Source organism: Intrasporangium calvum (genome assembly GCF_028446585.1).
In the GTDB taxonomy this organism is placed as follows: domain Bacteria; phylum Actinomycetota; class Actinomycetes; order Actinomycetales; family Dermatophilaceae; genus Intrasporangium; species Intrasporangium calvum_A.
Genome location: NZ_JAPFQL010000021.1, coordinates 1 through 57,671, shown reverse-complemented (window position 1 = coordinate 57,671; position 57,671 = coordinate 1). Strand labels below are relative to the sequence as shown.

The 57,671-nt window shown below is 71.8% G+C and carries 45 protein-coding genes (1 of these 45 running past the window's edge); 18 read left to right on the top strand and 27 right to left on the bottom strand.

Features of this window, described 5'->3' with window-relative positions; translation table 11 throughout:
• Positions 1-510, bottom strand: partial view of a ribokinase gene (locus tag OO014_RS06745; protein WP_272461524.1) — the 5' portion only. It extends 315 nt beyond the left edge of the window; only the first 510 of its 825 coding nucleotides appear in the window; the start codon lies at positions 508-510; its stop codon lies off the left edge, out of view.
• The gene (locus tag OO014_RS06740) at positions 510-1,499 is read right to left on the bottom strand and encodes a nucleoside hydrolase (protein ID WP_272461523.1); all 990 of its coding nucleotides are present in this window, start codon (positions 1,497-1,499) and stop codon (positions 510-512) included. Before OO014_RS06740 ends, OO014_RS06745 begins: the two co-directional genes overlap by 1 nt.
• 96 nt (positions 1,500-1,595) lie before the next feature.
• Between OO014_RS06740 and OO014_RS06735 the strand changes: the two genes are divergently transcribed.
• Positions 1,596-2,897: a glycoside hydrolase family 3 N-terminal domain-containing protein gene (locus OO014_RS06735; RefSeq protein ID WP_272461522.1), complete on the top strand. Its 1,302-nt coding sequence runs from the start codon at positions 1,596-1,598 to the stop codon at positions 2,895-2,897.
• 78 nt (positions 2,898-2,975) lie between these two features.
• Here the strand turns inward: OO014_RS06735 and tsaD are convergent, their stop codons facing one another.
• The 10 genes from tsaD to glmS all read right to left on the bottom strand — a co-directional run bounded on the left by tsaD (position 2,976) and on the right by glmS (position 12,563).
• The gene (tsaD, locus tag OO014_RS06730) at positions 2,976-4,022 is read right to left on the bottom strand and encodes a tRNA (adenosine(37)-N6)-threonylcarbamoyltransferase complex transferase subunit TsaD (protein ID WP_272461521.1); all 1,047 of its coding nucleotides are present in this window, start codon (positions 4,020-4,022) and stop codon (positions 2,976-2,978) included.
• A complete protein-coding gene (gene rimI, locus OO014_RS06725; protein ID WP_272461520.1) occupies positions 4,015-4,479 on the bottom strand; it encodes a ribosomal protein S18-alanine N-acetyltransferase in 465 nt (154 codons plus the stop codon). The genes tsaD and rimI overlap by 8 nt, the downstream gene beginning before the upstream one ends.
• Positions 4,476-5,186, bottom strand: coding sequence for a tRNA (adenosine(37)-N6)-threonylcarbamoyltransferase complex dimerization subunit type 1 TsaB (gene tsaB, locus OO014_RS06720; RefSeq protein WP_272461519.1), 711 nt, complete (start codon positions 5,184-5,186; stop codon positions 4,476-4,478). Before tsaB ends, rimI begins: the two co-directional genes overlap by 4 nt.
• A gap of 5 nt (positions 5,187-5,191) precedes the next feature.
• Positions 5,192-5,788 (bottom strand): hypothetical protein, encoded by a 597-nt coding sequence (locus OO014_RS06715; protein ID WP_272461518.1) that lies wholly within the window; start codon positions 5,786-5,788, stop codon positions 5,192-5,194.
• An 86-nt stretch (positions 5,789-5,874) separates the two neighbouring features.
• Positions 5,875-6,339 (bottom strand): tRNA (adenosine(37)-N6)-threonylcarbamoyltransferase complex ATPase subunit type 1 TsaE, encoded by a 465-nt coding sequence (gene tsaE / locus OO014_RS06710; protein ID WP_272461517.1) that lies wholly within the window; start codon positions 6,337-6,339, stop codon positions 5,875-5,877.
• A complete protein-coding gene (locus OO014_RS06705; protein ID WP_272461516.1) occupies positions 6,329-7,627 on the bottom strand; it encodes an alpha/beta fold hydrolase in 1,299 nt (432 codons plus the stop codon). Before OO014_RS06705 ends, tsaE begins: the two co-directional genes overlap by 11 nt.
• Complete coding sequence (alr, locus tag OO014_RS06700; protein WP_272461515.1) at positions 7,624-8,787, bottom strand: alanine racemase; 1,164 nt, start codon at positions 8,785-8,787, stop codon at positions 7,624-7,626. Before alr ends, OO014_RS06705 begins: the two co-directional genes overlap by 4 nt.
• 56 nt (positions 8,788-8,843) lie before the next feature.
• A complete protein-coding gene (locus OO014_RS06695) occupies positions 8,844-10,328 on the bottom strand; it encodes a bifunctional ADP-dependent NAD(P)H-hydrate dehydratase/NAD(P)H-hydrate epimerase (protein ID WP_272461514.1) in 1,485 nt (494 codons plus the stop codon).
• Positions 10,328-10,678: a holo-ACP synthase gene (locus OO014_RS06690; protein ID WP_272461513.1), complete on the bottom strand. Its 351-nt coding sequence runs from the start codon at positions 10,676-10,678 to the stop codon at positions 10,328-10,330. Before OO014_RS06690 ends, OO014_RS06695 begins: the two co-directional genes overlap by 1 nt.
• A 25-nt stretch (positions 10,679-10,703) precedes the next feature.
• Positions 10,704-12,563, bottom strand: a complete 1,860-nt coding sequence (gene glmS / locus OO014_RS06685; protein ID WP_272461512.1) for a glutamine--fructose-6-phosphate transaminase (isomerizing) — start codon at positions 12,561-12,563, stop codon at positions 10,704-10,706.
• Positions 12,564-12,679: 116 nt separating this feature from the next.
• On the opposite strand from glmS, the gene coaA reads away from it, so the two are divergent.
• Positions 12,680-13,651, top strand: a complete 972-nt coding sequence (gene coaA, locus OO014_RS06680) for a type I pantothenate kinase (RefSeq protein WP_272461560.1) — start codon at positions 12,680-12,682, stop codon at positions 13,649-13,651.
• Positions 13,652-13,742: 91 nt separating this feature from the next.
• Here the strand turns inward: coaA and OO014_RS06675 are convergent, their stop codons facing one another.
• The 3 genes from OO014_RS06675 to OO014_RS06665 form a co-directional block, all read right to left on the bottom strand.
• Positions 13,743-14,546: a lytic transglycosylase domain-containing protein gene (locus OO014_RS06675; protein ID WP_272461511.1), complete on the bottom strand. Its 804-nt coding sequence runs from the start codon at positions 14,544-14,546 to the stop codon at positions 13,743-13,745.
• Positions 14,547-15,014: 468 nt separating this feature from the next.
• The gene (locus OO014_RS06670; protein WP_420485483.1) at positions 15,015-16,403 is read right to left on the bottom strand and encodes a PhoH family protein; all 1,389 of its coding nucleotides are present in this window, start codon (positions 16,401-16,403) and stop codon (positions 15,015-15,017) included.
• A gap of 269 nt (positions 16,404-16,672) precedes the next feature.
• A complete protein-coding gene (locus tag OO014_RS06665; protein ID WP_272461510.1) occupies positions 16,673-17,434 on the bottom strand; it encodes an isoprenyl transferase in 762 nt (253 codons plus the stop codon).
• 148 nt (positions 17,435-17,582) lie between these two features.
• Here OO014_RS06665 and trhA point away from each other — a divergent pair, with 148 nt between their 5' ends.
• Positions 17,583-18,278 carry a PAQR family membrane homeostasis protein TrhA gene (trhA, locus tag OO014_RS06660; RefSeq protein WP_272461509.1) on the top strand — a complete coding sequence of 232 codons (696 nt, stop codon included), beginning with the start codon at positions 17,583-17,585 and terminating at the stop codon, positions 18,276-18,278.
• 160 nt (positions 18,279-18,438) lie between these two features.
• On the opposite strand, the gene OO014_RS06655 is transcribed toward trhA, so the two are convergent.
• Together OO014_RS06655 and mca are read right to left on the bottom strand one after the other, a co-directional pair.
• A complete protein-coding gene (locus tag OO014_RS06655; protein WP_272461508.1) occupies positions 18,439-18,654 on the bottom strand; it encodes a hypothetical protein in 216 nt (71 codons plus the stop codon).
• Entirely contained in the window at positions 18,654-19,658 is a 1,005-nt protein-coding gene (gene mca / locus OO014_RS06650) for a mycothiol conjugate amidase Mca (RefSeq protein ID WP_420485484.1), read from the bottom strand. Before mca ends, OO014_RS06655 begins: the two co-directional genes overlap by 1 nt.
• A gap of 98 nt (positions 19,659-19,756) precedes the next feature.
• Here mca and OO014_RS06645 point away from each other — a divergent pair, with 98 nt between their 5' ends.
• Both OO014_RS06645 and greA read left to right on the top strand, forming a co-directional pair.
• Positions 19,757-20,125, top strand: coding sequence for a DUF4307 domain-containing protein (locus tag OO014_RS06645; protein WP_272461506.1), 369 nt, complete (start codon positions 19,757-19,759; stop codon positions 20,123-20,125).
• A gap of 187 nt (positions 20,126-20,312) precedes the next feature.
• Entirely contained in the window at positions 20,313-20,795 is a 483-nt protein-coding gene (gene greA, locus OO014_RS06640) for a transcription elongation factor GreA (protein WP_272461505.1), read from the top strand.
• A 243-nt stretch (positions 20,796-21,038) separates the two neighbouring features.
• Here the strand turns inward: greA and OO014_RS06635 are convergent, their stop codons facing one another.
• Together OO014_RS06635 and OO014_RS06630 are read right to left on the bottom strand one after the other, a co-directional pair.
• Complete coding sequence (locus OO014_RS06635) at positions 21,039-22,391, bottom strand: glutamate mutase L (protein WP_272461504.1); 1,353 nt, start codon at positions 22,389-22,391, stop codon at positions 21,039-21,041.
• A gap of 31 nt (positions 22,392-22,422) precedes the next feature.
• Entirely contained in the window at positions 22,423-23,601 is a 1,179-nt protein-coding gene (locus OO014_RS06630; protein ID WP_272461503.1) for a cystathionine gamma-synthase, read from the bottom strand.
• Positions 23,602-23,864: 263 nt separating this feature from the next.
• Between OO014_RS06630 and OO014_RS06625 the strand changes: the two genes are divergently transcribed.
• On the top strand, positions 23,865-25,055 hold the full coding sequence (locus OO014_RS06625) for a 6-phosphofructokinase (RefSeq protein ID WP_272461502.1): 1,191 nt from the start codon (positions 23,865-23,867) through the stop codon (positions 25,053-25,055).
• Between the two features lie 101 nt (positions 25,056-25,156).
• Positions 25,157-25,861: a peptide-methionine (S)-S-oxide reductase MsrA gene (msrA, locus tag OO014_RS06620; protein ID WP_272461501.1), complete on the top strand. Its 705-nt coding sequence runs from the start codon at positions 25,157-25,159 to the stop codon at positions 25,859-25,861.
• A gap of 39 nt (positions 25,862-25,900) precedes the next feature.
• Here the strand turns inward: msrA and OO014_RS06615 are convergent, their stop codons facing one another.
• Positions 25,901-26,176 (bottom strand): hypothetical protein, encoded by a 276-nt coding sequence (locus OO014_RS06615; protein ID WP_272461500.1) that lies wholly within the window; start codon positions 26,174-26,176, stop codon positions 25,901-25,903.
• A gap of 82 nt (positions 26,177-26,258) precedes the next feature.
• Here OO014_RS06615 and OO014_RS06610 point away from each other — a divergent pair, with 82 nt between their 5' ends.
• On the top strand, positions 26,259-27,143 hold the full coding sequence (locus tag OO014_RS06610; protein WP_272461499.1) for a LysR family transcriptional regulator: 885 nt from the start codon (positions 26,259-26,261) through the stop codon (positions 27,141-27,143).
• Between the two features lie 136 nt (positions 27,144-27,279).
• Here the strand turns inward: OO014_RS06610 and OO014_RS06605 are convergent, their stop codons facing one another.
• Both OO014_RS06605 and OO014_RS06600 read right to left on the bottom strand, forming a co-directional pair.
• Positions 27,280-28,158: a diacylglycerol/lipid kinase family protein gene (locus OO014_RS06605; protein WP_272461498.1), complete on the bottom strand. Its 879-nt coding sequence runs from the start codon at positions 28,156-28,158 to the stop codon at positions 27,280-27,282.
• A complete protein-coding gene (locus OO014_RS06600) occupies positions 28,155-29,921 on the bottom strand; it encodes an FAD-binding oxidoreductase (protein ID WP_272461497.1) in 1,767 nt (588 codons plus the stop codon). Before OO014_RS06600 ends, OO014_RS06605 begins: the two co-directional genes overlap by 4 nt.
• 45 nt (positions 29,922-29,966) lie before the next feature.
• On the opposite strand from OO014_RS06600, the gene OO014_RS06595 reads away from it, so the two are divergent.
• The 3 genes from OO014_RS06595 (at position 29,967) to OO014_RS06585 (ending at position 33,457) form a co-directional block, all read left to right on the top strand.
• Positions 29,967-30,578 (top strand): TetR/AcrR family transcriptional regulator, encoded by a 612-nt coding sequence (locus OO014_RS06595; RefSeq protein WP_272461496.1) that lies wholly within the window; start codon positions 29,967-29,969, stop codon positions 30,576-30,578.
• Positions 30,575-32,116 carry a glycerol-3-phosphate dehydrogenase/oxidase gene (locus OO014_RS06590; RefSeq protein WP_272461495.1) on the top strand — a complete coding sequence of 514 codons (1,542 nt, stop codon included), beginning with the start codon at positions 30,575-30,577 and terminating at the stop codon, positions 32,114-32,116. The genes OO014_RS06595 and OO014_RS06590 overlap by 4 nt, the downstream gene beginning before the upstream one ends.
• A gap of 102 nt (positions 32,117-32,218) precedes the next feature.
• Positions 32,219-33,457: a CynX/NimT family MFS transporter gene (locus OO014_RS06585; RefSeq protein ID WP_272461494.1), complete on the top strand. Its 1,239-nt coding sequence runs from the start codon at positions 32,219-32,221 to the stop codon at positions 33,455-33,457.
• A gap of 61 nt (positions 33,458-33,518) precedes the next feature.
• Here the strand turns inward: OO014_RS06585 and OO014_RS06580 are convergent, their stop codons facing one another.
• Positions 33,519-44,045 carry a calcium-binding protein gene (locus tag OO014_RS06580; protein ID WP_272461493.1) on the bottom strand — a complete coding sequence of 3,509 codons (10,527 nt, stop codon included), beginning with the start codon at positions 44,043-44,045 and terminating at the stop codon, positions 33,519-33,521.
• Between the two features lie 297 nt (positions 44,046-44,342).
• On the opposite strand from OO014_RS06580, the gene OO014_RS06575 reads away from it, so the two are divergent.
• Both OO014_RS06575 and OO014_RS06570 read left to right on the top strand, forming a co-directional pair.
• Positions 44,343-44,804, top strand: coding sequence for an SRPBCC family protein (locus tag OO014_RS06575; protein ID WP_272461492.1), 462 nt, complete (start codon positions 44,343-44,345; stop codon positions 44,802-44,804).
• Positions 44,801-45,262 carry a GNAT family N-acetyltransferase gene (locus OO014_RS06570; RefSeq protein WP_272461491.1) on the top strand — a complete coding sequence of 154 codons (462 nt, stop codon included), beginning with the start codon at positions 44,801-44,803 and terminating at the stop codon, positions 45,260-45,262. Before OO014_RS06575 ends, OO014_RS06570 begins: the two co-directional genes overlap by 4 nt.
• Positions 45,263-45,292: 30 nt before the next feature.
• Here OO014_RS06570 and OO014_RS06565 read toward each other — a convergent pair whose 3' ends face one another.
• The 3 genes from OO014_RS06565 to OO014_RS06555 all read right to left on the bottom strand — a co-directional run bounded on the left by OO014_RS06565 (position 45,293) and on the right by OO014_RS06555 (position 49,161).
• Positions 45,293-47,257 (bottom strand): M13 family metallopeptidase, encoded by a 1,965-nt coding sequence (locus tag OO014_RS06565; RefSeq protein WP_272461490.1) that lies wholly within the window; start codon positions 47,255-47,257, stop codon positions 45,293-45,295.
• Positions 47,258-47,374: 117 nt separating this feature from the next.
• Positions 47,375-47,857: a hypothetical protein gene (locus OO014_RS06560; protein WP_272461489.1), complete on the bottom strand. Its 483-nt coding sequence runs from the start codon at positions 47,855-47,857 to the stop codon at positions 47,375-47,377.
• On the bottom strand, positions 47,854-49,161 hold the full coding sequence (locus OO014_RS06555; RefSeq protein WP_272461488.1) for a PspC domain-containing protein: 1,308 nt from the start codon (positions 49,159-49,161) through the stop codon (positions 47,854-47,856). The genes OO014_RS06560 and OO014_RS06555 overlap by 4 nt, the downstream gene beginning before the upstream one ends.
• A gap of 125 nt (positions 49,162-49,286) precedes the next feature.
• Here OO014_RS06555 and OO014_RS06550 point away from each other — a divergent pair, with 125 nt between their 5' ends.
• Together OO014_RS06550 and OO014_RS06545 are read left to right on the top strand one after the other, a co-directional pair.
• On the top strand, positions 49,287-50,678 hold the full coding sequence (locus tag OO014_RS06550) for an ATP-binding protein (protein ID WP_272461487.1): 1,392 nt from the start codon (positions 49,287-49,289) through the stop codon (positions 50,676-50,678).
• Positions 50,675-51,370 carry a LuxR C-terminal-related transcriptional regulator gene (locus OO014_RS06545; RefSeq protein ID WP_272461486.1) on the top strand — a complete coding sequence of 232 codons (696 nt, stop codon included), beginning with the start codon at positions 50,675-50,677 and terminating at the stop codon, positions 51,368-51,370. The genes OO014_RS06550 and OO014_RS06545 overlap by 4 nt, the downstream gene beginning before the upstream one ends.
• 11 nt (positions 51,371-51,381) lie before the next feature.
• Here the strand turns inward: OO014_RS06545 and OO014_RS06540 are convergent, their stop codons facing one another.
• Positions 51,382-52,191 carry an alpha/beta fold hydrolase gene (locus OO014_RS06540; protein WP_272461485.1) on the bottom strand — a complete coding sequence of 270 codons (810 nt, stop codon included), beginning with the start codon at positions 52,189-52,191 and terminating at the stop codon, positions 51,382-51,384.
• Positions 52,192-52,396: 205 nt separating this feature from the next.
• Here OO014_RS06540 and OO014_RS06535 point away from each other — a divergent pair, with 205 nt between their 5' ends.
• The 3 genes from OO014_RS06535 to OO014_RS06525 all read left to right on the top strand — a co-directional run bounded on the left by OO014_RS06535 (position 52,397) and on the right by OO014_RS06525 (position 57,650).
• Complete coding sequence (locus OO014_RS06535; RefSeq protein ID WP_272461484.1) at positions 52,397-53,830, top strand: MFS transporter; 1,434 nt, start codon at positions 52,397-52,399, stop codon at positions 53,828-53,830.
• A 170-nt stretch (positions 53,831-54,000) separates the two neighbouring features.
• The gene (locus OO014_RS06530) at positions 54,001-56,100 is read left to right on the top strand and encodes a molybdopterin oxidoreductase family protein (RefSeq protein WP_334685034.1); all 2,100 of its coding nucleotides are present in this window, start codon (positions 54,001-54,003) and stop codon (positions 56,098-56,100) included.
• Complete coding sequence (locus OO014_RS06525; protein WP_272461482.1) at positions 56,097-57,650, top strand: FAD-dependent oxidoreductase; 1,554 nt, start codon at positions 56,097-56,099, stop codon at positions 57,648-57,650. The genes OO014_RS06530 and OO014_RS06525 overlap by 4 nt, the downstream gene beginning before the upstream one ends.
• The last annotated feature ends 21 nt before the right edge of the window (positions 57,651-57,671 follow it).

Here is a 57,671-nt window from a genome sequence, read left to right as displayed (position 1 = left end):
ATGGTGCGGCAGCCGCCCGTAGGGGGCGAGGTTGATGACGACCCGGGCACCGGCACGGTTGGCGGCCGAGGCGGCTCGGGCGACGGTCTGGGGCGGCACCTCGAGCGAGCAGAGCAGGACGTCTCCGGCGCCGAGTCCGGCGGCCGTGACCGAGGCGTCCTCCACCATCTCGTTCGCGCCCGGGACGACGATGATGGAGTTCTCGCCCTCGCCGTCCACGGTGATGTAGGCCGTCCCCGTCGGCGCGTCCTGGCAGGCCGGGACCTCGGCGCGAATCCCGTGCCGGCGCAGCCGCTCGACGTAGGCGGCACCCGCGTCGTCGGCACCGACCCGGCCGATCATGACGACCTCGGCGCCGGCGCGGCGGGCGGCCATGGCCTGGTTGCCGCCCTTGCCCCCGGCGAAGCGGCCCGCTGACTCACCGAGGACCGTCTCGCCGGGTCGCGGGAGCCGGGTGACGCGCGTGACGATGTCGACGTTGAGGGAGCCGAGGACGGCGACGCGGCCCATCAGCGCGCGCCCGCCCGCGCCCGGATGGTCTCGAGCCAGAGCGCTGAGTAGCGCTCGTGGTCGACGCCGAGCGCGACCCGGACGCGCACCGACGACTCGCCGTGCGGGTCGTGCGAGAGGTCGCCGCTCCAGTCGCGACGGTCGACGATGGTCCGGCCCCGGGACCAGTGGCCCGCGAGCTCGACCCGGATCGGCAGCACCTGCGTCGTCAGCGCCTCGGGCTCGATGACGGCACAGACCGCGCCCGCGTCGCCGATCGTCGCGGCGTCCCGCCCGAACCGGTGACACTGGAAGTCGATCAGACGCCCAGCGAGCTCTGCGCCCGTCCGGCCACCCACCGCCACGAGCTCGGCGGCCTGCTCCCGGCTCACCACCGGGTCGTAGAAGACGTCGAGGCCATACATCGTGACGGGGATCGACAGGTCGGCTGCGGCGTCGAGGGCGATCGCTGCTGCCTCGGGGTCGTGGAAGACGTTGAACTCCGCAGAGGCCGTGGCGTTGCCGACATGGGCGGCGCCGCCCATGAAGATGATCTGCGCGATGCCGGCGGCCACGTCGGGGTAGGTCCGCAGCAACAACGCGATGTTGGTCATCGGGGCGGTCGGGACGATGGTGATCCGCTCGCCGGCCGCCGCTGCGGCCAGGCAGACGTCCCGGAGCAGCTCGACCGCGTGACGCTCGTCCGGCCGGAGGGTCGGCGCCGGCCAGCCGAGGTCACCCATCCCGTCGTTGCCATGGACGTGGCGGGCATCCCGCGGGTGCTCGAGCAGGGGTCGATTGGCTCCGCGGGCCACCGGCACGTCCGAGCGCCCGACCGCGTCGAGCACGGTCAGCGTGTTGCGGACGACGTCATCAACCGGCGCGTTGCCACCGACGCAGGTCACCGCCCGGAGGTCGAGCGCGGGGTGCGTGGCGGCCAGCAGGAGGGCGCAGGCGTCGTCGACCCCAGTGTCGACGTCGAGGACGATGGGCGTGGGCTCACGGGTCACACCGTGCAACGTATCGCCCGGGCCGGACAGCACGGGCCCGGCTCGCGCCCGATCGGGACACAGCAGCGGCTCAGGCATCGTGGGTACGGTCCTTGGGTGTTCGTGACCCTGCCCCCCGACCGTGCCCGCCGCTCGACTGCCGTCGCCCTCGTCGTCGCCGTGACGACGCTGTCAGCCTCCTGCACGAGCGGGGTGGGCTCGTCGCCGTCGGCGGCGCGAGCCAGCAGCGCGGGGACGGTCGGCACCCCCAGTGGGGCGGGAACCAGCGCCTCGACGTCGCAGCCGACCTCAGCCCCGACCACCGCCGCGCCTCCTGCCGCCCCGCCGCGCGAGGAGCCCACTCCCGAGGAGTGCGCGAAAGCGGTCGTCCGGGGCCTGAGCACCGCAGAGCGGGCGGGCCAGCTCCTCGTGGTCGGCCTGGACGCCAACGCGCGTCGGACCAGCCTGGACCGGCTCATCCGGGGGCGCCATCTCGGTGGCGTCATCCTCCTCGGCGGCTGGACGAGCGGCCGGGACGACGTGCGCGCGGCGACCCGCCACCTCAGCTCCCTGCCCGACCGTCCGGGCGGCGCGCCGGGCCTTCTCCTGGCTGCGGACCAGGAGGGCGGACGGGTCCAGCAGTTGCGCGGGGACGGCTTCACCCGGATCCCCACGGCCCTCGAGCAGGGCACCTGGTCCCCCGCCGAGCTCAGGCGGCGCGCCTCGCGATGGGCCGACGAGCTGCGCGCCGCCGGGATCAACGTCAATCTCGCGCCGGTCGCCGACACCGTCCCGACGAGCATCGGCCCCGCCAACGACCCCATCGGCCAGTGGGATCGGCAGTTCTCTTCCGATCCCCGCGTGGTGGCCCGGAGCGTCGCCGCCTTCATCAAGGGCATGCACGAGGGCGAGGTCGCCACGGCGACCAAGCACTTCCCGGGGATCGGCCGGATCAGGGGCAACACGGACCTGACGGCGGAAGGCATCGTCGACCGGACGACGAGCCGGACCGACCCGTTCCTCCGGCCCTTCGCGGGCGGGGTCGCGGCTGGCACCGACCTCGTCATGGTGGGCTCGGCGATCTACAGCCGGATCGACCCGGGCGTGCAGGCGCTCTTCTCCCGCCGCATCGTCACGGACCTGCTGCGCAAGCGCCTGGGCTATCAGGGGGTGGTCATCACCGACGACGTGGGCGCGGCCAAGTCGGTGGCCGCCACGCCGGTGGGACAGCGGGCCACCCGCTTTGTCGGGGCCGGCGGGGACATCGTCCTGACCGCCCGGCCGGACACCGTGCCGGCGATGCACCGGGCCCTCACGGCCCGGATGGGCGCGGACCGCGACTTCACGGCCAAGGTGACCGCCGCAGCCACCCGCGTCGTGGCCCTGAAGGCCGAGCTCGGCCTGGTCGACTGCGACTGACCGGCTCACCCCGGGCGCCCCTCGCCTCCCTGGGTCGATGTGGGTCAGGGCGCAGGGGTGTGGGGTGGGGCGGGGCGGTCAGGACTGGACGAGCTGCACCGGCATCGACGAGTCGGTCGGCAGGCCGAGGTCGCTCGGCTCGCGGCCCTTGGCGACCATCTGCGCCCCCAGCGCCGCGACCATCGCGCCGTTGTCGGTGCACAGCCCGGGTCGCGGCACGCGGAGGGCGATGCCGGCCTTGGTGCAGCGCTCCTCGGCCAGGGCCCGCAAGCGGGAGTTGGCCGCCACCCCGCCACCGATGAGCAGGTGGTCGACGCCGTTGTCCTTGCACGCGAGGACGGCCTTGCGGGTCAGCACGTCGACGACGGCCTCCTGGAACGACGCCGCGACATCCGCTACCGGGACCGCCTCGCCGTCCCGGTGCCGCATCTCGACCCAGCGAGCCACGGCCGTCTTGAGCCCGGAGAAGGAGAAGTCGAAGCGGTGCCGCTCGAGGTCGCGCCGCGAGGTCAGGCCGCGCGGGAAGTCGATGGCGATGCGGTCGCCCTCGCGAGCGGCCCGGTCGATGTGCGGCCCGCCCGGGAACGGCAGCCCCAGCACGCGCGCCACCTTGTCGAAGGCCTCACCCGCCGCATCGTCCATCGTCGACCCGAGGGACCGGACGTCGTTGGTCACGTCGGGCACGAGCAGCAGGGACGAGTGGCCACCGGAGACGAGCATGGCCATCGTCGGCTCGGGCAGCGGCCCGTGCTCGACGATGTCGACGGCCACGTGGGAGGCGAGGTGGTTGACGCCGTAGATCGGCCGGTCGAGGGCGACAGCGAGCGCCTTCGCGGCGGCGACCCCGACGAGCAGCGACCCCGCCAGTCCGGGCCCGGACGTCACGGCGATGGCGTCGAGGTCCCTGAGGCTGACCCCTGCCTCCCGGCAGGCTCGCTCGATGGTGGGGACCATCGCCTCGAGGTGGGCGCGGCTCGCCACCTCGGGCACGACGCCGCCGAACCGCGCGTGCTCCTCGACGCTGCTCGCGACCGTGTCGACGAGCAAGGTCTCACCACGCACGATCCCGACGCCGGTCTCGTCGCACGAGGTCTCGATGCCGAGGACGAGGGGCTCGTCAGTCATGGGTTCCTCCAAGGTGCTTGCGCATGACGAGGGCGTCGACGTCGCCCGGTTGGTAGTAGCGGCGCCGGACCGAGATCGTCTCGAAGTCACTGCGCTCGTAGAGGCGCTTGGCCGGCTCGTTGTCGGCCCGCACCTCGAGCAGCAACGCCGTGGCGCCCCGCTGCTCGGCGCGGTGCACGAGGTCGTCGAGGAGTCGCCGCCCGAGTCCGTGGCCCCGCGCAGCCGGGACCGTCGCGATGGTCATGACGTCGGCGACGTCACCCGACACGTCGATGCCGGCGTAGCCGACGACCTGCTCCCCCTCGACGGCCACGACGTAGTCGCGGCGCGGTCGGGCGGCCAGCTCGGCCCACCACGTCGGCTCGGTCCAGGCGTCGTCGGCGAAGAGCTCCACCTCGAGGGCAGCGAGCGTCGCGAGGTCGGTCCACTCGAGCTCGCGCAGCACCGTCGTGCTCATCCGAGGGTCGACTTCTGGCTGGGTGGAGCCTTCGACACGTCCGGCCGGCGCAGATAGAGCGGCTCGAGCCCATCCAGCGGGTCCGCCGGGTCACCGTCGGCGAGCCGGCGGACCGCGAGGTCGGCGAGCGCCCCTGCGGAGACGTCACGAGGCAGAGGTATGCCGCTGGGCTCGCTCCCGTCCTCGGGTGGCCCCGGGAGGTCGGCCGGGTAGAGGAGCGGTCCCCGCCCTGCGATCGGCAGGCGCCGCCAGTCGTGCTGGAGCTCGGCAGCCCTGCTGACGACGGGGCCGGCCAACCGCGTGAGGCCACCCTCGTCGAGGAGGAACTCAGCGGCATACACCTCCTTGCGGCGGGCGTCGGTGGCGACGAGCAGGCCACCACGATGACCGCCCAGCCACGCCTCGTGTGCCAGCGCGTCGAGGCTGCACAGCCCGTGGACGGGCAGGCCGAGGGCAAAGGCGAACGTCCGGCCGGACACGATGCCGACACGCAGGCCGGTGAAGGGGCCGGGGCCGATGCCGACGACGACCCCCGTCACGTCGCGCGGCGCGGCTCCTGCCTGGTCGAGTGCGGCCCGGATCCCCGGCGCGAGGTGCTCGGCGTGGGCCCGCGCGTCGAGCGTCGTGGCTTGGGCCACGACCCGGTCGCCGTCATGGAGCGCGACGGAGATGGCCGTGGTGGACGTGTCGATGCCGAGGATGAGCACGGGCGTCAGGTTATCCCGGCCCGTCCCCCCAGCCCGAAACGACGGCGATCGTGCCGCGTCCGCTCGGGCACGGCCGGCTCCCCATCACCCACGGCGGCTGCGACGAGGAACAGCACAGCGAGGACGGCCAACGGAACGACCACCGCCCCTGTCGAGCCGCCGAGCAGGTCAGCCAGTCCTGGACCCTCAGGGCCTCGCTCACCGACCCAGCGGACCAGGACGGACACGAAGGGCACCGCGGCGAGGGCCAGGAGCAGCCCTCCCGCACGCGCCGCGTGACGACGTCCGAGGACCGCGACCGGCAGCGCCAGCACCAGCGCGATGACCGGGAGGTCCGGCACGTCCGCCACGTCGACGAAGAGCGTGAGCACCATCCAGACCGCGAACAGCCCCACCGCCGCGGCCAGGACGGCGCCGGCGAGCCCTGGTGACCGGGCCGCGAGCACGGTGAGCGCAATGAGCGGCACGACGATCAGCAGCGTCAGGAGCAGCGCCGTCCAGCCGCCCGGGTCGTCCCAGGCATAGCCGAGCGCGAACAGCACCCCGCCGACCACGAAGAGCGCCGTGAGGACGAGGGCGACCAGGCGAAGGATTCGGGACATGACACCACCTGCCTTTCACCTCGAGGCTCGTGGCCCGTCGGGTGATCGGCCAGTGCCGGATGGCCCTCTTTCTCCGCTCCGTCGGCTCAGACCGACGCCAGCGCGGAGTCGCTGAGACGCTCCCAGCGGCTTCCGACCGGGTCGAGGCGAGCCGTGCGGACCTCTTCGCCGGTGAGGGTGATGCCGAGGCGGTGCTCGGAGAGCTGCTCGGACATCCCCGCCCCCCACTCGATGACGGTCACGCTCTGCTCGAGGTCTGCGTCGAGGTCCAGGTCGTCCAGCTCCAGGGCGCTGCCGAGCCGGTAGGCGTCGACGTGCACCAGCGCCGGACCGTCGCTCAGCGACGGATGCACCCGGGCGATCACGAAGGTCGGTGAGGTGATCGGCCCCCGGACCCCCAGGCCCTCGGCGAGCCCCTGCGTGAGCGTGGTCTTGCCGGCGCCCAGGTCGCCCGTGAGGACGAGGACGTCACCGGCCCGCAGGAGCCGGCCGAGCCTTCTGCCGAAGGCCCGAGTGTCCTCCGGGGTCTCCAGCGTCACCTCACGACTCACGGCGTACCTCCTCCTTCGATCCTGCTGCGACCTTGGCTCGGCGGAGCCGGGCCAGTGCTCTGGCCCGCTCGGCTCGGACGACCTCGTCGGCCTCGAGCTCGATGCGGCGCTGGCGGCGGTTCTTCGCCACGTCCGTGACGATCCGGCGCACACGCGGCCGGCGGGGCAGCTCGATGTGTTGCTCCCGGGCGCGGGTGCCCTCCTCGACGAGCTCGAGCAGGTGGGCACTCAACAGGTCGGGGTGCTCGAGCATGATGATGTGGCCGGCGTCGTTGACGACGACGTGCTCGGCGCCGGGGATGCCCTCGACGATGAGCTCACTGTGCGCGGGTGGGGTCAGGACGTCCTGGCGGCCGTTGAAGACGAGCGTCACGGTGTCCTTGAACTCCGCGAGGGCAGGGCGCTTGTCGAAACCGTCGAAGGTCGTCAGGTAGTCGTTGATGACGTCGAACGGCGTGCTCAGCAGCATGTCCGCCGTGTAGCGGACGACCTTGCGGGGCACCGGTGACGCGAAGGAGTTCTGGTCGACGAGGAACTCCTCCACGTCCCGACCGACGCGGCGCAGCCGCCGGATGAGCTCGGGCCGCTCCCCCAAGGGGCCGAGCACGGAGGGCCCGACCCGCTCCAGGAGCAGCCGGCCGAGAGTGGCGCTCCGGCCCCCGTTGGCCAGGGTGAGCCCGCCGGCGCTCGTGCTGATGAAGGCCGCCCCGGCGACCCTGTCGCGGATCAGGTCGGGGTGGCGCTCGCCGAGGGCGAGCATGGTCATGCCGCCCATCGAGTGGCCCGCCAGGACGAGGTAGCCCTCGGGAGCCGTGTCCTCGATGACCATGCGCAGGTCCTCGCCGAGCTGGTCGATGACGTAGGAGTCGCTCGCGCCCGGGCCGGACTGTCCGTGGCCACGGTGGTCCCAGCTGACGACCCGAAAGCCGGCCGCCTTGAGGGCGCGCCGCTGGTAGACCCACGACTTCAGGCTGAGGCAGTAGCCGTGCGTCAGGATGACGGTCGGCAGCCGTCCCGGGTCGTCACCGCTCGTCAGGCCCTGGGCCGCCGCGGCCGCCGCCTCGGGAGCCGGCTCGTCGATCTCGACGTGGAGGGCGACGCCGTCCGACGTGAGCAGGACCCGCTCCTCGTCCGGCGTGATCTCGAGCTGCTCCGTCGTCTCCAACGCGTCCAGGGCGGCCCGGTGGCGCCCGGCCCGGTCGGCCGCGATGCCGGCGGCGACGCCGGCCGCGACCCCCGCGGCGCCGAGGACGATGCCCAGCACGGGGTTGCGGCTGGGCGGGCTCACGAGCCTGCTCCGGCCTCGGGACCACCGAGCCACACCCGCGGGACGCGGGCGCCGATCCGGGTGACGATCTCGTAGCTGATGGTGTCGGTGGCAGCGGCCCAGTCCTGCGCGGTCGGGCCGTCCTCGGGCTTGCCGAAGAGGGTCACCACGTCTCCTGCTGCGGCCGAGCTGCCCGGCCCGAGGTCCACGACGAACTGGTCCATGCAGACGCGGCCGGCGATCCTCGTGCTCAGGTCCCCCACCTGGAGCGGGGCGACATTCGTCGCGTTGCGGGGGATGCCGTCGGCATAGCCCGCGGGGACGAGGCCGACGACGGTGTCCGACTCGGGGGCATAGACGTGGCCGTAGCTGATGCCGCGGCCGGCGGGCCACTGCTTGACGAGCGCCAGGCGGGCGCGGAGCGTCATCACCGGCTTCAGCCCGAAGTCGTCGGCCACCTGGGGCACCGGTGACAGGCCGTAGACCGCGATGCCGGGCCGGACGAGGTCGGCGTGGGCCGACGGATGGACCAGCGTGGCGGCGGAGTTGGCCAGGTGCCGGACCTCCGGACGCACCCCGGCGCGCTCCGCCATGGCGACAGCCTCGAAGAAGGTGTCCTGCTGGGCCAGCACGGTCGGGTGCTCGGGCGCATCCGCCATCGCGAAGTGGGTCCAGAGGCCGACCACCGAGATCGCACCCTCGGCCTCGAGCCGGCGCGCGTGCTCGACGAGGGTCGGCCAGCCGGCGCCGAAGGCGCCGCCACGGCCCAACCCGGTGTCGACCTTGAGATGCACCCGCGCGGTGCGACCCTCTGCCCGTGCCGCCGCGGCCACCGCATCGAGGGTCCACGGCGCCGAGGCGGACAGGTCGATGTCGCGTCGGACTGCTCCCGCGAAGTCACTCGCCGGGACGCACAGCCAGCTGAGCAGCCGCGTCGCCACCCCCGCGTCGCGCAGCCCGATGGCCTCGGCCAGCTGCGCCACGCCGAGCCAGTCGGCACCGGCAGCGACGGCCGCCCGGGCGACGGGCAGCAGGCCGTGGCCGTAGCCGTCGGCCTTGACGACGGCCATCAGCTGTGACTGCGCCGCCCGCGCGCGGAGCGTGCGGACGTTGTGCTGCAGGGCGTCCAGGTCGATCTCCGCCCAGACGGTCAGGCCGGCAGTGGCGTCAGTGGAGTTCATCGAGCGCATCTTCGCACGCCCCGCTCGAAAGGGCAGTTCGCCCCGTCACACCGCCCTCAGGCGTCGGCGCGACGGAGCAGGTCGCGGACCGTCGGGCGCAGCGCCTGCGCCACGGCCAGCGCGCGCACCGGCCCCCCACCCGAGACCCGATCGGCGGCCACGCCGTGCACGAGCGTCGCGAGCGACCCGGCATCGAGCGGGTCGAGGCCGGCGGCGAGGAGCGTGCCGGCGAGCCCCGCGAGGACGTCTCCGGCCCCGGCGGTGGCCAACCAGGCCGGGGCATCCGTCTGCGAGCGGACCGGCCCTCCGGGGTCCGGGCCGACGACGATGGTGGTCGAACCCTTGAGGAGCACCGTCGCGCCCGTCTGCTCGGCGGCCCGCCGGGCGTGGCGAACCGGCTCCCGCTCGACGTCGGCGCGCGTCACGGTGGGACCGAGACGGGAGAGCAGCCGGGCCAGCTCGCCCGCGTGCGGCGTCAGCAGCGTCGGCGCTTCCCGTGTCTCGGTCAGGAGGTCGAGACCCCCCGCGTCGAGCACCAGGGGAAGGTCGCTCGCCAGCGCCTCACGCGCCACCTGCAACTGCGCCGAGGCCTCCGCACCGGTCGCTTGCGGGTCGAGCCCCGGGCCGACGAGCCAGGCCTGGACCCGGCCCTCGCCGACGACGGCCTCCGGCACCGCGTGCCGCACCAGCCCGACCGGGGTCGGCGTGCCGACGTAACGGACCATCCCCACCCCCGACTCGACGGCGGCCGTGACGGCCAGCACGGCGGCGCCGGCGTAGGTCTCACCGCCCGCGACGACCCCGAGCACCCCGCGGGAGTACTTGTCGTCGCCCGGCCCGGGCACCGGCCAGAGCTCAGCGACGTCATCATGGGTCAGTCGCTCGACGGCCGCGGGGAACTCGTCCGTCTCGATTCCGATGTCGACTACGGTCAGGCGCCCGGTCGCGCCCTCTCCGGCGGGGAGGAGGTGGGCGGGCTTGGGGACACCGAAGGTGACGGTCTCGTCGGCCCAGACCGCATCGCCGTCAGGGTCCAGCCCATCGGGGTCGAGGCCGCTGACCACGTCCACCGCGATGACCCAGGCGTCGTCGGCAATCGCGTCCACCAGCTCGGCGGCACGAGGCCGCAACCCCGGACGGCCACCGATGCCGACGATGCCGTCGAGGACGACATCGCCCTCGGCCACGGCCTGCACGGCGCCCGCGGGGTCGTCCACCGCGACGACGACAGCCGCCCCGGCCAGCTCGGCTGCCCGCAGGCCCGCGGGGTGGACGCGTGCCCGGCCGGAGTCCGGCAACAGCACCACAGCGCAGGCGAAGCCGGCGTCGGAAAGGAGCCCAGCGGCATACAACGTGTCTCCCCCGTTGTCACCGGCACCGACGAGCGCGACGACGCTGCGGCCATCCCGCTCAGCGAGACGGGCGGTCGCGACCGCAGCCAGCCCCTCCGCGGCCCGCTGCATCAGCTCGCCCTCCGGGAGCTGCGCCATGGCGGCCCGCTCGGCCGCACGGACCTCGGTGACGGACAGCGCCCGGATCATCAGCCCTCCGCGATGACGATCGCCGACGCGACGCCCGCATCGTGCGACAGGGAGACATGGAAGCTGTCGACGCCGAGATCGTTGGCGCGGGCCTGCACCGACCCGCCGATCTCCAGCGAGGGCTTGCCGTCGTCGTTGGTGGCCACGCGGGCATCCGTCCAGTGCAGCCCGACGGGCGCGCCGAGCGCCTTGGCCAGCGCCTCCTTGGCGGCGAACCGCGCGGCGAGCGAAGCGATGCCGAGGCCGCGCTCCTCAGCCGTGAACAGCCGCTCCCGCAGTGCGGGAGTCCGCCGCAGCGTCTCCTCGAAGCGCGCGATGTCCACGACGTCGATGCCGACCCCGATGATCACGCCGGTGCCCTCCGCATCGCGGCCGTCACTCGACCGTGACCGACTTGGCGAGGTTGCGCGGCTGGTCCACGTCGAGGCCCTTGGCCGTCGACAGCCACAGCGCGAAGACCTGGAGCGGCACCACCGTCAGGAGCGGCGCGAGCAGCTGTGACGTGGCAGGCACCCGGATGACCTCGTCGGCGAAGGGGACCACCGCCTCGTCGCCCTCCTCCGCGATGACGAGCGTGCGGGCCCCACGGGCCCGGATCTCCTGGATGTTGGAGACGACCTTGCCGTGCAGGCCGTGCTCGCTCGACGGCGACGGGACGACGACGAAGACCGGCTGACCCGGCTCGATGAGCGCAATGGGGCCGTGCTTCAGCTCGCCCGCCGCGAAGCCCTCGGCGTGGATGTAGGCGAGCTCCTTGAGCTTGAGCGCGCCCTCCATGGCGACGGGATAGCCGACGTGGCGGCCGAGGAAGAGCACCGACCGGGTGTCGGCCATGAACTTCGCGATCTCCTTGACCCGGCCCATCTGGCCGAGGAGCGTCTCGATCTTCGCCGGAACGCCGCCGAGCTCCTTCATGACAGCCTGCGCGTCGTCGGCGTAGGCGCCGCCGCGCAGCTGGGCCAGGTAGAGGCCGAGGACGTATGACGCCGTGATCTGCGCGAGGAAGGCCTTGGTCGAGGCGACCGCGATCTCGGGCCCCGCGTGCGTGTAGAGCACCGCGTCCGACTCCCGGGGAATCGTCGAGCCGTGGGTGTTGCAGATGGAGATCGTCAGCGCGCCGAGATCACGTGCGTGCTTGACGGCCATCAGGGTGTCCATCGTCTCGCCCGACTGGCTGATCGACACGACCAGGGTGCGGTCGTCGACGATGGGGTCGCAGTAGCGGAACTCGTGGGCGAGGGCGACCTCGACCGGGATGCGCGTCCACCGCTCGATGGCGTACTTGGCCGTCATGCCCGCATAGGCAGCAGTGCCGCAGGCGACGACCGTGATGCGGTCGACCTCGCGCAGCTTCTCCTCCGGGATGCGCAGCTCGTCGAGGACGAGGCGACCGTCGGGGTCGGTGCGGCCCAGCAGCGTGTCGCGAACGGCGTGCGGCTGCTCGTTGATCTCCTTCTCCATGAAGGTCGCGTAGCCGCCCTTCTCGGCAGCGGCCGCGTCCCACGTCACCTCGTAGGCCTTGCCGTCTGCCGGCGTGCCGTCGAAGTTGATGACCGTCGCACCGTCCGGCGTGATCGTCACGATCTGGTCCTGCGCCAGCTCGAGGGCGTGCCGGGTGTGGCCGATGAACGCCGCGACGTCCGAGCCGAGGTAGTTCGCATCGTCACCCAGGCCCACGACGAGCGGGCTGTTGCGGCGAGCGCCGACCACGACGCCGGGCTGGTCAGCGTGGATCGCGAGCAGGGTGAAGGCGCCCTCCAGCTCAGCCACCGTCTCGCGCATCGCCTCGGTCAGGTCACCGGCCCCCTCGTAGGCTGCCGCGAGGAGGTGGGCGACGACCTCGGTGTCGGTCTCGCTCGTGAAGGCCACACCCTGCCCGATGAGCTCCTTCTTCAGGGCGTGGAAGTTCTCGATGATGCCGTTGTGGATGAGGGCGAGCTTGCCGTCGGCCCCACCGCGATGGGGGTGGGCGTTCTCGTCCGTGGGACCGCCGTGGGTCGCCCAGCGCGTGTGCCCGATCCCGGTCGAGGAGACCGGCAGCGGGTCCGCCGCGATCTCGGCGCGCAGGTTGGCGAGCTTGCCCGACTTCTTGCGGGTCTCCACGTGGTCACCGTCGATGAGGGCCACGCCTGCGGAGTCGTATCCGCGGTACTCCAGCCTGGCCAGACCCTCCATGACGACGTCCAGCGCCGTGCCGTCCTGAGTCCTGCCGACGTAGCCAACGATTCCGCACATGCGGACCAGCCTAAGGGACCGCCGAGCGGGTCGAGTCCACGCCGGCAGGCCTCGTCGGCAACAATGGCAGCGTGTCGCAGCCACCCCGCGGAGACGACCTGACGGATGCGGTCGTCATGGAGGACGACGGCCCCAACGGCCGGACCCCCACGCCGATCCCGTCGCCCTACGTCGAGCTCGACCGGGCCGCCTGGTCCCGCCTCCGGGAGAACTACCCGCTCAACCTCGACGAGAATGACCTCAGGCGGTTGCGCGGCCTCGGGGACCGGATCGACCTGCGCGAGGTCGAGGAGGTCTACCTCCCGCTCTCGCGGCTGCTCAACTTCTACGTGGGCGCGACCCGTGAGCTGCACGACGTGACGACGAACTTCCTCGGGGAGCGGCCCGCCAAGACCCCCTTCGTCATCGGGGTCGCCGGCTCCGTGGCCGTCGGCAAGTCGACGACCGCCCGCATCCTGCGCGAGATGCTCGCCCGGTGGCCCGACACGCCACGGGTCGAGCTCGTCACCACCGACGGGTTCCTCTTCCCCAACGCCGAGCTCGAGCGGCGCGGACTGCTGGGGCGCAAGGGCTTCCCGGAGTCCTACAACCGGCGGGCCCTGCTCCGGTTCGTCGCCGAGGTCAAGTCGGGCAAGGCCGAGGTGACTGCGCCGGTGTACTCCCATCTCACCTACGACATCGTTCCCGACGAGCGGATCGTCGTGCGGCAGCCGGACGTCCTCATCGTCGAGGGGCTCAACGTGCTCCAGGCGCCGGAGGTGCACCCGGTCCGCGGGACGGGGCTGGCCGTGAGCGACTTCTTCGACTTCTCGGTGTATGTCGACGCCTGGGTCGACGACGTGCGCAAGTGGTACGTCCAGCGGTTCCTGCGGCTGCGGGAGACGGCGTTCTCCAACCCGCACTCCTACTTCCACCGCTACGCGGCCCTCTCCGACGAGGAGGCGGTGCGCACGGCCAACACCATCTGGCGGGAGATCAACGGCCCCAACCTCGTGCAGAACATCCTGCCGACGCGGTCCCGGGCCACGCTCGTGCTCTCCAAGGGAGAGAACCACGAGGTCCGCCGGGTCCGGCTCCGCAAGATCTAGCGTCGGCCGGTGCCGCGACTCGCGCGTTCGAGGTGTTTCGCGCCCACCAGGAGTCGAGGTTCACCTCGAACCGGCCCTGTCGCCGGGCAGGTCAGTACCAGTGCGGGGAACGGGAGAGCCAGGTCGACCAGGCGTTGCACGGAGAGCCGTAGACCTGCTCGATGTACCAGATCCCCCACTTCATCTGGGTGATCGGGTTGGTCCGGTAGTCGGCACCGAAGGTCGCCATCTTGCTCGCGGGCAGCGATTGGGGGATGCCGTAGGCGCCCGAGCTGGGGTTCTCGGCATTCCAGCGCCAGCCGCTCTCGCCGTTCCACAGGTTGACGAGGCAGTTGAACTGGGCGTCGCTGGTGAATCCGGCGTCGGCCAGGAGGATCCGGGCAGCAGCCTGGGGGTTGGCCTTCGCATTGGCGATGACCTGCTCCCTGATGCGCTCGCGCTCGGCGGCCTCGGCGGCGAGTCGCCGCTCCTCGGCCCGGCGAGCGGCCTCCTCCTTCTTCTTCGCCTCCAGGGCGGCGGCCGACCGGAGTCCCGTCGCGACGATCGCCGTGCGCCGCTCGTTGCGCGACACCGAGGCGGCCGCGCGGTAGGTCATGTCGATCGTGCTCGTCCGGGCCAGCTCGGCGGTCTGGGCCACGACGTTGTCGCCGACCACGAAGGCCGCCTCACCGGATCGGGTGCCGGCGGTGGCGAAGCCGACGGCGCTCGCTCCGAGGCCGAGGGCCAGGGCTCCGGCCAGAATGGGCCGACCCGGGCGGCGAGGCGGGTTGCTGCGCTCCTTGAGTGCGCGGCGGGTCGGCAGTGGAGTGCCCGGGTAGGTGGCGTGCCCCGTCGCGGCGGCGCGGGCCCGGCTCGAGGCCTGGTCGTAGAAGGCGGCCGCCGTCGGCGGGACCACGTGCGGGTTCCCGTGCGGCGCTTCGTGGCGTCCACCGGCGGGGGCTTCGTGCCGTCCAGGACGGGAGGGGAAGGAGGTCGTCGTCGCGGGTGCCGCGAGGGTGGCGGGCACTCGGGGGACGGGAGGGGCCGAGGTCGCTCTGTTGGCGCGATGGCGGCCTTCGTACCGTGCCATGAAGCGGGGTCACGCCTTCCTGGTCGACTTGACGTCTCGGTCAGGTCTTCCGTGCGACCCGCAAGAGCGAGCCCCCCGTGCACGGAGCAGGACCTGGAACAACTGAGGAGAGAGTACAGATCCGAGGTGCTGGACGCCCCCAAAGGTGCCAGCCCATCGCACGTCAGGCAAGCCCGACCTGAGGTGCTCGCGAGAACCGGCGCAGAGAGGGGCGAACCCGGACAGGTTTCCCCGCTCGCAGGCGTCGCCCGGGCCACCTCCCCCGTGACCCAGATCACACCGCACACCCCCGGTTCAGGCGTCCGGGCCCTCCAGCAGGTCCGTCACGAGAGCAGCGATCGGGCTGCGCTCGCTCCGCGTGAGCGTCACGTGCGCAAAGAGCGGATGCCCCTTGAGCTTCTCGATCACGGCGGCCACGCCGTCGTGCCGGCCGACCCGCAGGTTGTCCCGTTGGGCGACGTCATGGGTGAGCACGACCTTGGAGTTCTGACCGATCCGCGACAGCACGGTGAGCAGGACGTTGCGCTCCAGCGACTGCGCCTCGTCGACGATGACGAACGCGTCGTGCAGGCTGCGCCCGCGGATGTGGGTCAGCGGCAGCACCTCGAGCAGCCCGCGGTCCATGATCTCCTCGACCACCTCGGGCGAAACGAGCGCGCTCAGGGTGTCGAAGACGGCCTGACCCCACGGGTTCATCTTCTCCTGCTCGGTGCCGGGCAGGTAGCCGAGCTCCTGGCCACCCACGGCGAAGAGTGGCCGGAAGACGAGGACCTTGCGCTGCGCCCGGCGCTCCATGACCGACTCCAGCCCGGCGCACAGGGCGAGCGCGGACTTGCCGGTGCCGGCGCGCCCACCGAGCGAGACGATGCCCACGTCCGGGTCGAGGAGCAGGTCGAGGGCGATCCGCTGCTCGGCGCTGCGGCCGTGCAGGCCGAAGGCGTCGCGGTCCCCTCTCACGAGCCGGACCTGCTTGTCTGCGCCGACCCGTCCGAGCCCGCTGCCGCGCGGGGAGAGCAGCACGAGACCGGTGTGGCACGGCAGCTCGGAGGCGACGGGGTGCTCGATGCGCCCGCGGTCGTAGAGTGCGTCGAGCTCGTCGGCGGTCAGCTCGAGCTCGTCCATCCCGGTCCAACCGGAGTCGACGCCCTGCTCGTGCCGGTACTCCTCCGCCTCGAGCCCGCAGGCCGACGCCTTGACGCGCATCGGCAGGTCCTTGCTGACGATCGTGACGTCGCAGCCGTCGTTGGAGAGGTTCTTGGCGACGGCAAGGATGCGGGTGTCGTTGTCGCCCAGGCGGAAGCCCGCCGGCAGCGCCATCGGGTCGGTGTGGTTGAGCTCGACCCGCAGCGTCCCGCCGTCGTCACCGACGGAGACGGGCTTGTCCAGCCGGCCCTCGCTGATGCGCAGGTCGTCGAGCAGCCGCAGCGCCTGTCGTGCGAAGAAGCCGAGCTCGGGGTGGTGCCGCTTGCCCTCGAGCTCGGTGACGACGACGACGGGAAGGACCACCTCGTGCTCGGCGAACCGCAGCATCGCCTTGGGGTCCGAGAGGAGGACAGAGGTGTCGAGGACGTAGGTCTTGCGGTCCGGGGTGCTCTTGCGAGCGCGGCGGCGCGTGGGGGCCGTTTCGGACGAGTGCGTGGTGTCCGCAGACACGTGGTGCTCCACGGGGTTCTTGGAGGCCATGCCCACTCCTTGCCGGCGCAGTTGCCGCGCCTACTCGCTCGCGAGGTCCCGGGTGGCCCGGTGACGTGTGGGCCGCACCCGGCCCTCCGTCCGAAGCGTCTGCTCCATCAGTGGGCCTCCTGGTGGCGGTGGCGGGTGCCTCCGCTGACTCGACGGTACGTCCCCGCCGGGCCGCCGCTCGTGATTGGGCGGTCGTGTCGCGCAGAGTTCACCCACCCTTCAGCCGTATGCCGCTGAGCTGGCTCCCAGCGTCAAGCCCCTCCCGTCGGTCAGGTGCCGTGCCGACGGTGGCGGCCGGCGTAGGCCCGCAGCGCGCGGAGGAAGTCGACGTGCCGGAAGTCGGGCCAGTAGGCCTCGCAGAAGTAGAACTCCGACGTCGCGCTCTGCCACAGCAGGAACCCGCCGAGCCGCTGCTCGCCCGACGTGCGGATCACGAGGTCGGGGTCGGGCTGGCCCTTGGTGTAGAGGTGCTCGGCGATGTCCTCGATCCGCAGTCCCGCGGCGATCTCCTCGAGACTCTCGCCCCGCGCGGCGTGCTCGAGGAGCAGGTCCCGGACCGCGTCGGCGATCTCGCGCCGCCCGCCGTAGGCGACGGCGACATTGACGGTCATGCCCGTGGAACCCTCCGTGGCGGCGACGGACCGCTGCAGGCTCTCGGCCGTCTCGGCGGGCAGCAGGTCGATGGCGCCGGCGACGCGGAGCCGCCAGCGGCCCGTGGCGGCGAGGTCGGCGACCGCGTTCTCGATGATCTTGAGCAGGGGGGCGAGCTCCGCCTCGGAGCGCCTCAGGTTGTCGGTGGACAGGAGCCAGAGCGTGACGTACTCGACCCCGGCCTCCTCACACCAGTGGAGGAGCTCCTCGATCTTGTCGGCGCCGGCCTGGTGCCCATGGGCCGTGCCCGCCCCGCGTGCCTTGGCCCAGCGGCGGTTGCCGTCGAGCATGACGGCGACGTGCCGCGGCAGGGACTCTCGGGGCAGGTCCTTGAGGACTCGACGCTCGTAGGCACCGTAGACCAGATCCCGCCAACCCACTGGGCCTCACTCTCGCCTCGTCGTGCACGACTGGGCCCGGACTGCGGGGCCGGGAGACCACGTTACTCCGCGATCGGTAGGCGGCCACCGGCGACCCACCTGAGGTTACCCCTGCGTAACCTACGGTTGCGTAGGTTATAGTGCAGCCATGGCAGACGAAGCGAACCGACCGTCAGGAGCCGTGGCCGACCTCGTTGCCGCCGTGAAGCCCCGACTGCGGGGCTGGCTGCACCTCGGCATGTTCCCCGTCGCCCTGATCGGGGGCATGGTGCTCGTGGTCCTGGCCGACTCCAGATCCGTGCGCACCGCCGCGGCCATCTTCACGATCAGCGCCGCCCTCCTCTTCGGGGTCTCGGCCGTCTACCACCGCGGCACGTGGGGCCCGAAGATGTCGGCCCTGCTCAAGCGGCTCGACCACTCGAACATCTACCTCATCATCGCGGGGACCTACACGCCGTTCGCGGTCACGCTGCTGCCCACCGACGAGGCCCGGTTGCTGCTCACCGTGATCTGGGGCGCCGCCATCGCGGGCGTCGTCTTCCGCATCGTCTGGACGAGCGCACCCCGCTGGCTCTACACCGCGCTCTACATCGCGCTGGGCTGGGCCGCCGTCTTCTACGTCGTCCCGTTCTGGCGCTCCGGCGGCCCCCTCGTCGGCTCGCTCATCGCCCTCGGCGGACTGCTCTACACGGCCGGCGGCATCGTCTACGGCGCCAAGCGGCCCAACCCGTCGCCGCGGTGGTTCGGCTTCCACGAGGTGTTCCACGCGTTCACCCTCGGTGGCTTCATCGCCCACTTCGCCGCCGTGGCCCTCGCCATCTCCGCCACGCCTGCCGTCGCCTGATCCCACCCCGCAACACGCCCGGATCCTCGGAGCTCCCCCTGACATTTCAGGGATGAGCTCCGAGGATCCGGGCGTGTTGCTGCTGGAAGCGGGGGACGGCTGGGAGGCCGGCCGGCGCTGGGAGCGAGCCCAGCGGCATACGGCCTGCTCCGAAGGTGACTCAGCCCTGCTCGGAGGCGCGCGGCCCCTCGTCCCCGTCTGTGTTGTCGCCCTCCGCGGCGCGCTCGGACTCGAGGCGCTCGTGCTCGCGGTAGGCCATCCGGCGCAGCCGGGCGTTCATGTTGCGCACGAGGAGCCACAGCGCGATCGCCAGGACAAACATCGCCAGGAAGCCCCACACTCCCGGCCCGATCGGCAGGTTGCCGCCATCACCCATCAGTCCTCGTTCCCTTCCACCTGCTCGTTGGGGTGCTCGACGCGCTCCGCCGGGTCGAACTTCTCCTCGTCGTCCGGCGCCAGCCGACCGTCATAGACCATCTCGAGCGCCCCCGACGTGGCCGCGGCGTCGGCCTCGGCGACCGAACCGAGCCCGGCGAAGAGGTCATCCTCCGGCAGGTCCACCGGAACGTAGGACACGGCCAGCTCGAACTCCTCGACCGGCCAGACCCGCTGCTGCAGCTCGCGCGGCACCTGGAACCAGAACCCGTCGGGGTCGACCTGCGTCGCGTGCGCGAGCAGCGCGCGGTCGCGCACCTCGAAGTACTCGGCGCACTCGATGCGCGTCGTGACCCGGCCGGATCGACGCGGCTTCCAGTTGGCCAGCCAGTCCGCGTAGGGGCTCTCGAGCCCCTCGGCCACCATCGCCTCGTGGACCGCGGTCAGGCGGTCCTTGGACCAGCCCTCGTTGTAGTAGATCTTCAGCGGCTGCCACGGCTCGCCGGCATGCGGGTAGCGCGTGGGATCACCGGCCGCCTCGAACGCCGACATCGCGACCACGTGGGTCATGATGTGGTCCGGGTGCGGGTAGCCGCCCTTCTCGTCATAGGTCGTCATGACGTGCGGTCGCCACTCGCGGACCACCCGCACGAGCGCCTCCGTCGTCACGTCGAGGTCCTCGAGGGCGAAGCACCCCGCGGGCAGCGGCGGCAACGGGTCGCCCTCGGGCAGCCCCGAGTCGACGAAGCCGAGCCACGTGTGCTCCACCCCGAGCACCTCCTGGGCGGCCTTCATCTCATTGCGCCGCACCTGCGCGATGTCGCGCAGGATCTGCGGGTCGTTCTTGAGCTTCTCGTTGAGGATGTCGCCGCGCTCGCCACCGGTGCAGGACACCACCATGACCGACGCGCCGGCGGCGACGCACTTCGCCGTCGTCGCTGCGCCCTTGCTCGACTCGTCATCCGGGTGCGCGTGCACCGCCATCAGCCGTAGGCCTTCGGACACCGTCTTACCTGGCTCCCTGTTCGTCATGGTTGGGGCTCGTCGTATCGTTCTGACCGTCTCGTACCGACGGCCATCCTCTCATCACGCCAGGACAACGCATGCCGCTCCCCCGCCCCGCCCCCGGAACGCTCAAGTGGTGGGTCGTCGGCACCATCGGGATCGGTCTCGGTGTCGCGCTCGCCGTCTGGTTCGGGCTCTCCGCCACCGTGGGGCTGCCGGCGTGGCAGACGATGGGGTTCAAGGTCGTCGACAACCGCAGCGTCTGGGTCGACTTCGAGGTCTACAGCCCGGGCGGCAAGGACGTCACCTGCACCGTGCACGCGCTGTCGCGGGACTTTGCCGTCGTCGGCTCGACCGAGGTGCCCGTCGAGCTGGGAGGCGTCGACACCGTGCGTCGCCAGGTGACGGTGCGCACGACCAGCCTCGCCGTGACCGGAGCCGTGGACAGCTGCTCCGTGACGCGCTGAGCAGGTCGAGCCGGTCTTCATCTGCGCACTTCACGCGCATTTTGCTATTCTTGGTCATTCACCACGGGTCGCGACCGATCACCTCGAACGAGGGTGGCACATCGGTCCGGCCCCTTCTTGGTGAGAGTTGAACGATCAGGCGCCCACGCGAGCACCGCGTGGGCGTTGGTACTTACAGGAGTGGACCGTGACCGACACTGCAGCTGGCTTCCTCACGCGGGAGGCCTACGACCGCCTCAAGGCTGAGCTCGACCAGCTGACTGGGGAAGGTCGCATCGAGATTGCCCGCAAGATCGAGGAGGCCCGCGAGGAGGGTGACCTCAAGGAGAACGGCGGCTACCACGCCGCGCGCGAGGAGCAGGGCAAGATGGAGGCCCGCATCCGGCAGCTCCAGGACCTGCTCCACAACGCCGTGATCGGCGAGACCCCGCCCGACGATGGTGTCGTCGAGCCGGGCATGATCGTCACCGTCGAGCTCTTCGGCGACGAGGAGAAGTTCCTCCTCGGCAGCCGCGAGATCGCCGACGGCGACCTGCAGGTCTTCTCCGAGAAGTCGCCGATGGGCGCGGCCGTCAACGGCAAGAGCGTGGGCGACACCACGAGCTACGTGGCCCCGACCGGCAAGACCGTCGAGGTCAAGATCCTCGACGCGAAGCCCTACACCGGCTGAGCTCTCCTTTCCCGTCACGGGTCGGCCCCCTTCGTGGGGGCCGACCCGTTTCTCGTGCCTCATCCCGTATGCCGCTGAGCTCCCTCCCGCTCCCGACTGGCGTCCCAGCCGGCGTCCACTCGAGTGGCCCCAGCGTCCACTCGAGTGGCCCGGCGTCTACTCGAGTGGCCCCGGTGTCCACAGGTGGGGACGGAGACCACTCGGCCACCCCTGTGGAGACCGGGGCCACTCGAATGGGTGGGGTCAGATGAGCTGGGCCGCGACCCGGCGCGCGCGAGCGGGGTCGTGGGCGTCGAGCAGACCGACCGCGTAGAGCAGGTAGGCCCCGTCAACGAGGGTGGCGGCCGAACGCGGCACCTTCCACCCGCCGGCGTGGTCGGCGAGCACGGCGCCGAGAACCAGATCGGAACCGGCCGCCTCGGCATGACGCAGCACCCCGCCGGACCCGATCAGCGTCGTGACGTTGGCGAGCGGCCGAGGCGACTCGGTCGGCTGCGCCGGCCGGGCGTGCCGGCGGACCGCAACCAGGGCCGCCAGCCGAGCCAGCTCCAGATCGAGGCGGCGCTCGACGTCGTCGGCTGGGAGGGAACCGGGGCGCTCGTGGACGTGAGCGGCATACGAGCTGAGCGCCTGGGGGTCGCGCACGCCGCCGAGCAGGTGCTCGGACTCGGCAGCCTCGACGACGTGCTGGGCGTTCCAGCGCATGCCGAGGTCCCCCTCGACGGTCCGCGCATGCCAGAGGGGCGCGACGACGTCCTTGTGGAGCGTCGCGTCCTCACCCTCCGGCGTGATGACGGAGTAGACGTCGGTCGTCGCGCCGCCGATGTCCACGACCAGGACGTCGCCACCGGATCGCACCTCGGCCACGACCTCCACCCCACGCAGCACGGCATCGGGCGTCGCTGCCTCGACCATGCGGCCGAAGGCCTCGTCGCGGGACAGCCCCTTGCCGCCGATGACGTGCCGCAGGAACGCATCGCGGATCGCGCGGCGCGCCGAGTCGGGTGCGATCACGCCGATCTGGGGCAGCACGTTGTCGGCGTGGATGACGGGCCGCGCCCCGGCCTCGAGCAGCACGGTCGCTTCGTCCCGCGCCTCGATGTTGCCCGCGACGACGATCGGCACGGCATGGGCTCCGTGCCCGCCGATGGCGCCCTTGGCGAGGCGTGCCGCATTGTGCAGCAGGACGTCCGCGTTGCCGCCATCGGTCCCGCCGACGAGCAGGATGATGTCGGGACGCGCCGCCCGGATGCCGCCGACGTCCTTGGCCGCCAACGGCCCGTGGGCGACGTGGACCACCTTCGCGCCGGCGGAGAGGCCGACCCGGTGGCCGGCCTCGGCCGTCACGGTCCGCTCGTAGCCGACGACCGCGAGCCGCAGGCCACCGCCGGCGCTGGAGCACGCATGGACCTCGGCGTCGTCCGGGACCTCGAGAGCGGCTCGCAGCTCCCGATAGCCGTCGAGGATGTCACTGCGACGATCCCCGGTCTGCGGGCCGGTCGTCGGGGTCGACGCGGTGCGCAACACCGCGCCGTCGGCGGCGATGAGCGCACCCTTGGTGAACGTCGAACCGAAGTCGACGGTGAGGATCGTCATGAGGAAGTCGAACCGGACGGCCCGCGGCAGCTCAGCCGTGGATGTCCAGCGCCTCCTGCAGGTCCGCGATGAGGTCGTCGACGTCCTCGATCCCGACGGAGAGCCGGATGAGGTCTGCGGGCACCTCTAGCTCGGTGCCGGCGACCGACGCGTGCGTCATCCGGGCCGGGTGCTCGATGAGGGACTCGACGCCGCCGAGGGACTCGCCGAGCGTCCACAGCTGGACGGCGGCGCAGGCCTTGACCGCGGCGTCCTCACCCTTCTTCATCCGGAACGACACCATCCCGCCGAAACGCTTCATCTGCCGGCTCGCGACGTCGTGGTTGTGGTGGGTGTCGAGACCCGGATAGAAGACCTGCGCGACGCCCTCGTGGCCGGTCAGGAAGTCGACGACCCTCTCCGCGTTGTCGCAGTGCCGCTCCATCCGGATGGCCAGGGTGCGTAGCCCGCGCAGGGTCAGCCACGAGTCGAAGGGGCCGGCAACGCCACCGATCGAGTTCTGGTGGAAGGCAATTCGCTCCTCGGCGTCGCCATAGCCCGGGACGCTGATCTCCGGTGCGGTGACGACGGCGCCGCCGACGACGTCGCTGTGGCCACCGGAGTACTTCGTCGTCGAGTGCGTGACGATGTCGGCACCGAGGGCGATCGGGTTCTGGAGGTAAGCGGTGGCGAAGGTGTTGTCGACGACGAGCACCGCGCCGGCCTCGTGGGCGACCTCGGCGATGGCCTCGATGTCGGCGATGCCCAGGAGCGGGTTCGTCGGGGTCTCGACCCACACCATCTTGGTGCGGCCCGGCTCGATCGCGGCGCGGACGGCGTCGACGTCGCCGATCTTGGCGATGGAGTGGTCGATGCCGCCGGGCCGGGCCACCTTGTTGAAGTAGCGGTAGGTGCCGCCGTAGGCGTCGCTGGGGACGACGACGTGATCGCCCGGCACGAGCAGCGAGCGCACGACGCAGTCCTGGCCCGCGAGGCCGGATGCGAACGCGAAGCCGCGGCTGCCGCCCTCGAGCGCCGCGATGCACTCCTCCAGCGCGGTCCGCGTCGGGTTGGCCGAACGGCTGTATTCATAGCCGCCGCGGAAGCCGCCGATGCCGTCCTGCTTGTAGGTCGAGACCTGGTAGATGGGCGGCACCACGGCTCCGGTCGTGGCGTCCGCCTCCTGGCCGGCGTGGATGGCGCGCGTGGCGAAGCCGTGCTCGTCAGACATGCCGGCCAGCCTAGTCGTCAGGCCACTCAGCCCGTATGCCGCTCAGCTCGCTCCGCGCCCACGCCACCTCGAGTGGCCCCGTCCTCCACAACCCCGCGGGGTGGGCCTGGGGAGGGCGGGGCCACTCGAGTGCCTGTGGACGGTGGGGCCACTCGAGTGCCTGTGGAGGGCCGGGCCACTCGAGTGCCTGTGGAGGGCGGGGCCACTCGAGTGCCTGTGGAGGGCGGGGCCACTCGAGTGCCTGTGGGCTGTACGTTGAGTTCATGGCGAGCAACAGGCCGACCATCGCGATCCTCACCGGGGGCGGTGACGTTCCTGGCCTCAACCCCGCGATCAGGGCGATCACCGTTCGCGCGTTGCGCGAGGGGCACCGTGTCGTGGGTATCCGCCGCGGATGGGCGGGACTCGTCGACTACAGCCGCGAAGCGGATGCGGACAACTCCGACTGCGTGCAGGAGCTGTCCGAGGCCATCGTCAACCGCGCGGGCCGCACGGGCGGCACCTTCCTGCACACCTCGCGCACCCAGCCGAGCCAGCTGCCCCGAGAACGGGTGCCGGAGCAGCTGACCGGCTACGGCGACCCTGTCAACGACGTGACCAAGGATGTGCTCCTGAACCTGGAGCACATCGGCGTCGACATCCTCATCCCGATCGGCGGCGACGACACCCTCAGCTACGGCAAGCGGCTCCACGACGAGGGAGTCAACGTCGTCGCCATCCCCAAGACCATGGACAACGACGTCTACGGGACCGACTACTGCATTGGTTTCAGCACCTGCGTCACCCGCACCATCGAGCTGACCCACCGCCTCCGCACGACGGCGGGATCGCACGAACGCTTTCTCGTCATCGAGGTGTTCGGCAGGTATGCCGGCTTCACCGCGCTCCTTCCCACCATGGCCGGCGCGGCGGACCGCTGCCTCATTCCCGAGCATGCCGTCGACGTGGAGCACCTGACCGAGCTGATGGTCTACGACCACAACCGCAACCCGAGCAGGTACTCCGTGGTTCTCGTCTCGGAGGGCGCGAGCCTGACCTCGCACCAGGGGATGAGCTTCGAGAGCGAGGAGACCGACATGTTCGGGCACCGCAAGCTCGGCGGCGTCGGGGACAGGGTCGCGGCTGCGCTCAAGGAGTACTCGCCGCGGCACAACCACGGCAGACGCATCGACGTGGTCAACCAGAGACTCGGATACCTCGTGCGTTCCGGGGAGCCCGACGCCCTCGACTCCATCGTGCCCATGGCCTTCGGCAACCTCGCCCTCGACCTGATCGACCGGAAGCAGTTCGGCCGGCTGGTGAGCATCCATCGGGGCTCCTACGACAACGTGCCCATCTCCAGCGTGACGTCGGACAAGAAGGTGGTCGCAGTGGAGAAGTACTACAACACCGACCGCCTCCGTCCCATCTACGAGTTCGACGGTGCGCCGCTGTTCATCATGACGAGCGACTGACTGCGGCGGCGGCGACCGGGACCGAGCCCAGCGGCATACGCCCGAGGGGTTGAGCGTTGCACCAGCGCACGGTCAGGCGACACGAAAGGGTGTGACACGGGATGGTGTTCGGATTCGGCAAGCGCACGGCGATGCCCGCGCGCGAGGAGGCGCTCCCCGGGCGGGACGAGCGGCCCTTCGCGATCGCGCCCACCCACGTCGTGCTCGGCACGCCGCTCGAGGGGCCGTGGCCGGAGGGCTCCGAGGCCATCTACGTCGCGATGGGGTGTTTCTGGGGCGTCGAGCGGATCTTCTGGCGCCTGCCCGGGGTGGTCAACACGGCCGCGGGCTACATGGGCGGCTACACGCCGAACCCCACCTACGAGGAGACCTGCACCGGCCTGACCGGCCACGCCGAGACGGTTCGGGTCGTCTACGACCCGGCGCAGACGAGCCCGGAGCAGCTGCTCAAGGCGTTCTGGGAGAACCACGACTCGACGACGGCCAACCGGCAGGGCAACGACGTCGGGACGGCCTACCGCTCCGCCATCTACTGGACGACTCCCGACCAGGAGGTCGCTGCTCTGGCGACGCGCGACGCCTTCCAGCAGGTGCTGCACGACAACGGATTCGGCGAGATCACGACCGAGATCCGGTCAGCGGACGACGCGGGGCCGTTCTATCTTGCCGAGGACTACCACCAGGGCTATCTGCACAAGAACCCCGGCGGCTACTGCAACCACGGCCCGAACGGGATGACCTGCCCCGTCGGGCTGGTCCGGCAGGACGAGCTGCCGGCCCAGCAGGACATCGCACCGCCCGCCTGACGACCCGTCGTCCGGTGGGCCGGGACTGACCCGCGCGCGTCAGCTGGCGCGCGGGCGAGGTGCGCTGCCAGCCGGGCGGGACTGGTGCAGCTTGCGAGCGATGCGCTCGTGCAGGGGAACTGGACGCACGGCGGGCTCGGCGCTGGCCCCGAGACGCTCAGCGTCGGCGTGCGAGAGGACGAGGAGCTCGGCCGCCATGCGGTCGAGGTCACGGTCGACGACGGTGGACCACGTGGAGCCTGCGACGAAGCCGCGGCGGCGGCTGGCGGAAAGGGCGCGAAGGGATCCGAGGGAGGGGAACAGTGTGGTGGTCATGGCTTCATTATTTCGAATCCGAATAGTTCAGCACAAGCGATGCTTGCTTTACGACGATTAAGCCGCCCTGTAGTGTTGCGGCATGCTCGACACCCACCGGATCCGGGTCTTCCGCTCGGTCATGGCGAGCGGCTCGATCCAGGCCGCCGCTGACAACCTCGGCTTCACGCCATCGGCCATCAGCCAGCAGATCTCGGCCCTCCAGAAGGAGACCGGGCTGACCCTCTTCGAGCGTGAGGGGCGCGGGCTGTCCCCCACTGCCGCGGCCCACTCCCTCGTCAAGCACACCAACGAGCTGATGGGTGAGCTGAGCAAGCTCGACGCCGTCGTCACCGACCTGCGTGAGGGCCGGTCCGGGCGCCTCACCATCGGCTACTTCGCGTCCGCGGGAGCCGAGTGGATGCCGACCCTGGCCCGACGACTGGCCCAGGAGATGCCCAACCTCGTGCTCGAGCTCATCCTCAACGAGGTCCCGCGGCGCGGCGGCTCCCCCTTCGACCTCAACATCGTCGTCGACGTCCCCGGCGCCCAGGACCCCCACGGGTCGCGGCGCGTGCCACTGGCCACCGACCCCTACGTCGCCCTGCTCCCGGCCGACCACCCGCTCGCCGACGCGTCCGAGATCACCCTGGCCCAGCTCGAGGGCGACACCTGGATCAGCAACGACCTCCCCCAGGCGATCTGCTCCAAGATCCTCGCGGCATCGTGCGAGGCGGCCGGCTTCCGCCCACGGTTCGCGGTGCAGGCGCAGGACCACTACACGGCGATCGCCTTCGTGCGCGCCGGCGTGGGCATCACCGTCATCCCTGGGCTGGCCGGGCACGTCCCACCCTCCGACCCGCACATCAGGGTCCTGCCGATCGCACCGCCGCAGCCGGTCCGGCACATCGCAGCGGTCGTCCGCGACCCCGGCGGCAACACGGCCGCCAACCGCGCCGTCGAGCTGCTCCTCGACCTTCTCCGCTGACGCGGGCGCCGAGGCGGCTGTCATGAAGGCCAGTGGCTGTCGAGGACTCAGCAGTCACGCGCCCAAACTGCGGTCAGGGGCAGAAGGCAATGCCGTATGCCGCTGGGCCGGCTTCCACGGGGACGTGCAGTCCGCCTCAGGCGAGGACCCGAAGCGCCCCCGGCCGGCAGGTGATCTCGACCGGAAGCACTCCGACCGGGTCGCCGTCCGCGAAGAGCACGAGCGGCTCGTCCGCGTCGATGTGCACGGTGCGGGCCCGGTTCGTGGCGACACCGGGACGGGACAGGTGAGTGCCGGGGAAGCTGTGGAGCAGGATCCGCGCGAACGCCGTCCGGGACACCTCGGCCACGGTGAGCAGGTCGAGGTGCTCGTCGTCGAGCTCGGCGGTGGGACAGATGTGCACTCCCCCGCCGTACCTGCCGGAGTTGCCGACGGCGACATTGAGGCCGGTGAGGGTGCGCTGCTCACCGTCGACCGTGAGGTGGAAGGAGCGGGGACGTGTGGCGAGCAGGGCCCGCAGGCCACCCCACGCGTAGACGAGCGGACCACGCAGCCAGGTGGTCTCGTTCGCGATGGTGTTGGCGACGCTGTCGAAGCCGACACTCGCCACACCCACGAAGTGGCGGTCGCCGACCCGACCGACGTCGACCAGACGCTCTGTCGCGACCGAGAGCGCCTCGGCCGAGCGTCGGGTGTCCTGCGGGACTCCGAGGGCGCGGACGAAGTCGTTGCCGCGACCGCCGGGGAGGGGCGCGACGAGGGCTCCGCTGTCGATGGCACCCGCGGCCACCCTCGAGTGGAGACCGTCCCCGCCGAGGGACACGACGAGGTCCGACGGGTCCGCGGCGGCCGCGACCGACTCGGCGTGGTCGCCGCTCTCGGTGATCACCAGTTCCGGCGATCGGCCCTGGGCGACCAGGATGTCGTGAACCAGCTGGGCCGCCCGCAGGGCCCGGCCACCCCCGGAGACCGGGCTGATCGTGAGGATGGTCCGGCCCGACGCGCCTGCCCTCATGCCTCCGCCCGGGCGGCGTCGCGCACACGGTCGCGCACACGGTCGGGCGCGCTGTCGGGCGCGCTGCCCGGCGGGTCCGGGATGAGCTTGCCGGGGTTGAGGATCCCGGCCGGGTCGAGCTGGTCCTTGACGGCCTGCAAGAGCCCGACGCCGAGTGGACCGATCTCGGCGGCGAGGTACGCCCGATGGTCGGTGCCGACCGCATGGTGGTGGGTGATCGTGCCACCGGCGCCGACGATGGCGTCACAGGCGGCGGTCTTCACCGAGCGCCATTGCGCCAGTGGGTCGGCCGCCTCGGTCGAGATGAACGTGTAGTAGAGCGACGCGCCCGCGGCGTAGACGTGCGAGACGTGGCACATGACGATGGCACGCCGCCCCTCGACCTCGAGCGCGCTCCTGATGGCTGTCGTCACGGCGGCGTGGAGGCTGCGGAGGTTGTCCCACGTCGTGGCCGTCTCCAGGGTCTCGGCGAGCACCCGATGGTCCATCAGCTCGTCGCGCAGATAGGGACCGGAGAAGCGGGTCCGCTCCCAGGCCCGGGCGACCTCGCCGGGGAGCCGACGCCCGCCGCACCGGCTGAGGATGCGACCGGCCACCGCCCGGCGGTGCCGCACCTCCCCCCCGTCCGTGCCCTCCCAGACGAGCACCAACAGGGACGGGGCGGCGGTCCCCCGAAGCGCTGCGTAGCGGAGCAGTCGGCGGCCCGCAGCTCCGGCGAGGGTCAGGTTCACCCGGGTCTCATCCTCGTCCGAGAGCCGGCAGACGTCGGGCATCCCGCCGTGGCCGACGGAGTGGACGAGCGTGCGCAGCGCTTCCGTCGCCGCGTCGAAGGTCGGGAAGAACCATGCTGCGTGCCGCTTCACGGTCGGCAGCGGCGCCACGCGGACGGTCGCCTCCGTGATGACGCCGAGCGTTCCCTCACTGCCGACGACGAGATCGAGCAGCCGCGGTCCCGCGGCCGAGGCGGGTGCCCGGCCGCCGAGGACGAGCTCTCCCCGGGGGGTGACGACGCGCGCTCCGAGGACGATCTCGTCGACCCTGCCGTAGCCCGTGGAGGCCTGGCCGGCCGACCGCGTCGCGACGTAGCCCCCGAACGTCGCCTCCTGGTGGCTCTGGGGGTAGTGACCCAGGGTCAGTCCGTGCGGGTGCAGCGCCTGCTCGATCTCAGGTCCGCGGAGCCCGGCCTCCAGGGTCGCCAAGCGGCTCGTCGGGTCGACGGCCACGACGCGAGTGAGCCGACGGAGGTCCAGGGTGATGACCGCCCGATGGCGCCCGCGGGCACTCACCCCATCCGGCCCGGAGACCTCGGCGCCTGCGCCCACCCCGCCGACGACGCTCGTCCCGCCCCCGAAGGGAACGACCGCCACGCGGTGCTCCGCACACAGCCGGAGCACCTCGGCCACCTGCGCCGCCGATCCGGGCACGACGACCGCGTCCGGGGCCTGGGAGCCGTCGCCGGTGCGCAGCCGGTGCAGGTCGGGGTAGCTCTTGCCTCCGGCGTGCTCGACCCGCCAGGGGCGATCGGCGTGCACGTGGTCGGGTCCCACGACGTCCGCGAGGGCGGCGAGGACGGGCGAGTCCAGCCTCGACGGCTGCAACTGCACCTCCTCGATGGGAACGGGTGGGTTGACGACGGTGCGGTCCGCGCCGACCTGCCGGACCAGCTCCTCCCAGCCCTGATCGCTGAGCGGGCGCCGCGCGGACGGGTCTCCCCACCCGTGCCACACGGAGCGCCGGATGGACTGCGCGATGAGTTCGTTCACGTGAAACACTGTTACATAGTTTGTTACATCGGTACAGTAGCCGGCATGACCAGTCACGACGACGCCCTGCTTGCCGCGGTCCGCGACGAGGTCCTCGACTACGGGGTCAGGCGAGCCACGGCGACGTCGATCGCCCAGCGCGCAGGAGTCTCTCGCGTCACCGTGCACCGGCGGGGCGGCACGATCAGGCAGCTGGTCCTCGATGCGCTCGTGGCCGAGTTCACCCGGGCGATGGAGGACTGCGCCACCCGGGTCGCCGCGAAACGGCCGCGAGACGGCCGCGAGGCAGTGGTCGAGATGGCCGGGACGCTCGTCGACGCGTTGAGCCAGGCACCCCTCGTCGGGGCGCTTCTCAAGCACGACCCGGACCTGCTGCTCCCCTATCTCGTCGACCGCTGCGGCCGCAGCCAGCTCCTCGCGCTGGACTCGCTCAGCGCCGCTCTGCGTGCCGGCGTCGCCGACGGGTCGATCGTCGCCCCCGACCCCGAACTCACCGCCCGGGTGCTGCTCCAGGCGATGACGCCGTTCGTCGTCGGGATGCGCATCCTCACGGCCGACCACGAGCGGGCAGCCGTGCTCGCAGAGGTGCGCCGGCTGGTGGAGAGCTACCTCGCGCCCCGGTCGCGCCAGGAGTCGCCGGGAGGTGAGCAGCGATGACCGCACCGGCGATCAACCGCCGCACCCGGGCGAGAGCCCTGGAGCGCCTGGCCACCATCCGCTACGACTGCATCGTCATCGGCGGCGGCGTCACCGGTGCCGGCGTCGCGCTCGACGCGGCCTCCCGGGGCCTGCGCACCGCGCTCATCGAGCGCGTCGACCTCGCCGCAGGCACGAGCCGGTGGAGCAGCAAGCTCGTCCACGGCGGGCTCCGTTATCTCGCCAAGGGTGACGTCGGCATTGCCTGGGAGTCGGCCCGCGAGCGCCACGCGCTGATGACGACCATCGCTCCCCACCTCACTCACGCGGCAGCCAACCTCGTCCCGCTCGACGCCTCGACGCCGCCACCCCTTGGGGTGCTCGCCGAGGCAGGCATCCGGCTGGCCGACGGGTTGCGGATCGCCTCGCGCACCTCGCGCCACCTGCTCCCGAGGCCGTCCCGGATCAGTGCGTCCGAGGCGCTGGTGCTGGCTCCAGGGCTCCGACACGATGGACTGCGCGGCGGGATCCTCTACTGGGACGGCCAGCTCGAGGACGATGCCAGGTTGGTCACGGCCATCGCCAGGACGGCCGTGGCGCACGGGGCCGACGTCGTGACGCGGTGCGCCGCAACGGAGCTCACCGACACGGCCGTGACCCTCCGCGACGAGCTGACGGGCGGGTTCCTCACGGCCCACGGCCACGTGGTCAACGCGACGGGGGTGTGGGCCGGCGAGCACGAGCCGTCCGTGCACATCGAGCCGAGTCGGGGCTCGCACATCGTGGTCCGCAGCGAGGCAGTCGGTCGCCCCCGGGCGATCTTCACGGCGCCGGTGCCGGGCCACTTCGGCCGCTTCGTCTTCGCGATGCCGCAGTCCGACGGTCTCGTCATCATCGGCCTCACCGACGAGCCGGCCGGCGACGTGGACGGGGTGGCGCCAGTGGTGCCCGCTGACGACACACGCTTCCTCCTCGACACGATCAACCGGGTCCTCGAGCGCCCGCTCGCGGAGTCGGAGGTCGTCGGGCGGTACGCCGGGCTGCGGCCCCTCGTGAGCCCGGCTGGAGGCGGCCCCACCGCGGACCTCTCCCGCAAGCACCTCCTCGTCGACGAGCCGGGCCGGCCGGTCACCATCACCGGGGGCAAGCTGACGACATACCGTCAGATGGCCGAGGCCACCGTCGATGCCGTATGCCGCCGGGCTCGTTCCGCGGCCACGTGCCGGACCCGCTCCCTCCCCCTCGTCGGCGCCGCGGCACGCGAGGTGCTCTCTCGGGTCGCGGCTCCCGAGCGCCTCGTGCGCCGCTACGGCACCGAGGCGACCGCGGTGGCGGGGCTCGGGCTCGCCCACCCCGAGCTCCTGCGTCCCGTGAGCGAGACCTACCCGACCCTGGGTGCGGAGCTCCTCTTCGGCGTGCTGCGCGAGGGCGCCCTCACGGTCGAGGACCTCGTCGAGAGGCGCACGAGGATCTCGTTCGACGCGCAGGCCCTCGACGACGCCCGAGAGGTCGCCGTCCAGGTCCTTGCTCTGGCGGAGCACGCGCACACCCCCGCCTGAGCTTCCCAGCCGGGTGGACGGGTCGGCGCCGAGCGGGTCCCCGGAGGTACCGTCCGGGCAGGCACCCGAGCCTGCCCCCCGCCCACCGCCCCGGAGGCCTCCGTGAAGGACCCGCGCCACGCGTATCCCCCGCTGGGGGTGGTGGTGCTCGGCATCGTCGTCGTCGCCCTGTCGCTGCGCGGGCCGATCGTGGCCGTCACGCCGGTGCTCCAGCAGGTGAGCGGGGACCTCGGACTGAGCGCGGGCGCCGCCGGCCTGGTCGGCACTCTGCCGGTGCTCGCCTTCGCCGTCGCATCGCCCCTGGCGGCGCTGACGGTCCGGCGGGCCGGCCCCGAGGCGGCGATCCTCCTGACGATGCTCGGCATCCTGGTCAGCCAGCTGGTCCGGGCCATCCCGTCGACCGCGACGCTCTTCGCCGGAACCATCGCCCTGGGCCTGGCCATCACCCTGGGCAACATCGTCGTGCCGGTGGTCATCCGGCGGGACGTCCCGCTCGACCGGGTCGGCTCGGTGACGGGCCTCTACACCGCCGTCCTCAACATCGGCTCGCTCCTCACCGCCCTGGCCACGGCTCCGCTCGCCGAGGTCCTCGGCTGGCCGCTGGCCCTGGCCGCGTGGTCCCTCCTGGCCGCGGCCGGCCTCAGCTTCTGGGGAGTCCGCGTCCGGCGGCAACGCACCGGATCCTCCGGACACCCGGGCGCGGCCGAAGGGCCGAGTGGGCAGGCGCCGGCCGAGGCCACCCCGCCACCACGCAGCGCCACGCGCAACCCGGCCACCTGGCTGCTGTCGGCGGCGTTCGCGTCGCAGTCGTTCAGCTACTACGCCTACACGACCTGGCTGCCCACCTACCTGGTCGACACGACCGGGTCGGCCGTGACCAGCGCGGGTGCGATGGCATCGACCTTCCAGGCCTGGGGCATCGTCGGCGGCTTCCTCGTCCCCGCCCTCTTTCGGCTCGTCGGGCTGCGCTGGACGGCGGGGATCGTCGGGTCCCTGTGGCTGGCCCTCTCGACCGGCCTCATCCTGGCCCCGGCCGCCATCGCCTGGTGGCTCACCCTCGGCGGCATCGCCCAGGCCGGCGGCTTCATCGTCGTCTTCAGCGCCCTCGCCCTCGCCTCCTCGGACGCCCGCGAGATGGGCGGGATGTCGGCCGTCGTGCAGACCCTCGGCTACGTCGTCGCCGCGTCGGCCGGCCCGGTCGTCGGAGCCCTGCGCGAAGCCACCGGAGGGTGGGGCGTCCCCCTGTGGGTGCTGGTGGGGGCGACGGCCTCGTTCACGACCTTCTCGCTCGTCGCCGCCTTCCACGTCCACGGACCCAGCCACCGCCCGCGCTCACGTTGAGCAGGGACCGAGCCCAGCGGCATACGGAACAAGTCGTATGCCGCTGGGCCGGCTTCGCAGGTCACGGCTGGCAGGCGACCTCCTGGAAGTGCCCTGGCGTGCTCGGGTAGGCCGGGCCCGAGCCGTGGCCGTTGATGTCCGCCGTGTAGACGAGCGCCAGCTCGACGAAGGCCGAGGTGCCCGCTGTCGTCACGTCCGTCACGTCGCGGCCCGCCCCCGACGCCCACGCGAGCTGCTGGAGGAAGGCCAGCAGGTCCGGCGACATCTGGCGGATGTCGTTGAAGCCGCCGTAGGCCGCGTTGCAGTGGGTGTAGAGGTTGTAGACGCCGCTCCAGTCGATGAGGCGGTCGCCGGGGTTCGGCCCGTTGGCGGCCACATCGCCCTGCATGACGTCCCGGTCCCAACCGCCATAGAGCCAGTCGGTGCCCTGGTGATGGTTGTTGTCGGCGACGTCGCCGTCGTGCGTGTCGGTCATCTCGAACCACAGGCACGGGTCGTTGGTGACCGGGTTGTTCTTCTTCGTGCCGGTCGTCGTCGGCCAGTCCTGCGAGGTGCACGAGCTGGAGCCGCCGCGCGGCCGGAGGTCGATGACATCCGAGCCGAGGATGTCCTGCTTGGCCGGGTCGGACTCGCCGCGCCCACCGAAGACGTGGTCGACGAAGCGGTCGTTGTCGCCGCGGGACGCCGGGTCGAAGCTGCCGTCCGTGCGGCAGTCGGACGCGGCCGCGTCGAGGGTCGGGTCGCAGCCGCGGCCGCCCCAGAGCACGTCCTCGCCGTCACCGCCGAAGACGTTGTCGCCGCCGCTGTCCCCGTTGGCCACGTCGTCACCGAAGCCGGCGTGGATGCGGTCCGCATCCGGTCCGCCCCGGATCAGGTCGCGTCCGCCCTCGGTCAGGCCGGGGTGCGACATGGCCTCGCCGGTGGAGGCGCCGAGCCACTGGTCGCCGTCGACGTCGTGCAGCAGGTCCACGCGCCGGTCGTAGTCCCCGCGGCGGAAGCCGGCGAAGGTCTCCATCGGCGGGTTCTTCAGGGTGTGGGTGAACTGCTGCGGCTGGTCGCCCTCGCTCAGGTGCTGGTTGACGATGCCGCCACGGTCGCCGAGGATCGCGTCGCGACCCGCATCACCTCTGATCCGGTCGTCACCGAGCTCGCCGTAGAGGTCGTCGTCGCCGTCGCCACCTGAGATGACGTCGTTGCCGTCCTGGCCCCAGATGCCGTCGTTGCCGCCGTCCCCCCAGATCCGGTCGTTGCCGAACGCACCGGTGGTCTCGCACGTGGTGGCAGTGGCGGCCGAGAGGCAGAACCGTGTGCTCGGACCCGGCAGCGCCGGGTCGTGCGTCCGCGACCGCGTGGCATCCGCCGGGACGGCGCCGTCCGGGTAGCGGTCGGTGTAGACCCGCTCCGTCAGCGCGCCCGGGCTGCCCTGCAGCGTGCGCAGGAGCGAGCCGTTGTCGCCGTGTGCCACGTCGTCGGCGCCGTTGCCCTCGATGATGTCGCCACCGTCGCGGTAGTCGGGCGTCGGCGTGCCTCCGACGATGTCGTCCTGGCCGTGCGTCGTGCTCGTGCCGACGAGGACCGCTCCGCTGCTCGGCGTGCCCGGCCACGATGCCACGAGGGCGGTCGCGGGCGTGCCGTGCTCGGACGCCGCGCCGAAGGGCAGGTCGCCGAACAGGCTGTCGGCTCCCCCGTTGCCCTCGACGTAGTCCGCGTGCGCGTCGCCGGTGATGACGTCGTCGCCGTCCTGGCCGAGCAGGACGTCCACACCGTCGCCGCCGGACAACCGGTCGCCGCCGAACCGGGTCGCAGGCGGAGCGGTGAGGTAGCCGCTGCCCACACTCCGGTCCCACGCCTCGATGCGGCGCGGCGCCATGGCGGTGCCGCCCGCGCTGCCCAGCCGGACGGTGACCGAGGAGGGCGCCTCGGCGTCCGCCGGTCGCAGGATGCGCCCGTTGTCGCCCAGGGACACGTCGTCACCGGGGCCGCCGAAGAGCGCGTCCGCGGCGTCACCCTGTCCGGCCGTCGTCTCCGTCGTCTCCGTCGTCTCCGCCGTTCCGCCGGACGGGTCCGAGCTGCCGCCGACGAGGTCGTCGTCGCCCGCGTTGCCCTCGACCCAGTCCGTCCCCGGGCCGCCCTCGGCGTAGTCGTCGGCAGCGTTGCCCATGATCCGGTCGTCTCCGCGCTGGCCGAGGATGACGTCCTCGTCTCCGCCACCGTAGATCTCGTCCGCACCCCAGTTGCCTGCGGTGTTCGTCGGGTCGAGATCGAGCAGCTGCACGGCGTGGTTGGCCGCGAAGCCGCGCATCCGCGTCACCGGGGTCGTCTCGGCATCGATCACCCCGGTCACGAGGATCGCATTGTCCCCCGTGATGAGGTCCGGTCCGGCGTCGCCGAAGAGGACGTCACCGGCGTCGGGGCGGCCGATGCCGGAGCTCGCCACCTGGAAGGAGCCGCCGACGACCTGGTCCTCACCCGCGTCGCCGTGGATGGTGTCGGAGTCGTTGTTGCCCTCGAGGTGGTCGTCGTCGTTGCCGCCGTTGACCTGGTCGTCACCCAGACCGCCGTAGGCCGTGTCGGTGCCGTCGCCGCCGTGGATCACGTCGCCGCGACCAGCCGTGGCCGGTGTGCCGACGAGGTCGAACGGGATGGCCTTCGCGTCGCCCGGGTTGAGTGGGTCGTCGACGGTGCCGTTGTCGCCGATGAGCCGGTCGGCCCCGGTGTCACCGGACAGGATGTCGCCGGCGTCCGGGTCCGCTGCCGGGCCGGTATCGGACCGGCCCGCGTGGCGCGTGCCGCCGTAGACGAGGTCGTCGCCGTCGCCACCGCTCGCGCGGTCGGCACCGTCGTTGCCCTCGATGATGTCCGTGCCGACCTGGCCGTAGAGCTCGTCCTCGTCGTCGTTGCCGAAGACGCGGTCGTGGCCGGCCTCGCCGTAGGCGCGGTCGTTGTCGGAGCCGCCCCACACGCCGTCGTCGCCGTCTCCGCCGAAGAGGACGTCATGGCCCTCCTGGCCACAGACGAAGTCCGCTGAACCGGCCGCGAGGACCCGGTCGCGTGCGCCACCCGCCGAGATGGTGTCGACGCCGGCCCCACCGAGGATGAGGTCGTTGCCGTCGCCCGTGCCGGCCGACGTGCCTTCCGCCACCGGATCGGACGCCACGGGTGAGCCGTCGCGGCACGTCTCGTCCGGGGCGGGCGCCACGCTGACGTCCCTCAGGGTGTCCCCGAAGACCTTCGCGGGCCCGTCGCCGCCGAGGATGTGGTCGTTGCCCTTGCCGCCGACGAGCGTCTTGTCCGACGGCGCGGTGTTCGGCGGGAGGGGCAGGTGCCGGACCGCCCTGAAGTCACCGAAGCTGACGCCCTCGATGACGTCCGGTCCGCGCGGGTTGCCCTTCTCGTCGAGGCCGCGTGCGCCGACCTCGCTGGGTTCGGCGATGACGTAGTCGTTGCCGGGGCCGCCGAAGACCTCGTCGCTGCCGTAGCCGCCGACCAGCGCGTCGGGACCGCTGCCGCCTCGGAGGCGGGCCTTCTCGTTCTTCTTCGAGTGGCTCGTGACGATGTCCTCGGCGTTGCTGCCGTAGACCTCGTCGTTGCCGGTGCCGGTCTCGATGATGTTGGGGACGGCCTTGCCGTCCTTGACCGTCAGGGTGTCGGCCGGCCCCGGGTCGTCGACGCCGAACGTCGTCTCGGTCGAGGCGAAGATGACGTCCTTGGCACTGCCACCAGCGATGCTGTCGCTGCCGAGGTCGCCGATGAGGGTGTTGCCCTTCGACGTGATGGTGCCGCCCTTGCCGTCCGAGCGGTCCGAGGCGACACCGATCTTGTCGTCGCCGGGGCCGCCGTTGGCCCGGTTGGTGCCCAGGCCGACGCTGATGATGTCGATCCCGGTGCCGGTCTGCGCCCCGGTGGTGGGGTCGGTCGCCAGCTTGGTCCAGTCGATGAGCTTGTCGAGACCGACCGTCTCGTCGCCGTGGTTCTCCTTGTCGACGGCGTTGACCGTGACGGTCTGGCTGAGCTCCGGCGTGCCGAGCGTGCCGTCACCCGAGACGAAGTCGTCTCCCTCGCCCGTCGAGATGGCGTCGGCGCCGTCACCACCGGCAACTCGGGCCACCTTGCCCACGACGTCCGCGGTGACGACGCGGTCGTCGCCCTTGCCGCTGTCGACCCAGGACGAGCCGGTGCCCGTCTGGATCTGGTCCGCGTGGTCGGACCCGATGACGATGGCGTCCCTGCTGAAGACCGTGAGGTCCGCTGCCGTCGTCGGGTTGTTCGGCTTCGAGTCCTTCTTGCCGTCCCCGACGAAGCTGACGATGAGCGGTGCCGGGGAGCCGCGCCCGTCGACGACGACGCGCTGCAGGTTCGGGTCGAGGTAGTCACGTCGCTCACCGAGCATCTGCACTGAGAAGCCGTCGAAGTCCGGGTTGGTGCCTGCGTCGTCGCCGGTCTTCTGGGCGAAGTGCAGCTGCGTCACCTTGACGGTGTCCGCCTCGGTGTCCGCCGTGTTGCCCCAAGGAGCGCCGCGGACGCCGTCGGTGCCGAACTTGCCGGCGAAGACGACGAGGGTCGTCCCGACCGTGCCGCCGAGCCGTGGGGGCGGCGGGTCACAGTCCGGTTGCACGGTGAAGTCGAGCAGGGTGATGTCCGCCAGCGTGAACGAGAAGCTCGTGCTGAACGGCGAGAACCCGATGGTGATGTAGACGCGCAGGAAGAGACTGAGCCGTCCCGTGGTCGTGAAGAGACAGATCGGGTTGTTGATCGCTGCCTTGAGGAACTCGCTGACGCGGAACTTCCCGTCGTTGTTCGGGTCGTTCCAGTGGAAGCCGATGGTCAGGTGCAGTCCGCCCTCGATGCCCACCTCGATGATGAGCGCCGTGACGGAGGCGCCCGCCGCGATCTCCCCGTCGAGCCGGACGACGGGGACCGGCTTGCCGCTGCTGTCGGTCGTCTTGAAGTAGAGGCCGTCGAGGATCTTCAGGGCGTCGACCTGGTCCTTGGACTGGGCCGCCTCCACCGCATAGCGGATGCCCGCCGTGTCGAGACCTGCCATGAACCGCAGGGACACGGAGGCCGATCCCGACAGGGTGACCATGACCGGCGGCGGCGCATAGACCGGCCCGAACGACTGACGCCAGGTGAAGCCCAACGTCAGCGGACCGCTGTCGAACTCCACGAGGGCGACGTCGCTGCCCATGAGGACACCGAAGATCGAGGCAGGGCTGTCGAGGATCGGGAAGGTGAAGCCCGACTTGTTGGCGGACCCTTCGCCGCCTCCGGTGCCGAAGACGGTGCCCTGGCCACCCTTGGTGTTGAGCTCGCCCTTGAGGGCGTCTCCGGTCTTGGTGGTGGGGTCCTTGACCACGAGGGAGTCCGCGCTCGTCGGCGAGACGCTCGTCGTCAGGGCCTTGTCACCGGGCACGCTGAAGGCGCCGACGTCGATGAGGCAGCTCGCGCCCTCGCACTTCGGCATGTTGTTCACCAGCGTGACGAGCGCCGTGATCCGCTCGACGAACTCCAGGTCGGGACCGCCGGCAAGGGTGTTGAACGCCTTGGCCAGCGTGATGAGGCTGACGTCCCCGCCTCCGGCCAGCTTGCTCAGGTCGGAGAGCACCGGGATCGGGGCGTAGAGCGTGTCGATCACCGGCTGGATGGGCCCGGTCACCGACTTGATCTTGTTGAGCACCGGTCTCAGCAGTTGCGAGAAGAAGCCTCCGGCGTCGAGCTTGACGTCCTTGAAGTCGATCTTCGGTGCGCCGAGGCTGGCGAGGTCCTTGTTGGTGAAGCCCCACTCGAGGAAGAAGTTCGCCTGGACTCCCGGCAGGACGGACGATGCGCTCGCCTTGACGATCCAGTCGGCCTTGATGGCGGCCGTGAGCTTGATGTCGAAGAGCTTCGCCGGATCGACACTGCCGAAGTCGGCGATGGTCAGCTTGGAGGTCGCTGTCTCGCTGGCGTCGCCCGACTGGACGTCGATCATGAAGGCCCCGGCGAAGAGCGGCACGCTGCCGTTGTTCTTCTTCACCTCGATGTCGAGGAAGGCCAGCTCGGCCTGCATCGTGGGGGGCATGTCGAAGCGTGCCCCGACCTGGAACTCGGGAGCGGCCGCGTCGTGGGTGTAGACGTAGAAGCCCTGGTCCTTGTCGATCGCGGCCTTGAGGTGCAGCTGCAGCCCCAGCCCGTAGGTGATGGCGTCGGCGTCGCCGGCCCGCAGGGCGAGCCCCGGGATGCCGATGTCGAGGGGCAGGGTGTCCCCGTCGCCGAGGCAGCCTGTCCCGGCCTTGCAGCCGAGCGTCGTGTCGACCTCGCCGATGTTGAGGTCGATGGTGATGTTGACGCCCTCGATGTCGGTGGCGACGCACGCCTCGAGGTCCGGCTTGGTGGTCACGTGGTCATAGGCGGCCGGAGCAGTCGGGTCCTTGTCGACGTAGGTCTGGGTCGCACCGTCCGCTGCATTGACGACCTTGACCAGCCCGAAGTCCGTGCCGTTCTGGCGGAGGATCTTGTACTTCGTGGCCCCGGTCACCGAAGGCCAGGTCAGCGTGTTGAAGTGGTCGTTGTCGAGCGCCGTCCACGAGGTGCTTGCCGACCCCTCGGCCGATCGCACCGTGTCGCCGGTGTTGCCCGTGCCGTCGCCCTGGCTGGCGACGATGCGGTAGGTCCACGTCGCGTTGCTCCCGCCGTCATCAGGGGTCGGCGTCACGCTCGGGGCCGCGGCTGGCTCCAGCTTGGCCGAGCACTCGAAGCCGACCTCGACGTTGGTGTTGTCCAGCCCTGCGTCGGCGATCGCCTTGGCGATCTGGGTGTTGAGGTAGTCGCGAGCCTCGGCAGCAGTGGCCGGGATGGACCCCAGCTCCGCCTTGAGCTCGGCCCGCAGCGCAGCGATCTTGTCCGCGCCCTGCTGGAGGTCCTTGCCGACGAAGAGCAGCTTGCCCTCGAAGGTGGCCAGGCGCATGGCCTGCTCCAGCTTCTCGAGGTAGCCGTCGAGGCCCGGCTTGATCTGGGTGAAGTCCGCGACGGCACTGGCCAGGGCGGCGGCCAGGCCATCGGGTGCCTGGAACCGCGGCACCGCGGGATCGCTGGGCAGGACACCGGTGAAGGTGGTGAGGTCGGCGACGTTGCCCGAGTCGGGCAGCCGCAGTCGCGCGGGCGACCCGAGCGACGTCGTCACACCGGCGATGGTGGCGGTGAGGGGGATGCGAGCGCACACCGCGAGCGGCGTGTTGAGGGTCTCGCCGCAGGTGACCTGGGTGGGGTCGTTGCTCGCGTTGAGGGTCGCGCCCAGGTCGCCGAGGAAGGTGCTGAACGAGACCGGCGTGTTGGTCGGGGCACTGTTCTTGGCGAGGTCGAGGCTCACGTTGGCCCGCACCGTGGCGGGGTCGGGGCCGGTGCCCGCCGAGATGGTGAGCGGGCCGAGGGTTCCGCTGGCGGTCCCGTCGAAGCGGGCGTCGGCGAGGACGCTGATCTTCGAGTTGTCGAGGATCTTGAGCGAGCTCGCATCGGTCGCGCCGGGCCCTGCGGCGAGGGGGACGACGACGCCGACGTCGATCGTGCCTTCCACCGCGACCTTGCCGGTCCCCGATGCCGAGGCCGTCACCAACGTGTCGTCACCCAGGTCGAGGCGCACTGGCGACGAGGCGGTGTACGTGCGTTGCCAGTCGAAGTCGAGCACGACGCTCGGCGTCGCCCCGTCGAGGTAGGCGAACTTCAAGCTGTTGGTGCCGAGTCGCTTGTTGAGGAAGGAGACGAGGTCCTGCATGTTCTGCGGCGGGTGCGCCGACATGGCGTCGATGGCGTCGTCGAGCGGCGACCGGAAGGTGTAGGCGGCCCCCGTCGCCGGCTTGTTCGCCCACGGTTTCGACACGGTCAGCGTGCTGCCCCCGTTGGTCGACGTGACCACGGCGACCTGGGTGCCGACGACGACGGAGCGCCCGGCCAGGGTCGTGGGGAAGGTGCGGTTGGTGTCGGTGAGGGTGTCCGCGCCATAGCTGACGCCCGGGCCCTCGCCCGACAGGTCGCGCCGCAGGAGGTCGCGCAGCGACGTACCGGCGCCGGGGATCTCGGTGCTGAAGATCCCGGTGGGGCCACCGGGCTGCGCCTCGGCGAGCTGGGCCGCGAGGGTCTGCAGCGTCTTGAGGACGATGGCGAAGAGCTCCGCCTGGGACCCCGGCTTGAAGTCGAGGGCGAGGATCTTGTCGAGGTCACTGAGGTCGAACTGCGGCCCGTCCGACCCCGAGGACTTGGTCAGGTCGGCCCACGTCGCCTTCGCCGTGAGCTTGGCGCCGCCCGGGAAGAACGCGCCTGCCTCGGGGACCGACACCTTGAGGTCGCCGAAGGCCCGGACGTTGACGGCGACGTCGAGCAGGTCGCCGGCTTGGCTGGGGCCGGTCGGCGTCGCGGTCACCAGGCCCTTGAACAGGTCCCGCAGCCTCAGGTCGTGCTGCGCGTCGCCGGCCTGCTTGAGTCCGATGGTCACCATGTTGCCGGTCGTTGAGCCGGAGCAGTCCGGGGCGGCCGTGCGGTTGCAGACGAGCAGGTCGCCCTCGAGTCGCACCTGGAAGAAGCCGGCGTTGGCCGTCAGGTCGACCTTCGTCTCGATCGGGAAGTCGGCCTTGAGCAGCGGCACACCCGTGCGGATCATCACCCGGTCGGCGCCGAGCGGCAGCGACGTCACCTCGGTCTTGAACGTGCCGGACTCCAGGGTGAACGGGCAGGCCTTCGTGTTGCCCTCGAAGCCGACGCACTCGGCCCCGGTCCTCGGCTTCTGCAGGTCGAGCACCAGGGTCAGGTCGGCGGTGAACGAGGGGGTGACCTTGGCGAAGGTCTGGGCCGCGTTGGCCTTGAGGATGCCCTGTCGTGGACCGTCGGCGGGGCTACCGGCCGGCAGCTTGCTCAGGCCGTCGCCGAAGGTGACGGCGCCGAGCTGGGCCTCTGGCCCGAGGATGACGAACGGCGTGGTGTCGGCCGGCTGCCCGCCGATCCAGTCGGTCGCCAGGGTGAGGGAGGTCGCGGTGTTGGCGGCGACCTCGCCGGCAGACGTGCCGGCCACGACGCGCATGCCGATCCACTGGCCGGGCTCCCAGGCCGTGCCGTCGGAGATGCTGAGGCCGTCGGCCGTGTAGCTGGCCCCGGGCTTCGAGACCTTGGCCGCGCCGGCATCCATGGGCACGGGTGAGGACGGCGCCGCCTTCGTCATGGTCAGGTGGAAGGAGAGCTTGCTCGTCGTGGGGTTCCAGTCGAGGCCGTCGACCGGGATCCCAGCCGCCTTGAGCTTCGTGATGAGGTCCTGGAGGGAGGTGAACTTCGGGTTGCCCACCGTGCTCGCGTCGAAGCCGGGCGGAGCCGGCTGGCTCGGGTCGGGGGCCTGCACGACATTGGCCTTGAGGAAGGCCAGGAGCACCTCGTTGGCCTTGACGGCGTCGGAGACGGTGCCGCGCAGGAACGGCAGGTCGAGGTCACCGACGATCGCCGTGCCTGGCCCCGAGCCGTCGGCGTCGAACTTCGCCTTCTGGATGCCGGTGAGCGCGGTGGCGACTTGGGCGAGCCCGTCGGCGAGGTCGCGCAGGCTCATGTTCTGGAACTTGCCGACGACCGATTCGAGGTTCGGTGCGGAGATGACGGGGGTGCCCGTGGAGATGTTCGGCCAGGCGACGCCGACGGTCGCGGAGAAGGTCGGGAAGGACGATCCCAGCCCGCTGGCGTCCGCGTTGACCGTGAGCGTGCCGCTGACGGATCCCGGCGTTCCGGGGTCGCTCGGTGAGCCGGTCGGGTCGAGGCCCGCGGTGACGAGCCCCTGGAGGGACCCCTCCGCTGCGAGCTCGCCGTCGCCGGTCCCGCTCTCGTCGAAGGCGAGCCGTCCGTCGTTGTTGGGGTCGCTGACCTGGGCGAAGGCGTGTGCCTTGACGACGAAGTCGGTGCTGGTCAGGCTCACGTCGAGGATGCCGAGGGCGGCCTTCGCCGCCGCGGACAGGGTCGCGGAGGCGTCGACGTCCACGCGGGGAGCGTGGAGCGCATCGCTCGCGAGGTGGACGCGGTCGGTGGCCGGCCCGGTCCAGACGGCCGAGAACGTCATGGACGCCTCGACGGCCACGGTGACGCCGGTCGGAGCGGACAGCTCCACCTTGGGCTCGGCCGAGCTGATGGTGAGTGCCTGGTTGCTGACCGTGCGCGTGATCGTGAGGCCCACGTTGACGCGCTTGCCGTCGGCCAGGTCCTCGACGGCCACGTCGAGGGTCGCGTTGCGTCCGGCGGACAGGGCGAAGGTGGCGTCCGCGCCGTCGAGAGCAGCCCAGGTCGTCATCCCGGTGAGCCGGTCGGCGACACCCTTCTGGACGAGGTCGTCGAGGCCCGCCAGCCCGCCCGGACTGGCGCTGACGAACGGAATCGGCTGGCCGAAGGCACCGATGGCGGCCAGCCCCTCCGTCCAGGTGGCGAGGTTCTCGGTCGCGCTGCCGCCGCCGAGGAACGCGACGACGTCGCTGACGCCCGGATCGGGGTCTGCCGCTTGCGCCGGCACCTGCGGTCCCAGCCCCCAGCCGGTGATCAACACCGCCGCTGTCATCGCACCGATGAGACGGTTGACGGACCTGCGCACCATCGCTCGCACCCCCATGAGCGTCCCGCCGGCCCGGTGGAGGTGGGCCGATTCACGGGTCGCGACAACCATTCAAGTTAGCGACGTGCTCAGCGCGTGTCCGACGTTTCGGAGAAAACCACCCGAGCTGTCGTATGCCGCTGGGCTCGCTTCCGGACGAATGCGGTCTTTTCGGGCGGGTGTGCTGGGTCTGAGACCAGCTCGTCCTGGCGGTCGAGCCTGCGCAGGAGGTGCGCCCGGGCCGCCCATCCCTCCAGACCAGACGGAGTGCTCGCGGCCTCGCGTGGCAGGATCGGCGCCATGGCCAAGGAGTTCAGAGTCAGCCGCTCGACCACCGTCGCGGCGCCGCCGGAGCGCATCCTGCCGCTCCTCACCGACCTGCGACAGTGGCAGCGGTGGTCGCCGTGGGAGGGCCTCGACCCCCATCTGGAGCGCACCTACGCCGGGGCTGACTCCGGCGTCGGAGCCGTCTACGGCTGGCGGGGCAACAGCAAAGCGGGCCAGGGGAAGATGGAGATCGTCGAGGCGACGCCGGACCGCGTCGGCGTCGACCTCGTCTTCGCCGCCCCGATGCAGGCCCACAACCGCGTCGACTTCCTGCTCACCCCCGCCGACGGTGGCACGCGGGTCGAGTGGGTCATGACGGGTCCGCAGAACGCCGTCATGCGGCTGATGAGCAAGCTCTACTCGATGGAGAAGATGATCGGCCCGGACCTCGAGAAGGGGCTGCGGCAGCTCAAGCAGGCAGCCGAGTCCGCGTGAGCAGCGACTCCGGCCTGCGGATCCGGCGCGCCACCCGTGCGGACGTGGCTGCCATCGTCGCGCTCTTGGCCGACGACCCCTTGGGCAGTGCCCGCGAGAGCCTCGACGACCTGACCGTCTATGCAGCCGCGTTCGAGAAGGTGGCGGGCGACCCGGGCCAGCACCTCGTCGTCGCCGAGCGAGATGGCGTCGTCGTCGCGACCCTGCAGCTCAGCGTCATCCCGGGCCTGTCCCGCCGCGGGGCGACGCGCTCCATCATCGAGGGCGTGCGCGTCGCGTCGACCGAACGTGGCACCGGTCTGGGCACGGAGCTCGTCAGGTGGGCGGTGGAGGAGTCGCGCCGGCTGGGGGCCGGGCTCGTCCAGCTCACCTCCGACGCCTCCCGCACCGACGCGCACCGCTTCTATGAGCGGCTCGGCTTCGTCGGGTCCCACGTGGGGTTCAAGCTCGTGCTCTGACGCCGGTGCCCATCGAGCGGGGCCGCGCCCTCAGAAGATGCGGACCCGCTCCTCCTCCGGCAGCCACAGTCCGTCGCCGGCCTGCACGTCGAACGCCTCGTGGAACTCCGAGAGGTTGCGGACGGCATTGCCGCGCATGTCCAGGGGCGCGTGCGGGTCGACGGCCAGCAGCCGGATCGCCTCCGCCTCGCGGGCCTTGCCCTTCCAGACCTGGGCCCAGCCCAGGAAGAAGCGCTGCGGTCCACTGAAGCCATCCAGCTCCGGCATGCCGGCCTCCTCGGTGGCGATGCGGTAGGCCCGGTAGCCGATCTGCAGTCCGCCGAGGTCGCCGATGTTCTCCCCGACGGTGAGCGCGCCGTTGACCTTGTGCTTCGGGTCGAGCCCCTCGGGGGTGTAGCTGCTGAACTGCTCGATGAGCCGGTGGGCCAACGCGTCGAAGCGCTCGCGGTCCTCCTCGCTCCACCAGTCACGCAGCGCGCCGGTGCCGTCGTAGCGCGATCCCTGGTCGTCGAAGCCGTGCCCGATCTCGTGTCCGATGACTGCACCGATGGCCCCGTAGTTCACGGCGTCGTCGGCCCCGAGGTCGAAGAAGGGCGGCTGGAGGATGGCTGCGGGGAAGACGATCTCGTTCATCGTCGGCATGTAGTAGGCATTGACCGTCTGCGGCAGCATGAACCACTCGGTCCGGTCGATCGGCTTGCCGAGCTTGGCGAAGTTGCGGTCGACCTCGAACTGCGTCGACCGACAGACGTTCCCGACGAGGTCCGCCGGGTCGATCGGGATCGAGGAGTAGTCCCGCCACACCTCCGGGTAGCCGATCTTGGCGACGAAGCGCTCGAGCTTGTCGAGTGCCTCCTTCCGGGTGTCCTCGCCCATCCACTCGAGGGAGGTGAACGACCGCCGGAACGCCTCGACGAGGTTGGCGACGAGGTGCTGCATCCGCTCCTTGGCGGCCGGCGGGAACCAGCGCTCGGCATACAGCTGCCCGACCGCCTCCCCCAGGGAGTTCTCGACGACGGCGACCCCGCGCTTCCACCGCTCCTGGTTCTCCGGCTGGCCGGAGACCGTGCGCCCGTAGAAGTCGAAGTCCTCGTCCACGATGGCCCGGGGCAGCAGGGCCGCGAAGGTGCTCACCACATGGAAGGTGAGCCAGGCCTGCCAGTCCGCGACGGGCACGTCGCGGAGCAGCTCGCCGAGGCCGGTGACGAAGCTCGGCTGCCGGACGACCACCTTGGGCACCGACCCCTCAGGGGCCTCCATCGCCTGCAACCAGGCGTGCCAAGGGAACCCGGGCGCCAGCTGCTCTGCTTCCTCGAGCGTGTAGGTGTTGTAGGTCTTGACGGCATCCCGGCTCGCGACGGTGTCCCAGTGATGCCCCGCGATGCGCGTCTCGAGGGCGAGGATGCGGGCGGCCTTGTCGGCGGCCTCGGGCACCCCTGCGAGGCCGAGGAGCCGCTCGACGTGGGCCACGTAGGCCGTGCGGATCTCGGCATAGGCCTCGTCCCGGTAGTAGGACTCGTCCGGCAGCCCGAGGCCAGCCTGCTCGAGATAGACGGCGTAGTCCTCGGGCGCGCGCTGGTCCGGGCTGACGTAGAGCGCGAGCAGGCCGGTGACGCCGACGCGGTGCAGCCGACCGAGGCTCGTGGCGAGCGCCTCCGCCGTGTCGATGGCGGCGACCTCGGCGAGGAGTGGCAGCAGCGGCGCCAGGCCGAGCTCCTCGACGCGCTCGGTGTCCATGAAGCTCGTGAAGAGGTCACCCACCTGGCGCTGCGGGGTGCTCGCCGCCGCGGTCGGATCGGCGGCGGCCTCCTCGATGAGGGCGTGCACGCGGGCGGTCGACTGCTCGCGCAGGAGGTCGAAGCTGCCGAAGCGCGCGCGGTCCGCCGGGATCTCGGTCGTGTCGAGCCAGGTCCCGTTGGCGAACCGGAAGAGGTTGTCCTGTGCCCGGACCGAGCGGTCAAGACTGGCAAGGTCGATGCCGGAGCGCGGGGTCACGGGGTCTCCTTGGGGAATGGGCCGGGTCGGTGCCGCGTGGGGGATCGTGCGGGCTTCCCTACCGTATGCCGCTGGGCTGGCGGGCGCTCGCGCGCCACCTCCCAGCCCTCCTCCCCCTCAGTCCCTGGCGCGGCCCCGACCGCCCGCGACCAGCCCGATGAGTCCCACGAGGAGCAGGAGACCACCGAAGGAGCCGAAGGCCATGGGTCCCATCATGCGCAGGTCGAGGTCTGCTCCGGCGAGGTTGCTCACGAGCACGTAGCCCGCGACGATGAGGCTGAGCAGGCCCACCATGATCGTCACCGGGAGCGGCCCCCGCCGGACGGTGACGAGCCCCTGGCGCGGCGGCGACCACGCCGGCGCCGGTGACGTGCTCGGTTGCGGCAGGACGGGGCGGGTCTCGACGTCCGTGTCGCCGTCAGGGCGCACCACGTCGTCGGGGACGGGCGTGGTGGGCTCGACCCTGAAGGGGGTGTGGCCGGCGGGCGCCTGCGGCTGCTCGGCGGGGTCGTGCTGGGTCATGGCCGGTCCTGTGATCTCGAGGTGTTGAGTATCGGGCTTGACGATGTGCTGGGTCTCGTCGCGATGGCGATCGGTCATGATCGGTCCCCCGTCCGGATCGTGATCTGCCCGAGGGCGACCTCGGTCTCCACGATGATCTCCTCTGGAGCGTCCGAAGGCCCGTAGGTGAACGTGTCGTCCAGCGCCGTGCCGCCGCGCGTGGTCTGGACGCCCCCGTCGTTGCTGTCCTGGGCGACGATCTCGCCGGCGCGGCTGCGCGCGTGGACCGTGACTCTCACGTCCTCCGGGACGATGAGGTTGAGCTCTCCCATCCCGACGGTGGCGACCACCTTCTCCACGCCCGGCCCGGCGAAGTCGGCGCCGGTCAGGTCGACGTCGAGCCGCCCCAGTCCGATCTGGTAGGCCTGCTCGCCTTGCAGGGTGGTCGGCTGGTAGTGCCGCTCGCCGGCCGAGAAGGGCTGGGTCAGTCCGTGCGGCATCACGGTGGCGAAGAGGGAGGACGCCATCGCGGCCACCGCGAAGGGGGCGAGCCAGCCCGCCCGGCGCCCGGCGATCCCGGAGACGAGGATGCCCAGGCCGAGGACGGTCAGGCCGCCCGCGATCCCGACAGCGACGTGACTGCCCTGCCAGGCCAGCCGGTCGGCGACGGAGTGCAGGAAGACGCCCGCGAGGATCGCGGCGCCGAGGACGAGCAGGCCGCCGGCGAAGCCGATCCCCCTGGTGCGTTCCGCGGGCGGGGTCGGCACGGAGACGGACAGGGGCGCCACGTTCGGCTGGCCGGTGGGAGGCGGCCAGCTCCCGACTCCGGCATTCGCGGCGGCGTTGCCCGTCGACATCGTTCCTGGTGCCACAGGACCCGTCGACGTCGGGGCCGCTGACGAGCCCGAGGGGGCTGGCTGCCCGGTCGATGGGGCGGAAGGGCTCTTGACCGACCTCAACAGGTCACGGCCGGCGTCCGTGTGGGTGAGGAACCACCACGCTCCAGCGACGAGGACCGCAAAACCGAGGAAGCGGATGCCGCCGTTGTCGTTCGTGAACCAGGGCCCGCCGCCGAAGACGATGATCCCCGTGACGATGAGCAGGAAGATCGAGTGTCCCTCACCGTGCTTGATCGCCTGCTCCAGGGGGATGCGGCCACGCTCGTCCGGGAGGAACAGCCAGAGGAGGAAGTAGAGGGACAGGCCGATGCCGAAGACCATGCCGAGGAGGATGAACCCCGCACGGACGACGAGCGGGTCGATGCCGAGCCGGCGAGCGACCCCCGCGGCGACCCCGGCGAACCAGCGGCCGTCGGACGCGCGAGCGATGCCGAGGCGGCGCAGGCTGTCATAGAGGCCGTCGAGGCCTGATGCCTTGCGGTTGGGGTCGGTCTGGTGCTTCATGGCTCAACTCTCACCCCGGACGGCAGGAGCAGCCATGCGGGTCGACCCTGAAGCGACCCTGACGGACCCCTCAAAGGCGCCTCGGATGGTCGCCCACAGGCGCTCCGGTGGGTCAGGATGGACGCGTGACGACGAGTACGCAGCCGACCGAGCCGGTGCACCGCCCTCCGGTGCTGCAGCTCGGCCCGCCGCGGCCCCCTCTCGTCCGGCCGACGACGGGTCGCGTCGTCGGCGGGGTCGCGGCCGGCCTCGCGGTGCACCTCGGTGTGCCGGTCAAGTTCGTCAGGATCGGCTTCCTCGCCGCCTGCCTGCCCTTCGGCGCCGGCCTGGCCGTCTACGTCTTCCTCTGGGCCACGATGCGCGAGGGCATCCTCGACCCGGCGCCGTCCCCCGTCGACCCGGCCCAGACCGCCCAGCCGGCCGGCACCGCGGGGACCACCGGATCCGCCGGATCCGCCGCGCCGACCGCAGCTCCTGGTGAGCGCGCCCCCACGCTGAGGTCCGTCAAGACCTGGCTCCGCAGCGGCAACGAGGCCGTCGTCGTGGCCCTCCTCGGCGTCCTTGCCCTCGCGATCGCGGCCGCTCTCTGGATGGGCAGCGCCGGCATCGGCATCGAGCCGCAGGTGCTCCTGCCGATCGTCGTCATCGCCGTCGGTGCCGTCTTCTTCTGGTCGCAGCTCGACGACGCCGACCCGATCGGCACCCGCCGGCCCATCCAGTGGATCTGGCTCGTCGTCGGCCTCGGCCTGACGACCCTGGGCCTCGTCGGGCTGCTCGTCGGGCAGACCGACATGGGCCAGATCTGGCAGGTCGCCGGCGCGGTGCTGGCCGCTCTGGTCGGGGTCGCGGTGCTGGCCGCCCCGTGGATCCTGCGTCTCTGGAGCAACCTGCGCCAGGAGCAGGCTGCGCGGATCCGCGCGACCGAGCGGGCCGACATCGCCGCCCACCTGCACGACTCGGTCCTGCAGACCCTCGCCCTGATCCAGCGACGTGCCGCCGACCCTGTGGTGGTGGCGCGCCTCGCCCGGGCGCAGGAGCGCCAGCTGCGGTCCTACCTCTACGACGAGGACGCGCGGGCCGGCACCCTCGGCGCCGCTCTCACCGCCGCGCTCGACGAGATCGAGGACCTGCACGGCGTGCCGGTGGAGCTCGTCGTCACCGGCGACCGGTCGATGGACGAGCACCTCGACGCGCTGGTCAAGGCCGTCCGCGAGGCGGCCTGGAACGCCGTGCGCCACGGTGAGCCGCCCGTGACCGCCTATGTCGAGGTGGGCCCCACGGCGATCGAGGCCTTCGTCCGCGACCACGGCGCCGGCTTCGACCTGGCGGACGTCCCCGACGACCGGGCCGGTGTGCGAGAGTCGATCATCGGGCGCATGGAGCGGCACGGCGGCACGGCGACGATCCGCCGTCGCTCCGGCGGCACCGAGATCGAGCTCTGCCTGCCCGTCGAGACCCCGGCGTCGACCGAGCCGACTCCCCCGACACCATCCCAGCCCGAGGAAGAGAAGGCATGAACCAGCAGCGGACGATCCGCATCGTCCTCGTCGACGACCACCACATGTTCCGCACCGGGGTGCGAGCCGAGCTGACGAGCACAGCCGGCCCAGCGGCATACGGCCTCGACATCGTCGGTGAGGCAGGAGCCGTCGAGTCCGCCACCGAGGTGATCAAGCAGACCCGGCCCGACGTCGTCCTGCTCGACGTCCACATCCCCGGGGGCGACGGGCACGGCGGCGCCGACGTCATCCGGGCATGCGCCGGCGTGCAGACCGAGGCCGGGCAGCCGGTGCGCTTCCTCGCCCTGTCGGTGTCGGATGCCGCCGAGGACGTCATCGCGGTCATCCGCGCGGGGGCCCGCGGCTACGTCACGAAGACCATCAGTGCGAACGACCTGCTCACGGCCATCGGGCGGGTCGCCGAGGGGGACGCCGTCTTCAGCCCGCGCCTCGCCGGCTTCGTCCTCGACGCGTTCGGCGCGGCCGCGGGCGAGGTCGCCGAGATCGACGAGGAGCTCGACCGGCTCTCAGCGCGGGAGCGCGAGGTGATGCGCCTCATCGCCCGCGGCTACCAGTACAAGGAGGTCGCCAAGGAGCTGTTCATCTCGGTCAAGACGGTCGAGACGCACGTCAGCTCGGTGCTGCGCAAGCTCCAGCTCAGCTCCCGGCACGAGCTGACCGCGTGGGCGATGGGCCGCCGGCTCCTCTGACGGCCGAGCCCTCAGGCGAGGACGCGCCGGAGGGCCTCCACCATGATCTCCGGCGCGTCGGTGTGCACCCAGTGCGCCGCCCCCTTGATGGTGAACTGACGGGCCAGCGGGAAGTAGCGCCGCATCGTCTCGGCGTCCTCGCGGTCGATGTAGGGCGAGTCCCCACCGGCCACCCACAGGACCGGGCCCGGATACGGCGCCAACCCGTCGACCGACGAGGGCCAGCCGGCGATCCGCGACTCGTGCCCCAGAGCCGCGTCGGCGGCGATGAGGTCGAGGTTGACCTGCCAACGCCACTGCGACCGCCCGTCGACCCGCTCGGAGCGGAGGTTCTGCAGCAGGAAGGCCTTGACGCCCGGGTCCGACTCGTCGAAACGGGCCTCTGCGTCCGACCGGCTCCCGATCTCGTCGAGCGGCAGCGAGCGCATCTCGTCGATGTAGCCCTGGAAGCGCTCGAGGGAGCCGTAGTCCTTCGGCGCGATGTCGACGACGACGAGGTGGTCGACGAGGTCGGGGTGCTGGAGGGCGAGGACCATCGCCGTCTTGCCGCCCAGCGAGTGGCCGACGACGGTCCACGACTCCCCCGGCGCGACCTCCTGCAACGTCTGCGCGACGGCATCCGCATAGCCCTCGAAGGAGAACTCGTCCGACCACGGCGACCGTCCGTGGTCGGGCAGGTCGACGAGGAGGCAGCGCGCGTCCGTGCCGTCCGGGCCCGCGAGCGCCTTGGCGATCTGGTTCCAGTTGCGGCCCTGCCCGAAGAGTCCGTGCAGGAACGCGATCCTCGGCCCGGCCGTCCCGACCGACAGCGTGTTCAGCATGCCGCCAGCCTAGGAGCCCGCCGGTGCGGGAGGGCAGCGGGACGCGCGAGCGAGCCCAGCGGCATACGGCCCCGGTGGTGACCTCACCATCCCGGGAACGACGCGTGAGACCGATGTAACCGTGCTTTCACACGAGCGCGACGGGGTGCAACACGGCGTTCCTAGCGTGGGCGACACGCAGGTCCCCCGTCCCTGAGGAGTCCCCGTGAGCACCACCACCCTCCGCCCGACGTCGACGTCGACCGCCCCGAGCCGCTTCCGGCAGCTGACCGCGCCGCGGCGCCGCGTCATCCGCGACTGGGACCCCGAGGACACCGCGGCATGGGAGGCCGGCAACGCCCGGATCGCCCGCCGCAACCTCGTCTGGTCGGTCGCCACCGAGCACGTCGGCTTCTCGATCTGGTCGATCTGGTCGGTCATGGTGCTCTTCATGCCGCAGGCGGTCTACGGTTTCACGCCCGCGGACAAGTTCGTGCTCGTCGCCGTGCCGACGCTCGTCGGGGCGATCCTGCGGATCCCCTACACGATGGCCACCGCGTTCTTCGGCGGCCGCAACTGGGCGATCGTCAGCGGCGTCGCCCTGCTGGCCCCGGCGCTCCTCGCCTGGTGGCTGATGGCCAACCCTGGGCAGCCGCTCGGGGTGTTCCTCGCCGTGGCGGCGCTCGCGGGTCTGGGTGGCGGCAACTTCGCCTCCTCGATGACCAACATCAACGCCTTCTACCCGCAGCGGATGAAGGGCTGGGCCCTGGGACTCAACGCCGGCGGCGGTAACATCGGAGTGCCTGCGGTGCAGGTCGTCGGCCTGCTCGTCATCGCCGCCCTCGGCAACCGCAGGCCCGAGATCGTCTGTGCGACCTACCTCGTCCTCCTCGCAGTCGTCAGCGTCGGCGCGGCCCTCTTCATGGACAACCTCGACCACCAGACGGCCAACCCGCGGGCGATGCTCGAAGTGCTGCGACACGCCGACTCCTGGGTCATCTCGCTGCTCTACATCGGGACGTTCGGCTCGTTCATCGGCTTCGGCTTCGCCTTCGGGCAGGTGCTCAACCAGACCTTCCTCGCCGGGATGACCGGCGGCGCCGCGCCGACCCCGGCGCAGTCCGCGTCGGCGAGCCTGTCGGCCGCGCAGATCGCGTTCGTCGGCCCGCTGCTCGGCTCGCTGACCCGGGTCTGGGGTGGGCGGCTCGCGGACCGTCGCGGCGGGGCCGTGGTCACCCTGTGGACGTTCGTCGGGATGGCCGTGGCCGGGCTCCTCGTGACCCTCGCCGCGCGGGCCGACGACGCCACCGCCGGAGCCGCGACGCCCGGGCAGCTCGCCGGGATCGTCGGCGGGTTCGTGCTCCTCTTCGCGCTGTCCGGAGTCGGCAACGGGTCGGTCTACAAGATGATCCCGGTGCTCTTCGAGGCCAGGTCCCAGTCGATCGTCGGCCCCCACGTCGAGCGCGCGGCGTGGTCCCGGGCCATGTCCGGTGCGCTCATCGGGATCGCCGGTGCCATCGGCGCCCTCGGTGGGGTGCTCATCAACCTGGCGCTGCGGGCGTCCTACCAGGGTCCGGCGCAGTCGGCGACGGCGGCTTTCGTCGCGTTCACCGTGTTCTACGTCGTCGCGGCGGTCGTGACGAAGGTGCGCTACCGATGACGTCGACCCCGTCCCGTATGCCGCTGGGCTCGGTCCCAGCCCCACTCTCCCCGTCGAGTGGCCCGTCGAGTGGCCCGTCGAGTGGCCCAGGTGTGCACAGGCCGGGTGTGGAGACCGGGGCCACTCGAGTGAGTGCCCCGTCGAGTGGCCCCGGTGTGCACAGGCCGGGTGTGGAGACCGGGGCCACTCGAGTGGAGACGCACTGTGCCTACTGCGGGCTCCAGTGCGCCATGACGCTCTCCGGCTCGTCCGCGGCAGACCTGACGGTTTCACCCCGCCGCTTCCCCACCAACCGGGGCGGCCTGTGCCAGAAGGGCTGGACGAGCGCCGAGCTGCTGCGTTCCCCCGCCCGGCTCACCGCTCCCCTGGTCCGCCAGGACGGCGTGCTCCGCGAGGCGTCCTGGGACTCCGCCCTCACGGTCGTGGCCGAGGCCATCGCTTCGACGACGGCGGCGCACGGACCGGACGCGGTCGCCCTCTTCGGAGGGGGTGGTTTGACGAACGAGAAGGCCTACCAGCTCGGGAAGTTCGCGCGAGCGGCGGTCGGGACGTCCCAGGTGGACTACAACGGCCGGTGGTGCATGTCGTCGGCGGCCGCTGCGAGCATCAGGTGCTTCGGGATCGACCGAGGCCTGCCGTTCCCGGTGACGGACCTCGGGTCGGCGCACGCCGTGCTGCTGCTCGGAGCCAACCCGGCCGAGACGATGCCGCCGTTCCTCACCCACCTGCACCGGGCCGCCGAGGCCGGTGGGCTCATGGTCGCTGACCCGCGGACGACGCCCACCGCAGCCAAGGCCCTCGACGGTGGTGGCCTGCACCTCCAGCTGCGGCCGGGCACCGACCTGGCGCTCGCCCTGGGGATGGTGCACATCGCCGTCACCGAGGGCCACGCGGACCGGCGCTACATCGCCTCGCGGACCACGGGGTTCGACGAGCTCTGGACGGTCGCGGCGCAGTGGCTGCCGGAGCGGACCGAGCGCGTCACCGGGGTCGCCGCAACGACGCTCCGGGCGGCCGTGGCCAGGCTGGCCCGCGCCCGCGACACCGAGCGCGGGGCCTACGTCCTCAGCGCCCGAGGGTCGGAGCAGCACGCCAGCGGCACCGACACCGTGACGGCCTGCATCGCCCTGGCACTCGTCCTCGGGCTCCCCGGCGTGCGGGGCGCCGGCTTCGGGACGGTCACCGGGCAGGGCAACGGGCAGGGTGGCCGCGAGCACGGGCAGAAGGCCGACCAGCTGCCCGGCTACCGCTCGATCGCCGACCCCGCGGCACGCGAGCACGTCGCCAACGTCTGGGGCGTGCCGGCCGACTCGCTGCCGGGGCCCGGGCGCAGCGCCTTCGAGCTGCTCGACTCGCTCGGCACGCAAGGCGGTCCACGGGTGCTCATGGTTCACGGATCCAACCCGGTCGTGTCCTCGCCGGATGCCCGGCGAGTCGCCGACCGACTCGCCTCCCTCGACCTGCTCGTCGTGTGCGACGTCGTCCTGTCCGAGACCGCCGAGATGGCCGACGTCGTCCTGCCCGTCCTCCAGTGGGCCGAGGAGGAGGGCACCGTGACCAATCTCGAGGGGCGGGTGCTGAGGCGGCGGCGGGCACTCTCCGCGCCGCCCGGGTGCCGGAGCGAGCTGGAGATCTGGTCAGAGCTCGCTCGCCGCATCGGCTCGCCGGTGGCGCTCGCCGACGATCCGCGGGAGGTGTTCGACGAGCTGCGGCAGGCCTCGGCCGGTGGGGTCGCGGACTACTCGGCCGTGACCTGGGACCGGCTCGACGCCGGGGAGGCCCTGCACTGGCCGTGCACCCCCGAACGGCCGGAGGGGACCCCGCGGCTCTTCCTCGACCGGTTCGGCACGCCCGACGGGAGGGCCCGCTTCGTCGCCGTCGACCACGTCGGTCCCGCCGAGCGTGACGACGCCGTGTTCCCGCTCGTCGCGACCACCGGCCGGGTGCTGGCCCACTACCAGTCGGGGGCGCAGACCCGCCGCGTCGACGAGCTCGTCGAGGCGGCCGGGCCGATGTTCGTCGAGGTGCACCCCGACACGGCCGAGGCAGTCGGCGTCGCGGACGGGTCACGTGCGGTCGTCGTCAGTCGCCGCGGCCGCACCGTGGCGCGGGTGCGGGCGCGGGAGGACCTGCGCCCGGACACGGTCTTCCTCCCCTTCCACTGGCCGGGTGACGGGCGGGCCAACAGCCTGACCAACCCGGCCCTCGACCCGACCAGCCGCATGCCCGAGTTCAAGGCCTGCGCCGTCCGCCTGGAGGCCCTCCCATGACCGAGCTCCCCAACGGACGGGCCCCCTCGATGAGGCGGGTCCTCGTCGTCGGCAACGGGATGGCGGGCGCCCGGTTCGCCGAGGAGCTGCGCCAACGGGACCCCGGCGCGGCACGGTTCGCCATCACCGTCGCCGGCGAGGAGCCCCACGCGGCCTACAACCGGGTGCTGCTCTCCTCCGTCGTCGCCGGCAGCCTCACGGCGCGCGAGACCCGGCTCAAGCCGGACGGCTGGTGGAGTGCCCGCCACATCGAGGTCCGCACCGGCAGCGAAGTGACAGCGGTCGACCTCGTGGCGCGCACCGCGACCCTGGGGACCGGGCCCGCCCGGCCGGACCGCGTCCTCCAGTGGGACGAGCTCGTCCTGGCCACGGGCAGCGTCCCCTTCGTCCCACCGATGGAGGGCGACACCGGGCCGGGGTCCGGCGTGGTCGCCTTCCGCACGATCGACGACTGCCGACGAATCGCGGCCCACATCGGCGCGGCCCGCCACGCCGTCGTCATCGGCGGCGGGCTGCTCGGCCTCGAGGCGGCCCGGGGTCTGCTCGGCAAGGGCGTGGACGTGACCGTGGTCCACGCCGCCGCCGTCCCGATGGAGCGGCAGCTCGACGCGGACGGCGGCGCGGTGCTCGCGCGAGTCGTGCGCGAGCTCGGAGCCCGCCTCCTGCTCAGCAGGTGCGTCGTCGCCCGCCACGCGCCCGCGGGTGCCACCCCGACGGTCACGCTCGACGACGGGACGACGCTCCCGGCGGACCTCGTCGTCGTCTCCGCGGGCGTCCGTCCCCGCGTCGACCTCGCCCGCCGGATCGGGCTCGACGTCGATCGGGGCGTCGTCGTCGACGACCGCCTCGCCACGTCCGCCCCGCGGGTGCACGCGATCGGCGAGTGCTCCCAGCACCGCGGCCTCGTCCCCGGGCTGGTCCAGCCCGGCTGGGACCAGGCCCGGGTCCTCGCCGACGTCCTGAGCGGCGCCGATCCCGATGCCTGCTACGAAGGGACGAGCGTCCTGACCCGGCTCAAGGCACCTGACATCGACCTGACCAGCATGGGCACGATCGAGGTGGGCGTGCACGACCCCGACCACGAGGTCCTCGCCTTCACCGACCCGCAACGGGGCCGCTACGCCAAGCTCGTCCTGGCCGGCGACCGGCTCGTCGGCGCGATCCTGCTCGGGATCGGCGACGCCAGCGGCTCGCTCACCCAGCTCTACGACACCGCGGCGGTCGTCCCGCGGGACCGCCTGGCCCTGATGCTCGGCCGCGCCGTCACGCGAGCATCTGGGCCCGAGCCGGTGAACCTCGCCGAGATGCCGGGCAACACCGTCATCTGCCGCTGCAACACCGTGACCAAGTCCCGCATCGTCGCCGCGCACCGTGACGGCTGCACGACGGTCGACGCCGTGGCCGACTCGACGCGCGCGACGACCGGGTGCGGCAGCTGCACCGCAGCCGTCGCGGGGCTCTGCGCGTGGCTCGACTCCAGCGACCCACCCCAGCACGACCCGCAGGCCCGGCCTGACCCCGTCCCCGCCAGCGCAGAAGGAGCAGCCTGATGTCGACCCCGCCCACCCCCA

Bases quoted from the DNA above. Each gene is read 5' to 3' on its own strand.
- OO014_RS06625 (WP_272461502.1), top strand. From the start codon at position 23,865: ATGGCGAGCAACAGGCCGACCATCGCGATCCTCACCGGGGGCGGTGAC.
- OO014_RS06590 (WP_272461495.1), top strand. From the start codon at position 30,575: ATGACCGCACCGGCGATCAACCGCCGCACCCGGGCGAGAGCCCTGGAG.
- OO014_RS06630 (WP_272461503.1), bottom strand. From the start codon at position 23,601: ATGTCTGACGAGCACGGCTTCGCCACGCGCGCCATCCACGCCGGCCAG.
- alr (WP_272461515.1), bottom strand. From the start codon at position 8,787: ATGAACTCCACTGACGCCACTGCCGGCCTGACCGTCTGGGCGGAGATC.
- OO014_RS06580 (WP_272461493.1), bottom strand. From the start codon at position 44,045: ATGGTGCGCAGGTCCGTCAACCGTCTCATCGGTGCGATGACAGCGGCG.
- OO014_RS06545 (WP_272461486.1), top strand. From the start codon at position 50,675: ATGAACCAGCAGCGGACGATCCGCATCGTCCTCGTCGACGACCACCAC.
- coaA (WP_272461560.1), top strand. From the start codon at position 12,680: ATGGAGGACGACGGCCCCAACGGCCGGACCCCCACGCCGATCCCGTCG.
- rimI (WP_272461520.1), bottom strand. From the start codon at position 4,479: ATGAGCACGACGGTGCTGCGCGAGCTCGAGTGGACCGACCTCGCGACG.
- OO014_RS06670 (WP_420485483.1), bottom strand. From the start codon at position 16,403: ATGGCCTCCAAGAACCCCGTGGAGCACCACGTGTCTGCGGACACCACG.
- OO014_RS06540 (WP_272461485.1), bottom strand. From the start codon at position 52,191: ATGCTGAACACGCTGTCGGTCGGGACGGCCGGGCCGAGGATCGCGTTC.
- OO014_RS06610 (WP_272461499.1), top strand. From the start codon at position 26,259: ATGCTCGACACCCACCGGATCCGGGTCTTCCGCTCGGTCATGGCGAGC.
- trhA (WP_272461509.1), top strand. From the start codon at position 17,583: ATGGCAGACGAAGCGAACCGACCGTCAGGAGCCGTGGCCGACCTCGTT.
- OO014_RS06715 (WP_272461518.1), bottom strand. From the start codon at position 5,788: ATGTCCCGAATCCTTCGCCTGGTCGCCCTCGTCCTCACGGCGCTCTTC.
- OO014_RS06695 (WP_272461514.1), bottom strand. From the start codon at position 10,328: ATGATCCGGGCGCTGTCCGTCACCGAGGTCCGTGCGGCCGAGCGGGCC.
- tsaD (WP_272461521.1), bottom strand. From the start codon at position 4,022: ATGACTGACGAGCCCCTCGTCCTCGGCATCGAGACCTCGTGCGACGAG.
- msrA (WP_272461501.1), top strand. From the start codon at position 25,157: ATGGTGTTCGGATTCGGCAAGCGCACGGCGATGCCCGCGCGCGAGGAG.
- OO014_RS06645 (WP_272461506.1), top strand. From the start codon at position 19,757: ATGCCGCTCCCCCGCCCCGCCCCCGGAACGCTCAAGTGGTGGGTCGTC.
- OO014_RS06655 (WP_272461508.1), bottom strand. From the start codon at position 18,654: ATGGGTGATGGCGGCAACCTGCCGATCGGGCCGGGAGTGTGGGGCTTC.
- OO014_RS06525 (WP_272461482.1), top strand. From the start codon at position 56,097: ATGACCGAGCTCCCCAACGGACGGGCCCCCTCGATGAGGCGGGTCCTC.
- OO014_RS06635 (WP_272461504.1), bottom strand. From the start codon at position 22,391: ATGACGATCCTCACCGTCGACTTCGGTTCGACGTTCACCAAGGGTGCG.
- OO014_RS06575 (WP_272461492.1), top strand. From the start codon at position 44,343: ATGGCCAAGGAGTTCAGAGTCAGCCGCTCGACCACCGTCGCGGCGCCG.
- OO014_RS06555 (WP_272461488.1), bottom strand. From the start codon at position 49,161: ATGAAGCACCAGACCGACCCCAACCGCAAGGCATCAGGCCTCGACGGC.
- OO014_RS06595 (WP_272461496.1), top strand. From the start codon at position 29,967: ATGACCAGTCACGACGACGCCCTGCTTGCCGCGGTCCGCGACGAGGTC.
- OO014_RS06615 (WP_272461500.1), bottom strand. From the start codon at position 26,176: ATGACCACCACACTGTTCCCCTCCCTCGGATCCCTTCGCGCCCTTTCC.
- glmS (WP_272461512.1), bottom strand. From the start codon at position 12,563: ATGTGCGGAATCGTTGGCTACGTCGGCAGGACTCAGGACGGCACGGCG.
- OO014_RS06560 (WP_272461489.1), bottom strand. From the start codon at position 47,857: ATGACCGATCGCCATCGCGACGAGACCCAGCACATCGTCAAGCCCGAT.
- OO014_RS06605 (WP_272461498.1), bottom strand. From the start codon at position 28,158: ATGAGGGCAGGCGCGTCGGGCCGGACCATCCTCACGATCAGCCCGGTC.